The organism is Burkholderia crassaminum (assembly GCF_964265005.1).
In the GTDB taxonomy this organism is placed as follows: Bacteria; Pseudomonadota; Gammaproteobacteria; order Burkholderiales; family Burkholderiaceae; genus Burkholderia.
In genome coordinates this window covers 3,522,471-3,580,141 of sequence record NZ_OZ183800.1, presented here as the reverse complement: position 1 = coordinate 3,580,141, position 57,671 = coordinate 3,522,471, and the positions used below count along the sequence as shown (strand labels likewise).

At 63.2% G+C, this 57,671-nt stretch carries 51 protein-coding genes and 1 pseudogene (2 of these 52 cut by a window edge); 44 read left to right on the top strand and 8 right to left on the bottom strand.

The genetic code is table 11. The features are described 5' to 3' along the window. Positions 1–362 carry the 5' portion of a PadR family transcriptional regulator gene (locus ACPTTF_RS33165; RefSeq protein WP_423369823.1) on the bottom strand. The gene continues 352 nt to the left of window position 1, outside the view, so only the first 362 of its 714 coding nucleotides appear in the window; it begins with the start codon at positions 360–362; its stop codon lies beyond the left edge, outside the window. A gap of 463 nt (positions 363–825) precedes the next feature. On the opposite strand from ACPTTF_RS33165, the gene ACPTTF_RS33160 reads away from it, so the two are divergent. From ACPTTF_RS33160 to ACPTTF_RS33150, 3 genes are read left to right on the top strand one after another with little or no spacing between them, the layout of a single operon-like run. Continuing rightward, complete coding sequence (locus ACPTTF_RS33160; RefSeq protein WP_082729745.1) at positions 826–1,206, top strand: helix-turn-helix domain-containing protein; 381 nt, start codon at positions 826–828, stop codon at positions 1,204–1,206. A 46-nt stretch (positions 1,207–1,252) separates the two neighbouring features. After that, complete coding sequence (locus tag ACPTTF_RS33155) at positions 1,253–2,227, top strand: AAA family ATPase (RefSeq protein WP_172847427.1); 975 nt, start codon at positions 1,253–1,255, stop codon at positions 2,225–2,227. A gap of 16 nt (positions 2,228–2,243) precedes the next feature. Continuing rightward, positions 2,244–4,841, top strand: coding sequence for a S8 family peptidase (locus ACPTTF_RS33150; RefSeq protein ID WP_423369822.1), 2,598 nt, complete (start codon positions 2,244–2,246; stop codon positions 4,839–4,841). 199 nt (positions 4,842–5,040) lie between these two features. On the opposite strand, the gene ACPTTF_RS33145 is transcribed toward ACPTTF_RS33150, so the two are convergent. Further along, positions 5,041–5,325 carry an MbcA/ParS/Xre antitoxin family protein gene (locus ACPTTF_RS33145; protein WP_172847423.1) on the bottom strand — a complete coding sequence of 95 codons (285 nt, stop codon included), beginning with the start codon at positions 5,323–5,325 and terminating at the stop codon, positions 5,041–5,043. Positions 5,326–5,866: 541 nt separating this feature from the next. Here ACPTTF_RS33145 and ACPTTF_RS33140 point away from each other — a divergent pair. From ACPTTF_RS33140 to ACPTTF_RS33020, 25 genes and pseudogenes are all read left to right on the top strand, one after another. Continuing rightward, positions 5,867–6,292 (top strand): helix-turn-helix domain-containing protein, encoded by a 426-nt coding sequence (locus tag ACPTTF_RS33140; RefSeq protein WP_157379588.1) that lies wholly within the window; start codon positions 5,867–5,869, stop codon positions 6,290–6,292. 230 nt (positions 6,293–6,522) lie between these two features. Next, positions 6,523–7,161 carry a TnsA endonuclease N-terminal domain-containing protein gene (locus tag ACPTTF_RS33135; protein ID WP_423369821.1) on the top strand — a complete coding sequence of 213 codons (639 nt, stop codon included), beginning with the start codon at positions 6,523–6,525 and terminating at the stop codon, positions 7,159–7,161. Beyond that, the gene (locus ACPTTF_RS33130) at positions 7,158–9,149 is read left to right on the top strand and encodes a DDE-type integrase/transposase/recombinase (protein ID WP_423369820.1); all 1,992 of its coding nucleotides are present in this window, start codon (positions 7,158–7,160) and stop codon (positions 9,147–9,149) included. Before ACPTTF_RS33135 ends, ACPTTF_RS33130 begins: the two co-directional genes overlap by 4 nt. Then, positions 9,139–10,173, top strand: coding sequence for a TniB family NTP-binding protein (locus tag ACPTTF_RS33125; protein ID WP_423369819.1), 1,035 nt, complete (start codon positions 9,139–9,141; stop codon positions 10,171–10,173). The genes ACPTTF_RS33130 and ACPTTF_RS33125 overlap by 11 nt, the downstream gene beginning before the upstream one ends. Next, positions 10,154–11,761, top strand: a complete 1,608-nt coding sequence (locus ACPTTF_RS33120; RefSeq protein WP_423369818.1) for a TniQ family protein — start codon at positions 10,154–10,156, stop codon at positions 11,759–11,761. The genes ACPTTF_RS33125 and ACPTTF_RS33120 overlap by 20 nt, the downstream gene beginning before the upstream one ends. A gap of 118 nt (positions 11,762–11,879) precedes the next feature. Next, positions 11,880–11,978, top strand: a pseudogene (locus tag ACPTTF_RS33115) (transposase); the annotation flags it as partial. Between the two features lie 382 nt (positions 11,979–12,360). Beyond that, complete coding sequence (locus ACPTTF_RS33110; RefSeq protein WP_226159899.1) at positions 12,361–13,845, top strand: flavin monoamine oxidase family protein; 1,485 nt, start codon at positions 12,361–12,363, stop codon at positions 13,843–13,845. A 10-nt stretch (positions 13,846–13,855) separates the two neighbouring features. Further along, positions 13,856–14,515, top strand: coding sequence for a c-type cytochrome (locus ACPTTF_RS33105; protein ID WP_146254265.1), 660 nt, complete (start codon positions 13,856–13,858; stop codon positions 14,513–14,515). Between the two features lie 35 nt (positions 14,516–14,550). Then, complete coding sequence (locus tag ACPTTF_RS33100) at positions 14,551–15,225, top strand: hypothetical protein (RefSeq protein WP_146254264.1); 675 nt, start codon at positions 14,551–14,553, stop codon at positions 15,223–15,225. A 73-nt stretch (positions 15,226–15,298) separates the two neighbouring features. Beyond that, on the top strand, positions 15,299–15,901 hold the full coding sequence (locus ACPTTF_RS33095) for a TetR/AcrR family transcriptional regulator (RefSeq protein WP_146254263.1): 603 nt from the start codon (positions 15,299–15,301) through the stop codon (positions 15,899–15,901). A gap of 244 nt (positions 15,902–16,145) precedes the next feature. Continuing rightward, positions 16,146–16,979, top strand: coding sequence for a phytanoyl-CoA dioxygenase family protein (locus ACPTTF_RS33090; protein ID WP_027790175.1), 834 nt, complete (start codon positions 16,146–16,148; stop codon positions 16,977–16,979). A gap of 16 nt (positions 16,980–16,995) precedes the next feature. Next, complete coding sequence (locus ACPTTF_RS33085; protein ID WP_113044810.1) at positions 16,996–17,409, top strand: RidA family protein; 414 nt, start codon at positions 16,996–16,998, stop codon at positions 17,407–17,409. Between the two features lie 215 nt (positions 17,410–17,624). Then, entirely contained in the window at positions 17,625–18,992 is a 1,368-nt protein-coding gene (locus ACPTTF_RS33080; protein WP_027790173.1) for a DUF1329 domain-containing protein, read from the top strand. Positions 18,993–19,070: 78 nt separating this feature from the next. Beyond that, the gene (locus ACPTTF_RS33075; protein ID WP_262543181.1) at positions 19,071–20,915 is read left to right on the top strand and encodes a DUF1302 domain-containing protein; all 1,845 of its coding nucleotides are present in this window, start codon (positions 19,071–19,073) and stop codon (positions 20,913–20,915) included. Between the two features lie 56 nt (positions 20,916–20,971). Beyond that, a complete protein-coding gene (locus ACPTTF_RS33070; RefSeq protein WP_423369817.1) occupies positions 20,972–23,332 on the top strand; it encodes an efflux RND transporter permease subunit in 2,361 nt (786 codons plus the stop codon). Positions 23,333–23,363: 31 nt separating this feature from the next. After that, positions 23,364–23,648 (top strand): hypothetical protein, encoded by a 285-nt coding sequence (locus tag ACPTTF_RS33065; protein ID WP_027790170.1) that lies wholly within the window; start codon positions 23,364–23,366, stop codon positions 23,646–23,648. Between the two features lie 31 nt (positions 23,649–23,679). Continuing rightward, positions 23,680–24,648, top strand: a complete 969-nt coding sequence (locus tag ACPTTF_RS33060; protein WP_423369816.1) for a WD40/YVTN/BNR-like repeat-containing protein — start codon at positions 23,680–23,682, stop codon at positions 24,646–24,648. A 36-nt stretch (positions 24,649–24,684) separates the two neighbouring features. Next, entirely contained in the window at positions 24,685–26,166 is a 1,482-nt protein-coding gene (locus ACPTTF_RS33055) for a flavin monoamine oxidase family protein (RefSeq protein ID WP_174413331.1), read from the top strand. After that, positions 26,167–26,838 (top strand): c-type cytochrome, encoded by a 672-nt coding sequence (locus ACPTTF_RS33050; protein WP_113044804.1) that lies wholly within the window; start codon positions 26,167–26,169, stop codon positions 26,836–26,838. A 173-nt stretch (positions 26,839–27,011) separates the two neighbouring features. Further along, entirely contained in the window at positions 27,012–28,142 is a 1,131-nt protein-coding gene (locus ACPTTF_RS33045; protein WP_027790166.1) for a saccharopine dehydrogenase family protein, read from the top strand. A gap of 42 nt (positions 28,143–28,184) precedes the next feature. Further along, a complete protein-coding gene (locus tag ACPTTF_RS33040; protein WP_027790165.1) occupies positions 28,185–29,738 on the top strand; it encodes an AMP-binding protein in 1,554 nt (517 codons plus the stop codon). Between the two features lie 25 nt (positions 29,739–29,763). Then, positions 29,764–31,005 carry a thiolase family protein gene (locus ACPTTF_RS33035; RefSeq protein ID WP_126368284.1) on the top strand — a complete coding sequence of 414 codons (1,242 nt, stop codon included), beginning with the start codon at positions 29,764–29,766 and terminating at the stop codon, positions 31,003–31,005. An 11-nt stretch (positions 31,006–31,016) separates the two neighbouring features. Beyond that, positions 31,017–32,501: an NAD(P)/FAD-dependent oxidoreductase gene (locus tag ACPTTF_RS33030; RefSeq protein ID WP_226118060.1), complete on the top strand. Its 1,485-nt coding sequence runs from the start codon at positions 31,017–31,019 to the stop codon at positions 32,499–32,501. Positions 32,502–32,668: 167 nt separating this feature from the next. Further along, entirely contained in the window at positions 32,669–33,343 is a 675-nt protein-coding gene (locus ACPTTF_RS33025) for a TetR/AcrR family transcriptional regulator (RefSeq protein ID WP_423369815.1), read from the top strand. A gap of 173 nt (positions 33,344–33,516) precedes the next feature. Continuing rightward, on the top strand, positions 33,517–34,806 hold the full coding sequence (locus tag ACPTTF_RS33020; RefSeq protein ID WP_423369814.1) for an acyl-CoA dehydrogenase family protein: 1,290 nt from the start codon (positions 33,517–33,519) through the stop codon (positions 34,804–34,806). Positions 34,807–35,265: 459 nt separating this feature from the next. On the opposite strand, the gene ACPTTF_RS33015 is transcribed toward ACPTTF_RS33020, so the two are convergent. The 4 genes from ACPTTF_RS33015 to ACPTTF_RS33000 form a co-directional block, all read right to left on the bottom strand. Next, a complete protein-coding gene (locus ACPTTF_RS33015; RefSeq protein WP_423369813.1) occupies positions 35,266–35,670 on the bottom strand; it encodes a DUF2384 domain-containing protein in 405 nt (134 codons plus the stop codon). Positions 35,671–36,291: 621 nt separating this feature from the next. After that, positions 36,292–36,942, bottom strand: coding sequence for an alpha-ketoglutarate-dependent dioxygenase AlkB (locus ACPTTF_RS33010; RefSeq protein WP_423369812.1), 651 nt, complete (start codon positions 36,940–36,942; stop codon positions 36,292–36,294). A 68-nt stretch (positions 36,943–37,010) separates the two neighbouring features. Then, complete coding sequence (locus ACPTTF_RS33005) at positions 37,011–38,522, bottom strand: DNA-3-methyladenine glycosylase 2 family protein (RefSeq protein WP_423369811.1); 1,512 nt, start codon at positions 38,520–38,522, stop codon at positions 37,011–37,013. 198 nt (positions 38,523–38,720) lie between these two features. Next, positions 38,721–39,170, bottom strand: a complete 450-nt coding sequence (locus ACPTTF_RS33000) for an ester cyclase (RefSeq protein WP_166955741.1) — start codon at positions 39,168–39,170, stop codon at positions 38,721–38,723. Positions 39,171–39,473: 303 nt separating this feature from the next. Between ACPTTF_RS33000 and ACPTTF_RS32995 the strand changes: the two genes are divergently transcribed. The 15 genes from ACPTTF_RS32995 (at position 39,474) to ACPTTF_RS32925 (ending at position 55,501) form a co-directional block, all read left to right on the top strand. Beyond that, positions 39,474–39,962 carry an adenylyltransferase/cytidyltransferase family protein gene (locus ACPTTF_RS32995; protein WP_423369810.1) on the top strand — a complete coding sequence of 163 codons (489 nt, stop codon included), beginning with the start codon at positions 39,474–39,476 and terminating at the stop codon, positions 39,960–39,962. Positions 39,963–40,009: 47 nt separating this feature from the next. After that, on the top strand, positions 40,010–40,633 hold the full coding sequence (locus ACPTTF_RS32990; RefSeq protein ID WP_423369809.1) for a hypothetical protein: 624 nt from the start codon (positions 40,010–40,012) through the stop codon (positions 40,631–40,633). Between the two features lie 889 nt (positions 40,634–41,522). After that, entirely contained in the window at positions 41,523–42,158 is a 636-nt protein-coding gene (locus ACPTTF_RS32985) for a DNA-3-methyladenine glycosylase family protein (RefSeq protein WP_423369808.1), read from the top strand. Between the two features lie 94 nt (positions 42,159–42,252). Next, positions 42,253–43,317 carry a bifunctional DNA-binding transcriptional regulator/O6-methylguanine-DNA methyltransferase Ada gene (gene ada, locus ACPTTF_RS32980; RefSeq protein WP_423369807.1) on the top strand — a complete coding sequence of 355 codons (1,065 nt, stop codon included), beginning with the start codon at positions 42,253–42,255 and terminating at the stop codon, positions 43,315–43,317. A gap of 35 nt (positions 43,318–43,352) precedes the next feature. After that, on the top strand, positions 43,353–44,060 hold the full coding sequence (locus ACPTTF_RS32975; RefSeq protein ID WP_423369806.1) for a 2OG-Fe(II) oxygenase: 708 nt from the start codon (positions 43,353–43,355) through the stop codon (positions 44,058–44,060). 20 nt (positions 44,061–44,080) lie between these two features. Next, complete coding sequence (locus tag ACPTTF_RS32970) at positions 44,081–44,386, top strand: Ada metal-binding domain-containing protein (RefSeq protein WP_423369805.1); 306 nt, start codon at positions 44,081–44,083, stop codon at positions 44,384–44,386. Then, positions 44,383–45,156 (top strand): 2OG-Fe(II) oxygenase, encoded by a 774-nt coding sequence (locus ACPTTF_RS32965; protein WP_423369804.1) that lies wholly within the window; start codon positions 44,383–44,385, stop codon positions 45,154–45,156. Before ACPTTF_RS32970 ends, ACPTTF_RS32965 begins: the two co-directional genes overlap by 4 nt. A 40-nt stretch (positions 45,157–45,196) precedes the next feature. After that, a complete protein-coding gene (locus tag ACPTTF_RS32960; protein WP_423369803.1) occupies positions 45,197–45,442 on the top strand; it encodes an adenylyltransferase/cytidyltransferase family protein in 246 nt (81 codons plus the stop codon). A gap of 14 nt (positions 45,443–45,456) precedes the next feature. Next, complete coding sequence (locus ACPTTF_RS32955) at positions 45,457–46,074, top strand: methylated-DNA--[protein]-cysteine S-methyltransferase (RefSeq protein WP_423369929.1); 618 nt, start codon at positions 45,457–45,459, stop codon at positions 46,072–46,074. Between the two features lie 55 nt (positions 46,075–46,129). After that, entirely contained in the window at positions 46,130–46,630 is a 501-nt protein-coding gene (locus ACPTTF_RS32950; RefSeq protein ID WP_423369802.1) for a hypothetical protein, read from the top strand. Between the two features lie 744 nt (positions 46,631–47,374). After that, positions 47,375–48,376, top strand: a complete 1,002-nt coding sequence (locus ACPTTF_RS32945; protein ID WP_423369801.1) for an FHA domain-containing protein — start codon at positions 47,375–47,377, stop codon at positions 48,374–48,376. Then, positions 48,373–52,416: a TOMM system kinase/cyclase fusion protein gene (locus ACPTTF_RS32940; RefSeq protein ID WP_423369928.1), complete on the top strand. Its 4,044-nt coding sequence runs from the start codon at positions 48,373–48,375 to the stop codon at positions 52,414–52,416. Before ACPTTF_RS32945 ends, ACPTTF_RS32940 begins: the two co-directional genes overlap by 4 nt. Positions 52,417–52,449: 33 nt before the next feature. Beyond that, positions 52,450–52,794 carry a BMA_0021/BMA_0022 family TOMM bacteriocin gene (locus tag ACPTTF_RS32935; RefSeq protein ID WP_423369800.1) on the top strand — a complete coding sequence of 115 codons (345 nt, stop codon included), beginning with the start codon at positions 52,450–52,452 and terminating at the stop codon, positions 52,792–52,794. A 15-nt stretch (positions 52,795–52,809) separates the two neighbouring features. Continuing rightward, on the top strand, positions 52,810–53,172 hold the full coding sequence (locus tag ACPTTF_RS32930; RefSeq protein WP_423369799.1) for a BMA_0021/BMA_0022 family TOMM bacteriocin: 363 nt from the start codon (positions 52,810–52,812) through the stop codon (positions 53,170–53,172). 91 nt (positions 53,173–53,263) lie between these two features. Then, a complete protein-coding gene (locus ACPTTF_RS32925) occupies positions 53,264–55,501 on the top strand; it encodes a TOMM precursor leader peptide-binding protein (RefSeq protein ID WP_423369798.1) in 2,238 nt (745 codons plus the stop codon). 40 nt (positions 55,502–55,541) lie between these two features. Here ACPTTF_RS32925 and ACPTTF_RS32920 read toward each other — a convergent pair whose 3' ends face one another. Continuing rightward, on the bottom strand, positions 55,542–56,081 hold the full coding sequence (locus tag ACPTTF_RS32920) for a cytochrome b (protein WP_423369797.1): 540 nt from the start codon (positions 56,079–56,081) through the stop codon (positions 55,542–55,544). Between the two features lie 190 nt (positions 56,082–56,271). Beyond that, on the bottom strand, positions 56,272–57,330 hold the full coding sequence (locus tag ACPTTF_RS32915) for a helix-turn-helix domain-containing protein (protein WP_423369796.1): 1,059 nt from the start codon (positions 57,328–57,330) through the stop codon (positions 56,272–56,274). Positions 57,331–57,649: 319 nt separating this feature from the next. Here ACPTTF_RS32915 and ACPTTF_RS32910 point away from each other — a divergent pair, with 319 nt between their 5' ends. Then, positions 57,650–57,671, top strand: the 5' end (the start) of a protein-coding gene (locus ACPTTF_RS32910) for a GMC family oxidoreductase (RefSeq protein WP_423369795.1). It continues 1,577 nt past the right edge of the window; the window shows 22 of its 1,599 coding nt (coding positions 1–22); the start codon lies at positions 57,650–57,652; its stop codon lies off the right edge, out of view.

Sequence of the window (57,671 nt, the reverse complement as noted above, 5' to 3'; positions counted from 1 at the left end):
TCTTCGAGATACGTGAGCGCCGGATAAACCATCCCGGGGCTCGGGCTGTAGAAACCGTTCGAACGCGTGTCGAGCGCCTTGATCAGCTCGTAGCCATGGCTCGGTTGCTCGGCGACGAGCGCCAGCAACAGCAGTTGGAGATCGTCGGAGCTGAACTGGCGGCCGCGGGGCATGCCATCGTCACCGAAATCGCCAAAGCCGCCGCGCCCGCCACGGCCACCGAACGGGCCGCCGCCGCCAAACGGATCGTGGCCGCGACGGTGACGGCCGATCGCGTACCAGAGACCGGCGAACCAGTCAGGGCGGGCATGCGCACCATGACCGTCGCATCGGGCATGGCCGCGGGAAGGGTTGTGTCGCATGATCGTGTCCTATATGTCGAAAAACATATCTAAAGATATATATCGAAAGATAGGTCGTCAAGGGGATTTATTGGGGTTGGATGGTGGGTGGGGTGAGGGGGGGTTGGCAAATGTAGGTTGGCAAAAAAGGTGGCCTTTTTTGCAGTATTTGATCAAAGCTATTGATGTAGAAATCAAATAGTTTTCATTGAGACTCCCAACGTTTTTGTCTGGTCGGTCTGATCAGACACCCGACGCGCATCGTTCCCGACGGCGGCGGCACCGGGTGGTGCGGTCACGTTCGCAGACACGCGGGCGTTCCTGGTGGGCGATCTTGAGCGCGTCAGCAGGAGGGAGTTGCGGCAATGAAACCGAGGTGAATTCGTGTGTAGTGGTCTGACATGCCGCTCGTTATAGAGTAACGAGTAGCGTTTATACCAATTTTGGTATAATCGACCCGCGCAAGGTAAGACGAGACGCCGCGATGCCAACCAGCCACCAAGACCAGCGATCACGCAGCACGAACACGCGTCGCCGAAGACGGCCTCATGCAACGGAAGCCGACAATGGGAATGCTGTCAACGATGAGATACTGTCAGGCGATGATTTCGATGCCGATTCAGCCAAGATGGCTTTGGCATCGAAACTCAACGCCCTGTTGGGCGAACGCCGGCTAAGTCAAAGTGCCGCTGCCCAGCTGCTGGGAATGTCCCAGCCCAGGGTGTCGGCGATCAGGAACTACAAGCTCCATGGAATATCTTTGGAGCGCTTGTTGCAGGCACTTCTCGCGATGGGCCAGCAAGTGGAGATCGTGGTCAAGCCGCACCACGAGACAGGCGATCCTGCGATTCGTGTGACAGCCTGAATATTGTTATCAAGTACATTGAGTTTGTGATCCGAGAGGTAGAGAAATGTCCCGAGCGGACCTCATAGTCAACCTCGTCAAGGCTGGTAGCCAGGGAGACCAACAGCTCCTACGGACCACTGTCGAGGCAATGGCTGCGGAAGAGCGCGCCAAGCGTCATCATCAGTTGGCCGACAAACTGGAAGCTAATCTTCGCGCAGCTGGAGCCAAATCGCGTCCGGCCGAGGTCGTGCGTTCGTTTGACGGTGGTCATGGCGGGCTTCTATATGAAGTGGACCCTCGTCGGACACTGGAATCGCTGTTCCTCGATGCTCCGGCGCTGGAGGCGTGCCGGGAACTCGTGGAAGAGCAGCATCGCAAGGACCTGCTGCGATCCTATGGACTTGAGCCGAGGCATCGAGTCCTCTTGTCCGGACCGCCTGGCAATGGCAAAACCTCTCTGGCCGAGGCGATCGCGGCACAGCTGCTCGTACCGCTTTTTGTTGTCCGCTACGAAGCTGTTATCGGCAGCTTTCTGGGCGAGACAAGCGGGAGGCTCAAACGCCTCTTCGATTTCGTGCGTACCCATCAGTGCGTTTTGTTCTTCGACGAATTCGACACTCTCGGCAAAGAGCGCGGTGACGTCCATGAGACCGGTGAGATCAAGCGCGTTGTCAGTTCGCTACTGCTGCAAATTGATGCCTTGCCGAGTCATGTAGTGGTGGTTACGGCAACCAACCATGCCGAGCTGCTGGATCGTGCTGTGTGGCGACGTTTCCAGCTTCGCTTATCCCTGCCTGCGCCGACTTTAGCGCAGAAGGAAGAGTGGTTCTTGCGGTTTCAGGCCAAGTTTGATTCGCCATTGGGCTTCTCCGCGAAGACGCTCGCATCGAAAATCGATGTCAACAGCTTCTCTGAATTAGAGCAGTTCTGCGAAGATGTGCAGCGCCGGTATATTTTGTCGCTGCCAACTTCGAATTTGAAGTCCATTGTGGCGTCGAGGCTAAAACAATGGCAAGCTCGCTTTAGCGTAAATCCATAATAAGGCGATCTGGCGGATGGCCACGGAAAACTACCCTCTTCTTGTCTTTCCCCAGCCCACTCCGGCTGATCGAAATTCTCTCGGAGGGGGCGGTGGCTCCATCCACGTTCCTGACATAGCGAGGCAGCGGGTACGCATTGCGCCGCAACTCAACGTGCTGCAACAGGCTTTCGACGCGAAGCGTCTCAAGTTGCAGCAAGTGGCTCCGCTGGAAAACCCCGAGCTTGTCTTGGTGCTGGAGATCGCGGGGGAGGTAAAGGACTTTGCCAACGCGGTTGCGAAGGTTCCGGGGTTCGAGTGGTTGGTAGAGTGGGCGGAAGATCAGATTGCGCCGGACGAAGATTTCTTTGTCGAAGACAGGGAAGGAAAAGCCTTCGGCGGAAGACTGTTCTTGTTGTCCAGTAATCAGCAGGCTCTAACTCAGCTACTCACACTCTGGAATCGCTACCAAGCTGACCCCAGTGCGAAGTTTGAACTGGGGCTAAACAGATTCAGAACCGTCTTCGGCCACCTGCGTAACATCCGCTACTGGAGCGTGGCCGATCGCATAGATGTGGACGTTCGCGCGTACTGGCAGGATTGCCTCGACGCAGGCCAACAGACGATCAGGTTCGAAATCGAGGCATGGCATTTTGCATCCGCTGCCAAGAACGAGGCAACACGGGCGGAAATCGCCGCGCTCGTACAGGGGCTAGGAGGGCAGATACTGCGTTCGGCGTCGATAGCGGAGATTGCTTACCACGGGTTTCTGGTGGTACTTCCTGCGGCAGCGGTGGCGAGGGTGTTGAACGGCGAAACTCCCGAACTAGTGCTGTCGGATCGCATTATGTTTTTCCGGCCCAAGGCGCAGTCGGTGACCGATGGTGCGAATGAGCTAGAGGTGATGGCAGGCGAGGGAGTAGCGGAGGTTGCAGATAAGGCGCCTGTTGTCGCGTTGCTGGACGGGTTGCCATTGCAGAACCACCATCAGATCCAAGGACGCCTGCTGATAGACGATCCCGATGGATGGGAAGACCAATACGAGGTCAAGGATCGCGTTCACGGCACGGCGATGGCTTCACTGATCCTGAATGGTGAACTCGACGGACAGTCATTGCCGCTGAATAGGCCGCTTTATGTTCGACCAGTTCTGCGTCCGGACCAGAACGATGGTTTCAACGCGCGACGCCGGGAGTCCACGCCGGATGACATACTGCTTGTTGACTTGATTCACCGTGCTGTCAAGCGCATCTTCGAAGGCGACGCAGGGGGGGATCCGGTGGCGCCGTCGGTGCGGGTGATCAACCTGTCGATTGGTGATGATTCGCGCTTGTTCGAGCGCGAGATGTCGCCTTGGGCTCGGCTCCTCGACTGGTTGTCCGTCAAATATTCCGTGCTCTTTATCGTTAGCGCCGGCAACGATATGCGACCGTTGAGTTTGGAAGTTGCTTCTAACGCGCTTGCTGGCCTAACTGCGGAGCAGCGCGCATCCCTAGCCTTTACGGCTATGACTAAGGAGGATGCCGCGCGCCGCTTGCTAACGCCCGCTGAAGCGATGAATATCCTGACGGTTGGAGCACTGCATGCGGATCGCTCGACGCATCCAGTGGTTCCGGATCGATATGACTTATTTTCTCTGGGGGGACTAAGTCCCTTGTCCAGGATTGGCCACGGGTTCAGGCGTGCGGTCAAACCAGACATCTTGATGCCTGGCGGACGCGTACTCTATCGGGCCAGGATGCTACCCGATCCCGTGGCAAGTACTTTGGACGTCGTTACTGCCGGTGCTGCGCCGGGACACCGTGTGGCGATGCCGCCGGTTCAGGGGGGAACGATAACCGACACCGCCTATACTAGGGGAACGAGCAACGCCGCAGCTCTCGCAAGTCGGGCTGCTGCGCAAGCATATGAGGTGCTTGAGGCCCTTCGCGCTGAGGCGGATGATGCGCCCGGCCAGAATTACGACGCAGTGCTGCTTAAAGCAATGCTGGTACATGGGGCGCAATGGGGTGATTGGCCAGATCGGCTGCTGGCTGAACGGCCCGAGCTGGCAACTATTGCGGACCACAATACGCGGCGAGTTGCCCAGAAGGACTACGTCACTCGCTGGCTCGGCTATGGGATTGTCGATATCGAACGATCTATTGCTTGCGCGGCCGAGCGCGCGACATTGCTCGGTGTGGGTGAACTGGAAGCCGAGAAAGCGTTTGTTTTCTCGGCACCACTACCGCCGACCTTGGCTGGTAAGAAGGCGTGGCGGAGGCTGACTGTGACGCTAGCCTGGATGTCGCCCATTAACTGCGCGCATCAGGGGTATCGGCGAGCGAAGCTATGGATCACGCCACCTCAGGAACAACTGCGTATCAAGAGAACCAACAGCGTTCACGATAAGACGGCCTTGCGAGGAACGGTACAGCACGAGATATTGGAGGGCGAGGACGCCGTAGCATTCATAGATGGCGATCGATTCGAGTGCAAGGTGAACTGTGCCGCTGATGCTGGCGACCTCGTCGGCAACGTCCGATTCGCGCTATGTATTTCCTTGGAGGTCGCGGTTGACTCGGGAATTCCGGTGTACCAAGAGATTCGCGCTCGAATCAAACCGCCGATTGGTATTCGGCCTGCAGCAGAGTAGCCCCTCGGGAGCAAGGCCCGCTACCTGGTGTGCAGGCTGCAGTCGTACCTGCTGCGCGAGCGGTTTCGTGCGACCAACCTGTCGGCGTCGCTCGGGCTGGAGCGAGAGATGCGATCTGTGGACAGCCTCTGACGTGATCGTTGACCCGGTCGTCAGACGTCGAACCGAACGAACTCGTGGCGCCATAGGCCGAATTGATTTACCAGTAGGCACCCATTTGTCCGCTCACTAGCATCCTCGAAATTAGATCAATTCCATCGGGTGTGTGAAGGTAGTCTGTCGGCCGTCTCCCACCAAGAGCAGGAATCGGGGAGTGAATCCAGTCAAGCATCCACGCGCGTGAGTCAAAGTCATTAGGATTCCCGGATTCATCGACCATCTTTTGCACAAGCGCAGTAAGCATGTCGATCACGGTTGATGGGATGTCTGAATTCGGACCAACGGACGGAAATTCTGCACCGAAGGTTTCATTGATGCTGTACATGTGCACCTCATGCTTGAATTTTCTCGGCTGACAAAGACGTCACCTGTCGAAGCCCATCGCGTGTAGCTTCATTTTTCGTCGTGCTGAGAATTATGTTGCTAATTTGGTCGAATTCCTAGGCTCGAGGATGACCGAGAGATGAGACTGCTCGGTCGAAATTGTGTGCCGGCGGCGAGAAGAGCATTTCTTCCGAGAGGTGAGGTTTGCGGGTTGTTGCGGACGGAGAGTAGGCACATTGGTGGCTGGTTGCCGAGCTTAGATCGAAACGATCCCCAGTCGTTGCAAAGAGCTGTATTGCTGACCGGAGCTCAGATATCCGCTCGGGGTTTTGTTCCAGAAGAAACATTCTAACTCGCGCTGAAATCGACGAATCCCTTGGTGGGTGGCGTTTTCAGCGCGCGTCCGTGTCTCTGTAATTATCCTATTGCATCGCATGCGAAGTACAAAAAGCTCCCTAAAATCAAAGCCGTCCTTTTGACTTCTTGCGCGGAGTCGCCATAACATCGCTCGGTGCTAAGAACTCCTTTCATGAGTTAACCAGGTGAGCCCCTTTTCCGAACGACTGCGCGCACTCAGACTTCGCTATGGCATCCGTCAGAAGGATCTGGCAGTTGCCATGGCGCTTGAGCAAAGCTACGTCTCGGCCCTTGAGCTCGGCACGAAGGGCCCTCCTTCGCCGGCTATCGTTGACAGGCTGTCAGCGTGTCTGCGGCTTACGGAAGACGAACACGCAAGTCTGCACGATGCCCTGTTGCTCTCGCAACGACACTTCACGATTCCTCATACGGCGTCTGCCGACGTATATCGTCTCTGCAGCGAGCTTTGGCACGACCTGGACAGGCTGACCGATGCGCAAGTGCGCGTGATTCGCGATGTCATCGCAATGCGAAGTGGAATGAGCCAGGAGGTGGAGCGACCAATTGTTGGTCGCGTGGTCAGAAGAGGCAAGGAGGACGCCAAAATGTAAAAAGCGAGACAAACCCAAAGGCTTGCCCCGCTTCTTGTGTGGGCTGGACGCACCACTAGTTGACGCCGGTAGTTTCGTCCAGATGATCCAAATCGTCAAGCCTTCTTCCCTTCCGTTTGTATCCATCGACCACGCGTAGCACGCGTGGCGGGGTGTACTTACGTCCGAAATTTGGTGCTATCCGTATCCGTACCCGCGTGAAGAGCGGGCGGATCTCCTATTGCTGAACCATGAAGAAGACGACTACTGCACGCAAAGTGCTGACCCGATCTGGACGACGTGTCCGCTACTTGTATCCCTCAACCAAGAATCGCGCGCTCGTACAGTGTGAATCGCGGCTTGAGTTCGATGCGGCCATGCACTTCGAGTTTTCGCCGGACGTCGCACGCTATCGCGAGCAACCGACCCGAGTGACTTATCGCGACCGCCACCATCGAGTACGGGAGTACTTTCCCGATTTCGAACTGACGATGAGAAATGGAGCGTCTGTACATGTCGAGATCAAGCCTTCATCGAAGCTACGTCGGGTTGACCTGCGTGAGCGGCTGCAAGATATCGCGCAGCACTACGCGCATCGAGGTCAGTCGTTCAAGGTTTTGACCGAGCGCGACGTCGGAGGTGCAGCAAGAATTGCCAATCTTGAGCGCCTAAGCTATCACCGCCGATCCACTCCATCCGGATTCGAACGTGTTGAGCTTTTGCGGCGTTTAGCTAAGGTTCAACCGTTGACATTTGGCCGTGCCTGTTCAATCGCAGGGAGTGAACACGCGATCATGCGCCTGCTGTCAGCAGGTTGCCTGGAGTTCGATCGCGACACCGCATTGACGAATTCGACCATGCTTCGCTTCGCTTCGGAGGAGCAATCATGATCCGATTCACCTTCAAGAAGGGTCTGGTGTTCCGAGAAGGACTCAAACGATGGACGATTATTGGCCGGACGGCTTTCGGGAAGATAAAGCTCGAGTGTGATGAGGGCGAGCCGCGCACGATGAGTCGCGACGAGCTTTACCAAGCGGTTTTGCTCAACACGATGTCAATCGATGAGCAGAGTCTGAATGTCGATCCGAACGTGCTGTTCACGGCCGTTCCACGCGATCTCTCTACATTCCCGAAACACCATCAGCAAAATGCACGGCGTCGGCACATTTACATGCAGAAGCTGACGGACAGTTTCACTGATACGAACGCGTGGATACGCGAACAGACCGCGAAGATTGCTGCAGAGATCGGCGATACGGTGGTGCCCTCGGTCAGCAGTATCAAGCGCTGGTGGAGACAATATCGATACACGCAATGTGTCACCAAGCTGACCGATCGCAGAACGAATAGCGGGCGTCGACGCGATGGCGTCATCCAGGTGCTATTTGAGGAGGCGGTTAACGAGATATATCTCGATCCACAGAAGCGTTCGGGACAAGACGTCTACGGTAGCTTGGTCGAGAAGATCAACCAATACAACAAGAATCGACCTGATCAGTCGCCGCTCACCTGTCCTGTCGAGTCGACGGTGTATCGCTGGTTGAGGAACCTCGATCAGAACGTGGCGGACGAAGCGCGGCTGGGGAAAGACCTTGCCGCTAGAAAGGCCCGTTGGGTGAAGGGAATGGCCACAGCCGATTTTCCCTTGCATCGTGTCGAGATCGACCACACGCCTCTGGATGTCCTGGTGATCGACCTGGCCACGAACCTGCCGTTGGGCCGGCCGTGGATCACGGTTGCTATCGACCGATACAGTCGAGTCATTCTTGGCTTCTACATAAGCTTCCGAACTCCCTCGGCCCAATCGGTACTGCAGTGCCTCAAACGCGCGATCTTGCCAAAGGCGGGATGGGGCAAGATTGTCGATCTGCATCGCGAACATCCTGGGTACGGCATTCCGCACCTCGTTGCCGTCGACAACGGCATGGAGCTCCACGCGGAAGCGGTCCAGATGGTGTGTGGCGAGATGGGCATCTCGATGCTCTATTGCCCCGCGGGGCAACCGGAGTTCAAAGGGGCTGTCGAGCGAGTAATCGGCACAATCCAGCGCTCAGTGATGCATAAGCTGCCGGGGACCGTGTTCTCGTGCGTCGATGAACGTGGCGATTATCCGGCGGAGCAACTGGCCGCGATCGATCTGAAGACGCTGACGCAGATCCTTATCAAATGGATCGTCGACGAGTATCACCATACGCCGCATCGCGCGTTGGGAATGACTCCAGCAGAAAAATGGCAACAGGGTATCGTGAACGTACGGATCGAACTGCCGGCACACCCGCAACTGCTCGATGTATTGACGGGACTACCGGAGAGCCGAACCGTTTGGCACTACGGCGTCGAGCTTGATGGCCTGTACTACAACAACGAACACCTCCAGGTACTGCGCAGCCGTGCGCGCAACTACCGGACGCACGTGCAGTTGAAGCGCTACGAAGATGATGTCAGCTACATCCACGTCTTTGATGACGAAGCTGGGAGCTATTTCAAGGTGCCCGTTACGCATCGATTCGCGAACTATGCGGACGGCATGACCTTACACCAGCATCTTCTGATTCGCCAACGGACAAGGCTTGCTCACGGGAACAAGTGGAACGACGAGCATCTGTTGCGAGTGAAGGCTGAGATCCAGTCCATGATTCGCGAAGCTTTGCGGGCGAAGAAACTGCGAGATCGCAAGCGAGCTGCTTCCCTCGATATCACGGACAGCGAGCAAGTGTTTTCTGATGAGTCGAGCGATCGTCGTCGCTCTCGCAACTCGAGTCGGCCACGTATCCGGGAATCGCAACAGCCTATGCCTGACTCGTTCGACATCGGACAGATCCCAGATCTGAATGGCTCGCCGAATCCCAAGTATCAAGGAGATGCTCGTGGGTACTGATATCCAAACCATCAAAAAAGATCCTCTTGATTTTCTTGCGACGATCGGCCTTCCTGAGGACGCGAAGAAGTCACGTGCTCTGGTCGTCAGATTTTCGATACGAAAAGAACTCATCCACTATGACCGATTCTGCATCGCTTTGCGGCGGATCGCTGCTATTCATCGTCAATGGCGAGCGATGACACCGGGGCCGCGCGCACTAGCATTCTTGGGACACACTGGAACCGGGAAGACCACCATCCTGAAGTTCTATGCCAGCCAGTTCGAGCGGTTTGAAACAACCGAAGGCCCGGTTGTTCCGGTGCTATATGTTGTCATGCCATCGAGGCCAACCATCAAGAACCTCGTGCAGGCGATCCTCCATGCACTAGGGGATCGAATACGTCGAGCTTCGGCGGAAGATCGGACGATATACCTCCTCGAGCTACTCAAACAATGCAGGGTGGAATTGCTGATCATCGACGAATTTCAGCATTTCGTTGACGCCGGGCAGATAGCGGAGGCAAGTCGCGCAACGGATTGGTTGAAGAATCTCCTGGAGGCTAGCGGCATTGTGATGATCGTAGCGGGCCTGCCGAAGAGTGCTACGGTTCTGGAGGCTAACCCTCAGCTGACCCGGCGATTCTCAGCGCATCATGAGCTGCGTCGGTTTGATTGGGCGCTGCCGGACGATCGTCGGGAATTTGCTGGCGTACTGAAGTACATGCAGGGCCGATTACCCTTGCCGTGCCCCGAACTTTATTCTCCGGATTTCGCGATGAGAATGTACTTGGCTTCCGCCGGTGTAATCGACTACGTTGCCAAGATCATCGACGGGGCGGTTTTGTGTGCCATTGAGCGTGGTAAGAGTCGGCTCGGTCTTACGGAATTCGAACAAGCTTTTGCCGAGGAGGTCTGGGCTGGTGGGGTAGGTAGGCTCAATCCATTTCACCCCGATGCGGAGTTGCGTGATCTCGTGGGTACTGGTGAGCCCTTCTGGTATCTCGCTCGCGACGTGAATGGAAATGGCAAGAAACTCCGCTGAATCGTCGGTAGCGGTTGCAATCGCCTCTCCTCCAAGGATGTTTATGCACCCGGTCATCCAGGTCGGAGAGGCGAGTTCGGCCTATATGAAGCGCATCGCCGTCAGCAATGGTATCTCGCTAGATCGCCTGTATCAGCTTGGTGTAGTCCTCGACGAGACGGCTCTTGAGAAGGCGTTGTCTTGGGATCGTATCGCGCCCCCGGTCGAATCGAGACGATACTTGAATAGTCTGATCAGTTTGCGTCGCTCTGCGCCCAGGGCGTGGCTGAACAAGACTGCACGGTGCTGCCCGCTTTGCTTGCGCGAACAGACGCGCTGGGCAGCCGAGTGGGAATTGCGTCCCTATCTAGCGTGCACCAAGCATCGATGCTGGCTGATCGATCGGTGTGGCGCGTGCAACCGACCCATACTTTGGACAAGAAAATCGCTGCTTTGCTGCGACTGTGGAGAACGGTTTGCAGACATGCAAACATCGTCAGCACCAACGAAGTTCACTGAGCTATCCTCAATAATAGCTAGTAGGCTTCCAAATTTTTGCGGAGAATCTTCTGTATTCGATGGACTTTCGTTGCATGAGATGATTGTTCTTGTTGTGCACTTCGGGAGCCCGGCCGATGCCGACAAGGGCGGTTACTTTCGTGGGGCAAGTCACATCGGCGAAATGAGCAACGCTATCGCGACTCTCGAACCATCGGCTGATGCACTATCAGCTTGGCCATGTGGCTTTTTAACGTATCTGAGTGCCATGCACAAGGAGCGAGGTGATGACGAGGGATCCATCGAATCAACCTTTCGCGGCATCTATCTTTATATTCGCTCAAATCATCATAAAACGCAATTCGGATTCCTGAAGGAATGCTTTTTGCAGTACCTCGTCGACCATTGGCCGTGGCCTTCGCTTGATCGCAGAAATTCCATGGTGGACGCCGTTTCATCTCGATTGCCTTGGATGTGGGCCTCTAGCGCCGCTCGAGAACTCAATATGAAAGAGGAGAAGCTCAAGGAGTTGGCCGGGAAGGGGCTAATCGAGGTCAAATATCGCCCATCTCGAAGCAGGCGAATGTTGCTAGCAGTTCGGCGCGAAGACCTACCGAAGATTCGGCAGATCTTGCATGAGCAATCGGGTATCAAGGCGCTACGAAATCTTGGGATTTCGAATCGACGGCAGATCGTGTTGCTCCCGCTCCTCTTTCCGGAGGCTCAAGGGGATACCGTACAGTTTCGCAAAGGAGAACAAGTGCAGGTATTGAGATCCAGTATCGAAAAGCTACTCAAGCTTGCCGAGGATTTGCCGGTCATCGACTATGAGGGTGCCGAGCAAGTAGTGTTGGCACGGGTACTTCGATCGTGTGCTTGGCGTAACGAGATGATCGAGCATCTCTTTCGGATGATTCTCCGTGGCGAGATGAAGCCGGAGGCTGTGCTCAAGGGTAAGCCAGGGTTCACTGGATGGCTGTTTTCTCGAGAGGCGCTGGAAAGAATCAAGCTTGAGGGCTCGCTGACACGGCTGAAGGCATATTCGCAGGCAGGCGCCAACGCGCTTCCCGCGCTGGCGCCACCAAACCGGACGATATCGACGTCATCGTAAAGGCAGTTTCACTCACGCCCGTCAGCGTCATCTTTGTCAGCCCCAACATGCAGGCCGTGGATTTCGAGAAGCGCGGCGTGTGACGGGCCGGTGTTGGCGGGTTCCTTGCGACGGCGGTCTCAAGACGCGCGGCTGCCAGGACATCCTGATTACCGTGGTCGATGGCCTGGAGGGGCTCACCGAAGTCATCAGCATGACCTATTCGCGAATCCCGGTTGCGCCCCACGCATGAATTGGCATCTTGTGCGTCGAAGCGGCAATATTTTTGCTTTCCATAGCCTTTCAAATGCGCAGCAAGGTGCTGTATGACAGGGGAATACCCTGCCTTTTTTTTTCGATCATGTTTTATGTATCATGACCTAACTTTTGCAACATGTACTAATTCAGGGCGCCAGAAAATCCTTATCGGTATGGGGCAGTACGGCGCGTGTACAGGCAGGAATGCGAACCGGATTAGCGCCCCCGTCAAGGGCAGGCGGCCCGGTGGCAGGTGAAGCGGATCGGGATCGCATCCTGTCTTCAGACTCCGCGCGAACGATGGCCGCCTGCCGCCAGGGCAGCCGGAGTTCGCGCCCCAATGCAGGCGTCATTCACAGATCATGTCCAGGAAGTCATCCATCAGCGGGGCGGCCGACCTGCAGCGCAGGCAGTGGCTCAAGGTTGCCGGTGCATCGGTCGCGGCGGGCGGTCTCGCACTCGGCGCCGCGCGGGCGAAGGCCGATGCGGCGCCTGCCGCCGGGAACGACAGCGACGTGCTCGATGTCGCGATCGTTGGCGCCGGGCTGGCGGGCCTGACGGCCGCGCGCGACCTGCGCTACGCCGGCTGCGAATCCTTCGTCGTGCTCGAGGCGCGCGACCGCGTGGGCGGCCGCACGCTGAACTACGACGTGGGCGGCGGCTTCGTGACCGAAGTCGGCGGCCAGTGGATCGGCCCGGGCCAGACGGCGGTCGCCGATCTTGCTCGCGAGCTGGAAGTCGGCACGTTCCCAAGCTACTACGCGGGCAAGACCGTGATTCTCGGCGGCGACGGGCGCGCCGAGATCGACCTGGAGGGCACCTTCGGCACCGACGAGGCCGTCGCGGCGAAACTGAGCAGGTTGTCGCGCGACGTGCCGTCGGGCGCGCCGTGGACGTCGCCCAAGGTCGGCGAACTCGACCGGCTGTCGGTCGGCGACTGGCTCGCGACGCAGGGCATCAAGGCGGAAGACCGGATGGGCTGGAACGCGTCGATCTCGCTGTCGGGCGGCGTCGCGCCGGCGAAGATGGGGCTGCTGCACTTCCTGTCGATGATCAACTCCGCCGATTGCGATTACGCGCAGCTCGATTCGATCAAGCACAGCGCGCAGGAAACCCGCTTCGTCGGCGGCTCGCAGATCCTCAGCATCCGGATGGCGCAGCAACTGGGCGACAAGGTGCGGCTGTCGTCGCCGGTGCGGCGGATCGTCGGCTGGGATCGCGATGTCGTGACGCTGGAAACCGATCGCGGCACGGTGCGCGCGAAAAAGGTCGTGATGGCGCTTCACCCGGCGCTGTGTCATCAGGTGCAGTTCGATCCGCCGCTGCCTGAAAAGCGCCACGCGTTGCAGCGTGCGTGGCCGGCCCATTCGCCGGCGCGCAAGACCGCGATGGTCTACCGCCGCCCGTTCTGGCGCGACAAGGGCTTGAACGGCCACATCTTCCAGACCGACGGGCCGGTGTTCTGGGCTTACGACAATTCACCGCCGGGAGGCGAGATCGGCGTGATCAACGCGTTCGTCCGGAATGCGTTGGTGCCGTCGGATCCGCAGGCCGCGAAGCAGATGCACATGGATCTCTATGCGCAGGCGTGGGGCGACGAAGCGCGTGCGCCGGTGTCGTACCACGATCGCGACTGGGGGCTCGCCGACCCGTGGACGCTCACGTGCGTATCGGCGATCCCGCCCGGCTTCTGGAGCGCGCACGGCGAAGCGCTGCGTGCGCCGTGCGGCAACCTGATCTGGTCGGGCACCGAGACCGCGAACATCTGGGCCGGCTACATGGACGGCGCCGTGCGCTCCGGTCACCAAAGCGCGCTTCAGGCGCTGAATGCGCTGCGTCATGCTTAGGATCACGAAGATGAAGAAACGGCTTTTATTGCTCACGGCGGTGGTGGCGATCGGTGCGTTGCTGGCCCTCTACGGCCCGACGTTGCTCGGCTTCTATCGCCTGCAGCGCCATATCGATACGGCCGCGCAAGCCGATGACGCCGACGGCGGCCCGTGGCCGCGCGTGACAGACGCATGCATGGGCTGCCACGGCGTGAAGGGCACGTCGCTCAGCCAGGCGTATCCGAGCCTTGCTGGCCAGCCGGCGCAATACGTGGCCGCGCAGCTTCGCGCATTTGCGGGCGGGCAGCGCACGAACCCGACGATGGGCCCGCTCGCGATGACGATGAGCGAAGCCGAGATCACCCGCGTGGCCGGTTATTACGCGAAGCAGGCGCCGCTGGACAACCGCTATTTCAAGCCGGATGCACGACTACGTACGAAAGGCGAGCAATTGGTAACGGGCGGCGCGTGTGCGGCCTGCCACGGTGCGCGGCTGACGGGGCAGGCGCAGTTCCCGCGGCTGGCCGGGCAGGGATACGACTACCTGCTTGCGCAGCTCGACGCGTTCGCGACGGGCTCGCGCAGCGAGGCGACCGGCACGATGCAGCGCGTCGCGCAGGCGATGTCGGCAGATGACCGCGCGGCGGTGGCGACCTATCTCGCGAGCCTCAGCTCCGCCAGGCAGTGAATCAACGGCAGCAATCGACTTCGGGAGTTCGAACCATGGATCACAGATCACTTGTCCTTTGTCTTTCCAGCGCGACGCTTGCGATGACGACCGGCCTCTATGGCTTCAAGTTCGTGCGCAAGCGCAACTTCCTGATCGGTATCGAGTGGTGGATCGTGACGATATCCGCGTCCAATGCCGTGATCTTCTTCGCGACCGAATCGCCGGTGTCGTACTTCATTTCGCACTTTCTGGACGCGTTCTCGCGCGGCTTCGGGATGCCGGTGATCGCGGTCGCCGGCCTGATGGCCGTCACGCACGGCTACCGGCCGTCGATGCGGCAGGACGTGACGCTGTTCGTGCTCGCGACGCTCGGGACGGTCGCGCTCGTGGCCGGTGTGTTGCAGCACGCGCTGCCGTACTTCTACGTGGCGATGTGGACACTGATGTCGATCTATCTCGCCGGTTTCGTGTGGCGGCTCGTGCGCGCCGGCCACGCGCTCCATGCGCTGACGACGACGCTCGCGCTCGTCGCCTCGCAGGCGATCGCGTGCATCTACGATTTCTACAAGATCCCGGGCGAGGAAACCAACGTCGTGTTCAATTTCTATGTACTGGCGCTGCTGACCTGGTCGTACCTGACCGTCGCGCTCTATTACGCATATTGCGCACTGGAGCGAGACGCCGGACGCAGCAGTGCGAACGCGAGCGTCTTGTCGTATCCGAAATGAGTAGTTATACGGAGGACGTGGAGACGGCTCGCACCACTTGCTGGTCCGGCTGCGGCGATTGCGGGGCGCGCAGATGGACCGGGTCCGCCTGACCCGCGCGGAGCGGCGCGATGTGACGCGCGAACGCCTGCTCGGCGCCGCGCGCGCGATCCTCGCGGAGAAAGGCTATGCGGCCGCGAGCGTGGAGGATATTGCAGCGGCGGCCGGGCATACGCGCGGCGCATTCTACTCGAACTTCCGCGACAAGGCCGACGTGCTGTTCGAGCTGCTGCGCCGCGATCGGGACGAGGCTGCCGCGGCATTGCAGCGGATCGTCGGTTCGCACGATCCGGTCGACGATGCGCAGCGCGCGATGCTCGCGTATTGGCGAAGGGGCGCGACCCAGCCTGCAGTGCACCTGATGTGGCTCGACGCGCAGTTCCAGGCGGCGCGCGATCCGCGGTTCCGTGCGCGCTTCGGCGCGTTGCTACGAGACCGCCAGGCACTCGCGGCCGCGTGCATCGACGCGTATGCCGCGCGGGCCGGCGTGTCTTTGCCGTTGCCCACGCCGGTGCTGGCGCTCGGCCTGACCGCGTTGTGCGATGGCATGCAGTCGCACGGCGCGGCCGATGCGCTGGCCGACGCGGTACTGGTCGGCTTCATCGCGCACACGGTGTTCGACCGCGTGCGCGGATGACGGCGCGAAGACGCGGTGGCCGCGCGTTGTCGTGCGCCTGTATGAAGGCCGAAAGCCGATTGTCATGACGGGCCGGCGGCGGCCGGCCACAAACGTTCGATCATGCAGACGAAACAGGGAATACCCCGTCTTTTTCTTTTAATTATTTTTGTCATGATGACCTAACATAGTCATCATGTTCTACTGATGTGCCGGCAGTGAAGACGAACCGCCGGTTGAGGCTGAACGAATCGGGAGATAGACGATGGATGCAATGAAGCGAAAGGCGTTCTTCGAGGACGGAGCCGTGCTCATCGAAGGGGTGCTCAACGACGAACAACTCGCGCAATGCCGCGCGGTGTTCGACTGGGGAATGGAGAATCCGGGCCCGATGGCGACGACGCTGCTCGACGGCACCGAATACAAGTCGCACAACGACAACGCGAACCCGTATGCGAAGGAGCGGCTCGACGCGCTGGTCGGCACGCTGCCGTTCGGGCAGCTGTTCGCCGACCTGTGGGGTTCGAAGCACGTGTGGTACTTCGCCGAGGAGCTGTTCATGAAGGGCGGCGGCAAGAGCGCACGCTCTCCGTGGCACCAGGACACGTCATACCTGCCGTGGCAGGGCATGCACTTCGGCAACGCGTGGATCAGCTTCGAGCACGTGCCCAAGCGTAATGCGCTGGAGATCGTGCGCGGCTCGCATCACGGCGTGCGGCATGACGGCACGACGTTCCAGAACGCCGAGGATCCGACCGACCCGCTGCACGGCGGCGACGTGTGGCCGCGCCTGCCGAACATCGAGGCCGAGCGCCGCGCGGCGCCGGATGCGTACGACATCCTGTCGTGGGAAACGAAGCCGGGCGACGTGCTGCTGCTCCATCCAGGCGTGCTGCACGGCGGCGGCGCGGTCGACGCCGATTTCCCCGATCGCCATACGCTCGTGCTGCGCTTTTTCGGCGACGACGCGGTGTTCAGCCCGCTGCCCGACGAAAGCCGCTCGGGATTCACGCCGGCCGGCGTGCTGTTCGTCGAGGAACTCGCCGGGCTGAAGGCCGGCGATCCGTTCCGCGCGCCGTGTTTCCGCCAACTCGTCTGAACCGGGAGAATTCGTCATGACAGCAACTCCGAAGCGGCAATCGATCGTGCCGGCTGCGTTCCAGCCGTGGTACGACGCGTACCACTTCTCGCCGGCGACGCGCGTCGGCGACACGATCTGGGTGTCGGGCCAGGTCGGCCTCGACGCGCAGATGCAGCCGGCCGACGGCGTGCAGGCCCAGGCGCGGATCGCGTTCGAGTGCCTGAAGGCGATCCTCGAGGAAGCCGGCGCGAGCCTCGCCGATGTCGTCGAGCTCACGACTTTCCACACGGATCTGCAATGCGAGACCGAAGGCTTCGCGGCGGTCAAGGACGTGTATTTCCCCGACCGTTACCCGTCGTGGACAGCGGTCGGCGTCACGCAACTGGCGCTGCCGGGGCTGTGCGTCGAGATTCGCGCGGTGGCGGTGGCCGGCTCCGGCAAGGGCTGACGGAAGGCACGAGGGTTTTTCGCGGGATTTGCGTTCCATATGAATCGCAGTCCTGACAAAAAAGTAACGGGATAGCAGTCGATTGGCACGAGGCCGGCCGGGGACCCCGGCCGGCCTCGATCAGGGCGCGACGTCATCGTCGATTGACGACGACGATCGAAACAAATGCGTTTCGTCCGGGATGGGCGAGCGAAGGCGGAGCAGGAAGGAGAACTATGATGAAGAAGCATCGTTTCTGGACCACGTCCGCGATCGCGGCCGCTGCATGTGTCGCGATCGGCACCGCCGTCGCGGCGGACGACCTGACACCGGCCGGCGCCGACCGTTCGGCGAGCAAGGACGGCGCGGTGCCGGCTTATGCGGGCAAGCAGTCGCCCGACGCCGGCTGGGAGTGGGGCAAGGTACGCGGCGATTTCTGGAAGCATCGCAACGAGAAGCCGCTCTATTCGATCGACGCGGCGAACGTCGACAAGTATGCGGACAAGCTGTCGCCCGGCCAGGTCGCGCTGATCAAGCAGAAGAAGGGCTACCGGATGGACGTCTACCCGTCCCACCGCGAATGCCAGTTGCCGGATGCCGCCGAGCAGAACTCGAAGGCGAACCTCACGGCCGCGAAGCTGGATGCGAGCGGCGAGAACCTCGCCGCGGCCGCGTTGCCGGGCGTGCCGTTCCCGCAACCGAAGAACGGCATCGAAGCGATCCTGAACTACGAGATGCGTTATCGCGGCGAAGGCGTCGAATGGGCGCAGGTCGCCACGAGCATTTCGCCGCGCCCCGGCAGCAGCGAATGGATCGACGCGGTCGGCCCGCAGACGTTCTATTTCCCGTCGGCCAAGCTCGGCAAGACCTCGCCGCAGGAGGTCGACCAGTTGAGCGCCGCCGTTTATTTCCAGATGAACTCGCCGGCCGCGCTGGCCGGGCAGGCCTTCGTTCAGCGGCAGTACTTCAACAAGGATTCGGAAACCTACTACTACTTCCCGGGACAGCGCCGCGTGCGACGCATGCCGGCCTATACGCATGACGCGCCGTTGATCGGCTTCGAGAACCAGTACCTGATCGACGAGGCCAACATGATCAACGGCTCGCTCGACCGGTTCAACTGGAAGCTGGTCGGCAAGAAGGAAATGCTCGTCCCGTACAACGCGTTCGGCATGTACCGGTTCAAGAGCAAGCTGCACGACGTCGCGACGCCCGACGGCCTCGCCGCGGCGAACCGTCGCTACGAGACGCATCGCGTGTGGGTCGTCGAAGCGACGCTGAAGCCGAGCGCGCGGCACGTCGCGTCGAAGAAGGTGTTCTATCTCGACGAAGACAGCTGGCTCGCGCTCGTCGGCGAGGACTACGACGCGCAGGGCAAGTTGTGGAAGGTGCGGGAAAGCTACCCGATTCCGGTATGGGAGCTTGGTGGCACCTGCGACAACGAACCGCTCGCGCAGTACGACATGATCAATGGCCGCTATGTGTTCGATGCGTCGTCGATCGGTCAGGGCAAGGACATTCGCTGGTTCGGTCAGGCCGACGATCCGCGCTTCAAGCAGGATTTCTACACGGCGGAATCGCTGCGCTCGGTCAGCGAACGTTGACGGTGACCGGCTGACGGATACAAGGACCGGCGCGCGCAACGATCGTGCGCCGGCATCGAACAGGGGCGGAGGTGGATCATGGAACCGGCAAGATTGCTAAGGAATGCTACGGTATCGGTCGCGATGGCGGGCGCCGCGACGTCGAGCGCGTACGCGTATGACTTCACGTTGAACGGCGGGGCCCTGCAGGGCTCGTGGGTGTCGAACCTCACGGCCGGCGCCGGTATTCGCACCAAAAACCCGAGCTGCTCGCTCACCGGCGACCCGAACGCCTTTGGCTGCGGCGCGGGCGCGAACACCAACCAGTGGGGCTATGCGGACAACGGCGACCTGAACTATCGCAGGGGCCAACCGTTCAGCACCTACATCAGCGCGACCAGCGAGCTGCTGCTGAAGATGCCGAGCGAGGGGTTGAAGTTCATGGTGCGCGGTACCGGCATGTACGACTTCATGGCCAAGAACACGAACCGCACGCCGTTGTCGAGCACGGCCGCCGCGCAGGTCGTCTACAACGCGCAGCTGCTCGACCTGTGGGCGCAGAAGGATTTCACGATCGGCGGGCGCAACGCGCACGTGCGGCTCGGCAACCAGGTGATCAACTGGGGCGAGAGCATGTTCGCGCAGAGCGGCATCAACGCGACGAACTCCATCGACACACAAAAGCTGCTGATTCCCGGCTCGCAGCTCAAGCAGGCGCTGCTGCCCGCGCCGATGGTGAGCCTGGCAGCCGACCTGTCGCACGGGTTCAGCACCGAGGCGTACTACCAGTTCCAGTGGAACGGCAACCGCTATCCGCCGGTCGGCTCGTACTGGTCGGTGACGAACGGTTTCGGCCGCGGCGCGGAGCCGTTCACGATCAACACGAACAACCTGAACGTGACCGGCCCGAGCGCCGGCACGATCGCGAACGCGATCGGCGGATCGGGTGCGGCGGGCAACCAGGACACGCTCAATGCGATCAAGAACGGGCTCGTGAACGGCGCCTACGCCGGGCCGCCGTTCAACGACATCGGCCTGCCGAGCACGACGAACCTGCCGGCGAAATACCGGCCGCAGTTCGGCGTGAAGTTCAACTATTCGCCGCGCTCGTTCGACGCGAACTTCGCGTTCTACTACCTGAACTACACCGACAAGTCGCCGGTGCTCGCGTCGCTCGCGAACGGCACCGAGCAATGGTCGTATCTCGGCCGGCGCCAGTTGTTCGGCGTCAGCGCGAACTTCGGCGTCGGCCCGTGGGCGATCGGCACCGAACTGTCGTACCGGCCGCGCGATGCGGTCGCGCTGTCGAGCTGCTACGGCGCGGGCGGCCCGCTCGACCTGAACACGAACGGCGTGGCCGGCGTGGACTGCCCGCAATGGGTCGACAAGAAGAAGTTCCAGTACGACATCAACGGGCTGCTCGCGCTCACGCGCAGCGAGTATCCGTTCCTGAAACTGCTCGGCGCCGATTCGGCCGCGCTGACGTGGGAACTGACGTGGATCTACTACCCGGGGCTGAGCCCGAGCGGCGTCACGCGCACGGTCGGCGGCCAGACCGTCACGCAGGTGCCGCAGACCGGCTACCTGCCGTGGCTGAACAACGGGTCGGCTGCCGGCTATCCGATCGGGATGGGCCAGGGTACGTCGAGCTCGGTGGGCGCGACGATCGACTTCAACTGGACCTATGACGGCACGCTGATTCCCGGCTGGCAGGTCACGCCGGGCCTGACGTTCAGCACCGGCCTGTACGGCTACACACCGACCTTCACCGCGAATTACATGCAGGGTGCGAAGTCGCTGAACGTCTACGTGCTGTTCAACCAGAACCCGCCGAACTGGCAGGCCGGCATCAACTTCACTTCGTTCTGGGGCGGTCACAACACGGTGGGCCAGCCTTATGCGGACCGCAATTTCGTCGGCTTGTTCGTCACGCGGAATTTCTGACGGCGGCGGGTGGCAGGTGGCAGGTGGGCCACCGCAATACATGAAGGGGTAACGTCGTGCTCAATCGTCTGGTCAGTCGCCTGGAAAGGCTTTTCTTCGGTCACCGCGCGATCGTACTCGCGGCGATCGCGTTGTTCACCGTCGCGATGGCCGTGTTCGCCGTGCAACTGCGCATGGATGCCGGCTTCGAAAAGCAGATGCCGATCGGGCACGAGTACATCCGCACGTTCCAGCAATACCGGAACGACCTGCTCGGCGCGAACCGGATCACGGTGGTCGTGCGTGCGAGGCACGGGTCGATCTGGTCGAAGCAGGGGCTGACGCGGCTGTACGACGTCACGCAGGCCGTCACGTACCTGCCGAACGTCGACCGGATCGGCGTGCGCTCGTTGTGGACGCCGAACGCGTTCGTCAACGAAGTGACCGACGAAGGGTTTCGCGCCGAGCCGATCATTCCCGGCACGGTCACGCCCGACCAGTTGACGCCCGACATCGTCGCGCGCGTGCGCCGCGCGACGACGCTCGGCGGCTACGTCGGCACGCTCGTGTCTCACGGCGAGGACAGCGCGATGATCACGGCCGAGCTGAACGAGCGCGACAGCGCCGGCAAGGTGCTCGACTACGTGGCATTCAATCACCTGCTCGAGGAGAAGATCCGCAAGCGGTTCGAGGATGCCGGCTACGACGTCCAGATCATCGGCTTCGCGAAACAGATCGGCGATATCGCCGACGGCGCGACGGCCGTGCTCGGCTTCTGCGCGGTCGCGCTGCTGCTGACGACGCTCGCGGTGTACTGGTATTGCCATTCGGTGCGCTTCACGGTGCTGCTGGTCGCGTGCTCGCTGACGTCGCTCGTATGGCAGTTCGGCACCCTGAAGCTGCTCGGCTTCGGCCTCGATCCGCTCGCGGTGCTCGTGCCGTTCCTCGTGTTCGCGATCGGCGTGTCGCATGGCGTGCAGCAGGTGAACTTCATCGTCCGCGAGATCGCGCACGGGCAGAGTTCGTTCGATGCGGCGCGCCACAGCTTCAGCGGCCTGCTGATCCCCGGCGTGCTCGCGCTGATCACCGCGTTCGTGTCGTTCATCACGCTGTTGCTGATTCCGATTCCGATGGTGCGCGAGCTGGCGATCACCGCGTCGCTCGGCGTGGCCTACAAGATCGTCACGAACCTGATCCTGCTGCCCGTCGCGGCATCGTGCTTCAACTTCACGAAAACCTATGCGGACAACTCGCTGAAGCGCGCGCAGCAGCGTGCGAAGCCGCTGCGCGTGCTCGCACGCGTGGCGGAGCCGAAGTACTCGGGCGTCACCGTCGCGCTGACGGTGGCGATCTTCGCGCTCGCCGCGTGGCAAAGCCGCGATCGCGTGATCGGCACGCTGCAGCCGGGTGCGCCGGAGCTGCGCGCGGACGCGCGCTTCAACCGCGACGCGACGTCGATCGCCGGCAACTACGACATGGGCCTCGACTGGCTGACGGTGGCGATCGAATCGACCGGCAAGGCGTGCGACAACCCGGCGGTCGGCCTGTATGAGGACGACTTCTCGGCCGCGATGAAGACCGAGCCTGGCGTCGTATCGGTGCAGTCGTACTCGGCGATGCTGCGCGCGTACAACCAGGGCTACAACGAGGACTTCCCGAAGATGAACGTCGTGCCGATCGCCGCCGAGAACTACGGCGCGGTGTCGGTCGACGTGTCGCGCTTGAAGGGCTTCATGAGCCGCGACTGCGGGATGACGGCCGTGCACCTGTTCCTGACCGATCACAAGGCGACGACGATCAACCGCATCCTCGACGACGTGAAGCAGTACCGCGCGTCGCATCCGTTCCCGGGCATCACGGTGCGGCTCGCCGCAGGCAACGCGGGCGTGCTCGCCGCGACGAACGACGAAGTCGAGAAGAGCGAGCTGCCGATGATGCTCTACGTGTATGCGGCGATCCTGGTCCTCGTGTTCCTGGCCTATCGCGACTGGCGCGCGATGCTCGCCTGTTGCGTGCCGCTGTCGGTCGCGACGTTCATCGGCTACTGGTTCATGAAGGAGCTGCAGATCGGGCTGACCGTCGCGACGTTGCCGGTGATGGTGCTGGCAGTCGGCATCGGCGTCGATTACGCGTTCTACATCTACAACCGGCTGCAGGTGCATCTCGCGGGCGGGCAGGACATCGTGAAGGCCGTGCGGCACGCGATGCTCGAAGTGGGCGTGGCCACGATCTTCACCGCGATCACGCTGGCGATCGGCGTCGCGACGTGGAGCTTCTCGGCGCTCAAGTTCCAGGCCGACATGGGCAAGCTGCTCGCGTTCATGTTCATCGTGAACCTGGTGATGGCGATGACCGCGCTGCCCGCGCTCGCGTCGCTGCTCGAACGCTGGTTCCCGCGCCGCAAGCCGGCCCGCGCGCCGGGCCTGTTCAGCCACTGAAGTTGACGCACATCCCGACGGAGATCTAGTCATGGTCAAGACCTTTGCTGTGTGCGGCGCACTTTGCCTCGTGGCGACAGGCTTCGCACGCTTCCATGAAACGGTTGCGCAACAGCCCGCGCCGGCCCGCGCGTTCGCAACCAACGCGCAACGCGTCAGCGTGCGCCACGCCACGGGCGGCGAACCGGCCGTGGCCCCGTCGTCGAACGACGGCGACGCCGGACGTCAGGCGGCGGCCGCGCAGGTTGCCGACAAGCCGCCCGTCATCGCGCTCGGCGTCGCGCATGCCGGCTGGTCGGTGCTGTTCAGCCACTGATGCCCGCGCACACCCCTACGGAGGTTCATCCATGATCAAGACGCTCATTGCCTGTACCGCGCTGTGCGCCGCCGCGGCGGCCTTCGCGCAACCTCAGGACGGAACGGTGGCGGCCTGGGCCACGAAGCCCGCGCATGCGTGGGCCGCGCCGACGCACCGGATGCTGATGGATGCGGCGCGCGTCGGATCGCGGATCGTCGCGGTCGGTGAGCACGGCATCGTGCTGCTGTCCGACGACGACGGCAAGACCTGGCGGCAGGCGCGACGCGTGCCGGTTGCGGCGACGCTGTCGGCCGTGTCGTTCGCGGATGCGAAGCACGGCTGGGCCGTCGGCCAGTGGGGCGCGATTCTCGCGACCGACGACGGCGGCGACACGTGGGTCACGCAGCGGCTCGATACGTCGGTCGACCAGCCGCTGTTCTCGGTGCTGTTCACGAACGCGCGGGACGGGATTGCCGTCGGCCTGTGGTCGCTGATGCTGCAGACGCACGACGGCGGCAAGACGTGGGCGCGCACGACGCTGCCGAAGCCGCCGGGCGGCGGCAAGGCCGACCGCAATCTCTATCACGCGTTTGCCGATGCCGCACAGGCGCTCTACGTCGTGTCCGAACAGGGGATGGTGCTCAAGTCGGCCGACGGTGGCGCGAACTGGGTCTATCTGCCAACGGGCGGCAAGGGCACGTTGTGGTCGGGCGTCGCGATGCCGGACGGCCGGATCGTGGTCGGCGGGCTGCTCGGCAGCCTGTTCGAGAGCCACGACGGCGGCACGACATGGACCGCGCTGAATACCGGCGCGCACAGCTCGATCACCGATCTCGTCGCGACCGGCGGCGGGCTGGTCGGCGTCGGGCTCGACGGACTGACGTTCACGCAGCGCGTCGCGGGCGGCCCGTTCGACGTCGCGCAGCGCGCGGATCGCGCGACGCTCACCGCCGCGCTGATCGACGCGCGCGGCAAGCCGGTGCTGTTTTCGCAGGACGGCGTGCTGGCCGCGCCGTGAGTTGAATCCGAAAAAAGGAAGGATGGAGTACGCAAGATGAAAAGCAAGGACAAGCCGGACATGCAGGCCCGACGACGGATATTGCGCGTCGCGGCCGCGAGCGCCGCGTCGCTCGCCGCCGGCGAGGTGTCGTTCGCCGAAGGCGCGGCGCCGGCAGCCGCCGATCGCGGCGTGTTCGACGTCGTCATCATCGGCGCCGGGCTCGCGGGGCTGACCGCCGCGCGCGACCTGCAGCGCGCCGGATGCGAATCGTTCGTCGTGGTCGAGGCGCGCGATCGCGTCGGCGGGCGGACCTACAACCACGATCTCGGGCACGGCGTGGTGTCCGAAGCCGGCGGCCAGTGGATCGGCCCGGGGCAGACGGCGATCGCCGACCTCGCCCGCGAACTCGGCGTCGATACGTTCCCGACCTATTACGCGGGCAAGACCGTCGTGCTGGCCGGCGACGCGCGCGTCGCCCAGGATTTCCACGGCGGCTCGGGCGGCGACGACGCGCTCGGCGCGAAGCTCGGCGCACTCGCCCGCGGCGTGCCGTCGCGCGAGCCGTGGACCGCGCAGCACGCGGCGGAACTCGACAAGCTGACCTACGGCGACTGGCTGCGCAAGCAGGGCGTGACTTATGAAGACGGCTACTTTCTCGGCCTCGCGGCGAAGCTGTCGCTCGGCGGCGCGCCGGCCCAGCTCGGGCTGCTGCACTACCTGTCGATGATCAACAGCGCCGATTGCGACTACGCGAAGCTCGAATCGACCAAGGGCGGCGCACAGGAAACGCGTTTCGTCGGCGGCTCGCAGGTGTTGAGCATGCGGATGGCAAGCGAACTCGGCGCGTCGAAGGTGCAACTGTCCTGCCCGGTGCGCAAGATCTCGGGCTGGGATCGCGACGTGGTCGACGTGCAGACCGATCGCGGCGTGCTGCGCGCGCGGCGGGTGATCGTCGCGCTCAATCCGGCGCTGTGCCAGCAGATCGTGTTCGATCCGCCGCTGCCGGACGGCCGCGCGCAGTTGCAGCGGAACTGGCCGGCGAATGCGCCGATGCGCAAGACGGTGCACGTGTACGACCGGCCGTTCTGGCGCGACGACGGCTACAACGGACAGATCTTCGAGGTCGGCGGCCCGGTGTTCATGGCGTACGACAACTCGCCGCCGGACGGCTCGGTCGGCGTGCTCGCCGCGTTCGTCGCGCCGGGCGCGCTGCCGGCCGAGCCGAAGGCCGCCGAGCGGACGCTGTCGGCCATTTTTGCGCGCGCGCTCGGCGACAAGGCGCTGCATCCGACGCAGTTCCACGACTACGACTGGGGCCGCGTCGATCCGTGGACGCTGCAGTGCATCCACCCGTTGCCGCCCGGGTTCTGGACAAAATGGGGCAAGTTCCTGCGCCCGGAAGCCGGCCGGCTGATCTGGTCGGGCACCGAGACGGCCGACCTGTGGGCCGGCGCGATGGACGGCGCGGTGCGCTCCGGACACCGCGCGGCGTTGCAGGCGCTCGGCAAACTGGCCGGCCGCGGACGGGAGGCCTGAATGAAACGAACCTGGATGATCGGCGCGGCGCTCGTGATCGCGGGCGTGGCGGCAGCCGGCACGCTGTACGGACCCGACCTCGTCGACGGCATGCGTTACCAGAAGTCGATGGCCGCGATCGGCGAAGCCGACAAGGTCAACGGCGGCGCGTGGCCGCGGCCGCAGGAGACGTGTTTCTTCTGCCACGGCGTGCACGGGCAGTCGCAGAACGCGTGGTATCCGTCGCTGTCCGGCCAGCCGGCCACGTATATCGCCGCGCAACTGCGCGCGTTCGCCACGGACCAGCGCCGCAACGCGTATATGGGGCCGCTTTCGCGCGAACTCGACGACGCGAAGATCGCCGCGCTGGCGACCTATTTCGCGCGGCAGGCGCCGGCGCGCAACGAGGCCGTGCCGGCCGACGCGGCGCTCGACAAGCGGGGCATGGCGCTCGTGGAGGCGCGAAGCTGCCGCGCGTGTCACGGCGCGGCGCTGACCGGCAAGGATCCGGCGCCGCGCCTCGCCGGCCAAGGGCAGCTTTACCTGGAAACGCAACTGGCGGCGTTCCGCTCGGGCGAGCGGCACGATCCGACCGGCGCGATGAACGCGCTGGCCGCGACGTTGTCGGGCGACGACACGCGTGCGGTTGCGCACTATCTGGCCGGCCTGTCGCCGGACGGAGCGGCGAAGTGATGTGCGAAACGCGCCAGGCCCGGGAATACCCTGCCTTTTTCTTTACGCTTTACTTTGTCATAGTGACCTAAGATTGGCAATGTGTTCTACAAAAGAACGCGCTGGATACGAAGCAGCAGTACCCGACCTCGAACCGAACCGGTTCTCGACAATTCACGTTTCAGGAGACAAGCATGGCTAAGCACCCCGTCGTCGTTTATGGCGCAAGCGGTTACACCGGCATGTTGATCATGGACTGGCTGATCGACCAGAACATCCCGTTCACGGCGGTCGCGCGCAATGCGGGCCGCGCGAAGGAAATGATGGCGCAGCGCGTCGTGCGGCTCGAATCCGCGCAATACGAAATCATCGAGGCGGAGCACGACGTCGATGCGCTCGTGAAGGCTTTCCGCGGGGCGAAGGTGGTGTGCAACACGGTCGGGCCGTTCTCGAGCTTCGGGCTCGTCGGCGTCGAGGCCGCGCTGAAGGCCGGCTGTCACCACCTCGATACGACCGGCGAACAGTCGTATATCCGTGCGGTGCGAGACGAATTCGGTGAGCAGTATCGCCAGGCCGGCCTGCTGGTGTCGTCGTCGAACGCGTACATGTACACGTTCGCCGAGATCGCCGCCGAGCTCGCGCTCGAAACGCCGGGCATCGATGCGCTGGAGACGGCCACGCTGACGCGCGGCCCGCGCGGCGCGGCCGGCGTGAGCATCGGCTCGACCGCGACGATCTTCGACGGCGCGCGCCACGAGTCCTGCTACCTGTGGGAGAAGGCGCTCGTGCCGCACGCCGCGGACGCGTCGTTCACCGTCGCGACGCCGGAGCTGATGCAGCCGGTGTTCTGCCTGCCGTGGGGCGGCACGTCGCTGCCCGTCTATTTCGAGCACGATGCGCGCGTGCGCAGCTGCATCTCGTGCGTGGGCTTCTACGACAACAACGTGATGAAGCTGGTGCACCAGTTCGGACAGAAGTGGGAAGCCGAATACAAGCACCTGCCGCGTGAACAGCAGGACGAAGTGCTGAAGCAGGTCGTCGCGTCGACCACGCCGACGATGCCGCCGCGCGAGCGCACGACGATCCAGCGCAGCGTCGATGTCGCGATCGGCCGCGGCCAGCTCGCGGCGGTGCGCGCGACCGTGCACGGCGTCACGCCGTACATCTCGACGGGCGCGATTCACGCGGCCGGCGTGCTCAAGCTGCTCGACGGCGATACCGCGCGCACCGGCTTCGCGTCCGGCTCGAAGGCATTCGGCCATCGCTACCTGCTCGGCTTCCTCGAACAGCGCGGACTCGCGCGCGCGACGGTCACGCAACTGTGACGGCCGCCGCCGCACCGGACCAGACCCAACGGAACTTGTGACATGGCCATTATCGATTTCTACGACCGCGGCTGGCGGCTCAATCCCGACGGCATCGCGTACATCCAGGACGATCGCAACTACACGTTCCAGGAGATCGGCGAGTTGTCGTGCCGCATCGCCAACGGCTTGCTCGCCGCCGGCTTCGCGAAGGAGGCGAAGGCGGCGGTGTGGGCCGACAACGACGTGATCGGCTGGAGCTGCGCGCTCGGGATGTGGCGCGCCGGGCTCGCGTACATCCCGGTGAACGGCCGCAACGCGGTGGCCGAGAACCAGTACGTGCTCGATGCGTTCGACTGCGAAGTGCTGTTCTTCCATCAGGCATTCGCGGCCGCGATCGATGCGCTGCGGCCGAGCCTGCCGAAGATCCGGCTGTGGGTGTGCCTCGACGCCGACCTGCCGTGGGCACCGTCGCTGGCTTCGTGGAGCGAGCACCAGCCGGCGACGCCGCCGGCCGTCGATTACGCGATGGACGACGTCGTCGCGCTGTCGGCCACGGGCGGCACGACGGGCGCGCCGAAGGGCGTGATGAACACGCATCGTTCGCTGCAAACGTACTTCGCGCAATTCATGATCGCGATGACGTACGACGATGCGCGCCCCGTGAATCTCGCCGCGGCACCGATGACGCACACGGCCGGCATGATGTCGCTGCCGTGCACCGCGCGCGGCGGCACGGTGGTCGTGCTGCCGAAGCCGGACCCGGCGCTGCTGCTCGGTGCGATCGTCAAGCACCGCGTGACCGAGTTCTTCCTGCCGCCCACCGTGATCTACCGGCTGCTCGACATCCCCGGCATCGAGCAGGTCGACTTCTCGTCGCTGCGCTATTTCCTGTACGGCGCCGCGCCGATGTCGGTCGAGAAACTCAAGCGCGCGATCGACGTGTTCGGCCCGGTGATGACGGGCGGCTATGGGCAGACCGAGGCGCCCGCGTCGATCTCGTACCTGACGCCGGCCGAGCACTTTGTCGACGGCAAGCTCGCGTCCGACACACGGCTCGCGTCGGTCGGCCGCCCGAACCCGCTGGTGCGCGTCGAGATCGTCGGCGAGTGCGGCGAGCTGCTGAAGCAGGGCGAGACCGGCGAGATCTGCGTACGCGGCGACCTCGTGATGAAGGGCTACTACCGCGCGCCGGACAAGACGGCCGAGACGATCGTCGACGGCTGGCTGCACACCGGCGACATCGGCCATCTCGATCGCGACGGCTATCTGCACATCACCGACCGCAAGAAGGACATGATCATCAGCGGCGGCTTCAACGTCTATCCGAGCGAGATCGAGCAGGTGATCTGGGCGCATCCGGCCGTGCAGGATTGCGCGGTGATCGGCGTGCCCGACGACAAATGGGGCGAGGCCGTGAAGGCCGTGGTCGAACTCAATGCCGGGCAGCAGGTGAGCGCGGAAGAGCTCGTCGCGCTGTGCAAGGAGAAGCTCGGCTCGGTGAAGGCGCCCAAGAGCGTGGACTTCGTCGCGGCGCTGCCGCGCAGCACGGCCGGCAAGGTGCTGAAGAAGGACCTGCGCGAACAGTACTGGCAGGGTCAGCAACGCAGGATCTGAACCTGCTTCATATGGATTCCATACGATGAGCAACATCTACATCGCCGGTATCGCGATGACCGTGTTCGGCCGGCATCTCGACCGCAGCCTCGACGATCTGGCGAGAGAGGCGCTGCAACGCGCATTGCGGGACGCAGGTTGCCACGCCGATGCAATTCGCGCCGCGTTCTATGCGGGCATCACGAACGGCCCGCTGCAGGGGCAGTTGTCGATTCCCGGCCAGGTCGTGTTCAGCAAGATCGGCCTCGAAGGCATTCCGGTGTTCAACGTCGAGAACGCGTGCGCATCCGGCAGTACGGCCGTGCACCTCGCCGTGCGCGAACTGCAGTCGGGCGCGTGCGACGTCGCGCTCGCGCTCGGCGCGGAAAAGATGAACGTCGCGGACAAGGCGAAATCGTTCGCGCTGTTCGAGGCCGGCTGGGACGTATCGCGCGTCGACGAGAATTTCGCGACGCTCGCGCGGCTCGGCGAAGGGATCGAGCTGCCGCCCGGCTCGGAGTCCGAGCGCCCGTACAGCCGCTTCATGAAGATCTACGCGGCGATGTGCCGGCACCACATGCACACGTACGGCACGACGCAGCGGCAGATCGCCGCCGTGTCGGCGAAGAACCACGGGCATTCGGTGCACAACCCGTATTCGCAGTTCCGCCAGCCGTTCACGATCGACGAGGTGCTGGCGGCCGCGCCGATCACGTACCCGATCACGCTGCCGATGTGCGCGCCGCTGTCGGACGGCGCGGCGGCCGCGATTCTATGCACGGAGGAAGGGCTGGAGCGCATCGGCGCCGATCGCAGCCGCTGCATCCGGATCGCCGCGAGCGTGATCCGCAGCTTCACGCGGCGTCGCATCGACGAGCCGCACAAGCACATCGGCCGGCTCGCCGCGTTGCAGGCATACGAGCAGGCCGGCGTGGGGCCGGAGGACATGGACGTGGCCGAAGTGCACGACGCGTCGGCGATGGGCGAAATCATCCAGGCCGAGAACCTCGGCTTCGTGCCGCTCGGCGAAGGCGGTCCGGCCGCCGAGCGCGGCGAGTTCACGCTCGGCGGGCGCATCCCGATCAACACGTCGGGCGGCCTCGAATCGAAGGGCCATCCGCTCGGCGCGACCGGCATCGGGCAGTTGTACGAGCTGGTCACGCAGTTGCGCGGCGAAGCGGGTGCGCGGCAGGTGGACGGCGCGCGTCATGCGATCCAGGAAAACGGCGGCGGCTTGCAGGGCGTCGAAGAGGCCGCGTTGGCGATTCACATTCTCAGCAAGGACTGACGGAGGCGGACATGGGCGACGCACACGGCGCAATCGCGCTCGGGCAGGGAGCGCAGGCAGGGCAGACGACGCGACAGGCGTCGGGCGGGGTCGGCGCGGCGGCGTCGATGCAGGCGGCGGGCGCCGACGCGGCCGGGCCGCTCGCGCGCTGGGGCGAGGAAATGCGCGCCGACGCCGCGTTGCGGAAGTATCGTCCCGTCGGCGGCTGGATCGACGCGCCCGAGCGCGCGCAACCTGAGCTTGAAGGCGACATGCAGGCGGACGTGATCGTCGTCGGCGCAGGCTTCGCCGGTCTGTCCACCGCGCTGGAACTCGCGGCGCGCGGCGCGAGCGTCGTCGTGCTCGAACGCGAATTCGCGGGCTTCGGCGCGAGCGGGCGCAACGCCGGCTATCTCGCCGGCGGCCAGGGACTCGAATACGAGCTGTTTCTCAAGCGGGTCGGCCACGAACAGGCCAAGCGGATCGTCGGTTTCTACGACGAGGGCGTCACATACGTCGAACGCAAGCTCGTCGAATACGCGATCGACTGCGACTACCGTGCGTCGGGCATCATTCGCGCGGGCGTGCATCCGTCGCAGGAGAAGCGCCTGCGCGAAAGCATGGCCACCGGCATCGAACTCGGCTCGCCCGCGCAGTTTCTCGATGGCGCGGCGATGCGCGAACGCGGCATTCCGCCGGCCTTCCTGTTCGGCGCATACGTGCCGGGCGGCGGCACGCTCGATCCCGGCAAGTACGTGACGGGCTTGCGGCGCGCGGCGCTCGCGGCCGGCGTGAAGCTGTACGAGAACACCGCGCTGCTCGATTTCGACGCGGGCGAGACGGTGCGCGTGCGCACCGCACGCGGCAGCGCGAGTGCACCGATGCTGGTGCTCGCGACCAATGCGTACACGCCGCAGCTCGGCCTGCTCGGCGACAAGGTGATGCCGCTGCGCGTGTCGGCGCTCGAAACCGAGCCGCTGTCCGATGCGCAGCTCGCGGCACTCGGCTGGCCGGATCGAGAAGGAATCGTCACGTCGCACCTGACGATGGAGAGCCATCGCCTGACCGCGCGCAACACGCTGCTGCTGACGACCAAGCGGTTGCATTACGTGTACGGCTCGCAAACGCCGAACGTGCCGGACGAGGACGCGTATCGCGCGCTGCTGAAGACGCTGCACGTGCGCTTTCCGCAACTCGGCGACGTGCCGGTGCGCGCATGCTGGAGCGGCTACATCTCGTTCGCGGGAGACGCGTTGCCGGTGGTCGGCGCGGCCGGCGCGCACGGCAACGTGTTCTACACGGCCGGGTGTTCGGGGCATGGCGTCGGCACGCAATCGCTGATCGGGCGCGTGCTGGCCGAGCGCATTCACGATGGACGATCGCCGCTGCTCGACACGTTGACGCACAAGACGCCGTCGGTGCCGCCCGAGCCGCTGCGATGGTGTGCGATGACCGCGATGCTCGGCGTCGCGAACCTGCTCGACGAACGCGTGAACCGCAAGGTGCGGCCGGTATAGCGGCGCGTGCGATCGTCGCGACACGCCAACGTGCATCCGGCTGGCCCGCCCGATGGAAGGGCGGCTCGATGGAAAATGCAGCGCGCATCGGGTATAGTCGTTGGCGCTCCGTAAGGCAAGGAGTGTCCATTCGGCGAAGCCGAAACGCCATCTTCACGACGAACACGATGACAGTGTCCAACGAGCAGCGCAGCCCCCGAAAGCGGCGCACTTCGACTGCCACCGCCGCAGCGAGCAATACCGACGGCTTGCGGGCGCAAGGCCTGCGCACGCGCAACACGATCATTCGCGTCGCACGCAAGCTGCTGCTCGAAGGCGGCCCGCTTGAATTCTCGCAGCGCGCGGTTGCCGCGGCCGCGGGGATCAGCGTCAGCAATCTGCAGTACTACTTCCCGACCCGGATCGCCGTGTTGCGGGCCGTCATCGAGCCGGTCATCCAGGCGTATCTCGACGACATGAAGCGCGCGATCAGCAGCGATGCGTCGCCGCGCGACGTGTTCGAAGAGATCATGCAGCGCTCGGTTTCCGATGCGAAGGATGCCAAGTACAACGCACTGTTCCGGCATTTGCTGTCGTTTGCGGCCACCGATGCCGAGTGTTTCAAGCTCTACGACGAGTGGTACGCGACGCTCACGCGAGACCTCGCGCAACTGCTGCGCGCCGTCAATCCGGCATTCAGCGCGGCCGATAGCCGGCATGCGGCGACGATGCTGATCGCGCTGGCCGACGGCCTCGCGATGCAGTACGGCACCGGTCGACAGACGCAGGCGCTCGATGCGTATTTCATCGCGACGTCGCGCGCGATCGCCTACGGCACGCTGACGGCGCCCGCGGCTAAATAGCGGTGCGATCCGCCGCTGCGGCCATGCGCACCGAGACAGGGGAATACCCTGTCTTTTTTTTGCTTCCTATGTTTGTCATGATGACCTATGTTTGGTATGTATTACTAGATGTGGGATGACCGGGCGCGTCCGCTGCCGGGTCGACATGATTCGAGTCCAGGAGGAGAACGGAGATGATTCGTCTGAACAAGTCCGCGGCGCTGCCCGTGGTCGGCTTGACCGGCTTCGAGACGCCGCTGAGCGAAGAGGAAAGCGCAATCCAGCACACGGTTCATCGTTTTGCGCGCGACGTGCTGCGGCCGATCGGCCGCGAGCTCGACCGGATGACGGCGGAGGACGTGATCGCCCCGGGCTCGCCGTACTGGGCCGCGATGGTCGAGAGCGCCAAGCTCGGGCTCGATCCGCAGCTGATCGCGCAGTTTCCGCCGGAAACGGCCGTGCGCATCGAGTCGCTGATCGGCGAGGAGCTCGGCTGGGGCGATTCGGGCCTTGCCGTGTCGATCGGCGCGGCCACGATGCCGTTGATGATGGCGCACACGGTCGGCAACGCCGAACTCGTCGAGATGTGCGCGGGCAAGGTCGGCTGCTGGATGAACACGCAGCCCGATCGCGGCTCGGACGCGGCGATCCTGTATCGGCAGGAACTCGCCGGGAACGGTCGGCAGCCGGTCGGCAACGTGACCGCGAAGGTCGGCGCCGACGAGATCGTGATCAACGGGCAAAGCTCGGCCTGGATCTCGAACGGCTCGGTCGCGCAGGTCGCGCTCGCGTACATGGCGGCCGACTACGGCGACGGCTTCTACGGCGAAGGCGAGCGCAGCGCGTTCACGAACGGCATCGCGATGATCCTGCCGCTCGATCTGCCCGGCGTGTCGCGCGGCAAGCCGCTCGACAAGATCGGCCAGCGCTCGCTGCCGCAAGGCGAAATCTATTTCGACAACGTGAAGGTACCGAAGCGCTTCGCAGTCGCGCTGAAGGACGACTATCTCGGCAACCTTGCGTCGACGTGGTCGTATGCGGGCACGCACATGTGCCAGGTGTTCGTCGGCGCGGCGCGGGCCGCGTTCGAACTGGCGCTCGCGTATTGCCACGAGCGCAAGCAGGGCGGCGCGCTGCTGATTGATCACCAGATGACGCACCTGCGCATCGGCGAGATGCTGCGTCGGCTCGAGATGGCGCGCGCGATCGCGCGCCGCAGCCTCGCGTTCTCGCGGATGTCGCCGCAGAGTCATCCCTATGCGACCGCGCAGGCGAAGGTCAGCGTGACCGAGGAAGCGATGAAGATCACGCACGAGGCGTTCCAGCTGTTCGGCGGCAACGGCACCACGCGCGAATTCCCGATCGAGAAGCTGTTCCGCGACGTGCGTTCGGCGCTGATCGAGGACGGCGAGAACTACGTACTCGCGTCGCGCCTCGGCGTGCTGGCCGGACAGCTTTATCAGAATGGATGGGCGCGTGAGTAAGGCCGTCCGATAGGCCAGGGCGTGCGCCGGATCGGCAGGGGTACGCGTTGCCCATTGCAGGCATGCGCCGCATGCAGCGTCATCGTCTACGATCTTCGATTCAAACCGCCAGGATCTATACGAACGAAACAGCTCCCGGCGATGCGGCTTTGTCAATCATCGCTGGGAGTTGCGCAATTCAGGCGCCGACTAATCCACCTAGGAGCGCGTGACTACTCTTGTTCATGATGTTCGAGTGTGTCCGAAGCGCACAGTCTCGAGCGGCTCTACTGTCAACGAGAACGAAAAGGAAAACGCCCGCTCTGCGGGCGGGCGTTTGAAGAGTTGGGGCAGGAAACGTACTGCGGAACAACGTCCAAGCCAGTATGCCCCGCACCCTGTTTCTTGTCGCCGGCCCTAGACCGGCTGAAGCATAAGGGTAGCCGCAATTTTACAGACTCACAACAGGCGCCCACTGCCTTATCCGGTGGCGCCTGTCTCAAGCGACGTGATATAGCGGAGCAAGTCGTCTGTACGTCCCTCCGAAATAAGCTGTTCGGCAGTCTTGTAGTCAAAGGGTGGCAAGGGCTCATTGCGATACCAGAAGAGAGAGCTCGGCACGTCACCGGAGACGTCGGTTGCAGCACGGATGATCCGAAGTGCGTCCCGAAGGAACTTCTGCACACTCTCCGATCCTGACAGGCGGCCAATTGTGTTGCGATGTACATTGACGAGCCGCGCCAGCGTCTGCATATCGATATGCAGAGCGGCCGCGAAACGCCTGGCCGAGATGATCGGATCGGGGCTGTCTGGATCTCGCATAGACGCCATGAATTGCATGAAATCGCTGGGCGGTGCCGAATTGCAGGTGATGTCGGATCCCATGAGCGCCGCCCTTTCTTGGGTTCCGTTGTGCGCGTAAGTCACTGATTTTAAAAAACATCTAGAGCGATCTGCGATCAAGGGCCAATTTTTCTGCAAATTTTATAGGGAAAGATCACCTTTTCTGCCACTTTTCAGCAGCGAAATTCGCAGAAAAGATGGCCAAGTCCTTGATTTGCATGGACCGCAGAGGCCACCTTTTTTGCCAACCTACAGCAAAAAAGCGACCTCTTTTGCGGCACTTGATCGGGTCTATTGAGTCGCGCGGTTCAATAGCAATGCAGCTCCGGCTTGAAATCTCCGCCGCGGATAGTCGGCCTAGAAGTACGACGATTCTTGCAGGTCGAATTTGCAACTAGTGGGCAGCGCGAGATCGACGATCCGCCGATTTCCGCAAGCGCGAGGTGCTGCCCAGCATGCTTAAGAGAACGGATCAATCGCCACCACGCTTGCAGGGATCTATAAGCGCTTGTCGTTATTCTCGAAAAGTAAGGATGTCGAAGTTTGAGGAGATGAATATCGATACGGATGGTATTCATGCCGAGACGTCGTGATCAACGGCCTGCCAGATGCGCCATACCTCCCGATCGCACCAGTGTCGCCAGGTCTCGACAGCTTCGTCTGCTAATCCCGCACGCCCTGCGCGGAGCTCATGAAGTTGACGCTGATCCGTGCACCTTCGATTTCCGGTTCCTTGGGCACACAGTGCACCCAGTCCTGCTGGGCGCGCCCGCCCATCACCACCAAGTCTCCGGACGACGGTTTAAAGGCAACGGAGCGGCCGCCCTTGATCGGCTTGATCAAAAACCGGCGGGTCGTGCCGAGCGTCAGGACGGGGACGATGCAGTTCAGCTTCCGGCAGGAGCCGTGATCGCGGTGCCAGCCTGTACTGTCTTGCCCGTTGCGATAGAGGTTCATCCACAGGCCGTCATATTCCACACCGTAGTGACGCGATAGCGCACGGACGGCCTGCAGCACGCGCGCATCGGGCACATCGGCAACATGCTTGTAGACCGCCGTCATGCGTGGTTCGCGGAACACCTTGTTGAACATGCGTCGATCGTGCTCGAGCCACGGGACGCTGTTGCGCAACTGCTCGTAGAGCAGCGACGCCCCCGAAATCCATCCGGGCACGATCTCGATCCAGGAATGCGCGTCGAGATCGAAACGCCTTGCCGATCGAAAAGACTCGTCCATCGAGAATTCGGCGTCACTGCTTCCGAACAGGTCGCTCTGAGCAGGTACTGTGCCCATGATCCGTGTGATTGAATTCATCGTGCAAATTGATCGCTTCCGGTGGTGACGAGTCACGCGACGCGGAAAGGTGTTGATACGAGTCGTAGTCAGGCCGAAGCACTGTGATTCATCGCATGCCAGGCACGTAGCACCGAATAGCCGCGCCACGGCCGCCATTTCTCGGCAGCTTGTGCCGCGGCACGGGCGCTACCCACACCGAGGGCTTTTTGCAACGCGACGTCGCCGGCAGGAAAGGCGTCGGGCCAACGCAGTGCGCGCATGGCGATGTACTGCGCCGTCCAGTCGCCGATACCCGGCAGTGTGCACAATTCAGCGCAAGTCGCCGCGACGTCTACGCCAGGATGCAAAGCGATGCGCCCCTCCAGCACGGCGCGCGCTAGCGCATGCAGCGCGGTCTGACGTTGTCGCGTGATGCCCAGCTGGCCGAGCTCGTCGCCAGTGGCAGCGGCCAGGGCAGCAGGCGTGGGAAAGAGACGATCCAGGCCAGCGACAGGCGTTTCGACCGGATCGCCAAAGGCGGCAACCAGACGCGCGCCCAAGGTACGTGCAGCAGCTACGGTGACCTGCTGACCCAACACGGCGCGCACCGCCAGCTCGAAGCCGTCCAGCGTGCCCGGTACGCGCAAGCCTTCACCCAACGGGAAGGCGGCGTGCAGCGCCGCGTGGATGGCGATCGGGTCGGCGTCCAGATCGAACGCGGCGCGCACACGGTTGATCAGCGCCGGCAGGGCGGCGGCCAATGAATCGCTGATCGTCAGCACGGCCTGCGCGCGATCTTCGTCGAAGCGAGCGCGCAACCAGCCGCTGCGAGCCTGCGCACCTTGAAAAAGCTGCAACGTTCGCGTGTACTCCAGACCCGCGACCTGCTCCACGCCCGGCAACGCACGCAGGCGTAAAAAGCCTACCATCGCCTCCACGTCATAGGGTGGCCGCCAGCCCAATCGCACGCTCACGCCTTGCCCATCCGATGCGGATTTGGCCCGGCGCAAGGCGCTGGGATTCAGGCCGTAGTGGCGCGAGAATGCATCGTTGAAGCGTCGCACGCTGGAAAAGCCGCTGGACGCCGCGACCTGGCTCATCGGCAATCGGGTATCGGCAATCAGCTGTTTGGCCGCCAACAGCCGGCGTGTTTGAAGATACTGGAGCGGCGAGACACCAAAATGTGCGTCGAAAATGCGGCGCAAATGGCGGTCGCTCACACCCAACCTCTGCGCAATGCGCGGCATCAAACCGCCGCTCGACTGCCCGAAGGTCGGGAGTGCGGAGTTCATGTGCCGCCATGCGTCGGGTTCATCCATCAACCTTGCCGCCTGCAGCGCCAGGATGCGCGAAGAGTCCTCCGTGCTCCAGGAGGCCGCGCGCGGGGCCAATTCGGGGCGGCAACGCAAGCAAGGCCTGAAACCGGCCGCTTCGGCTTCTGCCGCATGACGGTAGAAGCGGAGGTTCTCGCGACGCGGTGTCTTCACACGACATACCGGACGACAGTAGATGCCGGTGCTGGTGACGGCCGCAAAAAAAGAGCCGTCGAAGCGCGCGTCGTGCGCCTTCAGCGCCAGGTAGCAGGCGTCGCTGTCGGGGGTGTCGATGGGGGTAGGCATGGGTGACATCGTATATCCTGGGCGCCCACGACGTGCGCCATTTTCGGACATGTGGTCTGTTGGCTCTGCGCCAATAGGCACCCAGCATCTCGAGCTTCCGGGATTTGCGCCGGAAGAAAAACGGACCGGCCTCAGCCGATCCGTGTTCAGGTCTTGCCGCCGACGGGCGATCCGTGATGGTTCGGACCGTGCGTTCACTTACGCTTTCTTGATCAGCTCGAGTTGCGTCAGCGCCGCCACGCCGTCGTCGAGGCCGAGTTCTTCGACGATCAGGCCGTCCTTCAGGCGAAGAACCGTGGTCCCGGTGAAGTGCATACGACGGCCGGTCGCTGCAGGCAGGGACCCGATCAGGAAGTCGCTGAAAGCCGGGCCGGTATGCGTGCCGCCACCTTCCCACTGACCGACCACGTAGTCGCCTTCGGCGATCAGGTCCGTGACACCCCAGAAATTGAGATCCGGGAAGGCGGCACGGAAGTCGGTCATGAATGCCTTGATGTCTTCGCGGCCGCGACGCGGTTCATGCAACGAGTACTTCAGCAGCATGTCCGGCGCAGCGATCTCGTCGACGATACCGAGGTCGCATTTCTCGCCCCAGAAATTCGTGAACCAGCGGCCGACGACTGCCTTGTTATCGTCTTCCTTCGACATGTTCGACTCCTTGATGATCCTGGTTGATGGGGAGACGGAGGTGCTCCGCTCGGAACGAACAATAGCGATCCGGCCTGCGCGCTTCTACTCGTTTCTTGTGGTGAAATTCAAGAAGTCCTCATCTTTTTACAGACCCTGATCCGTGCGAATCTGAAAGCAAGAAACGGAGCGAAGAAACGATCGAAAAGAGATATCGTTTTCGTCGATGAGACAAATCGAGCGAATGGCGGACGTAGCTGTCAAGCGTCCGATGGGCTCCAGGGGACTGCCCTGAATGCTCGTCTCGCGCTCGGTGAGGACGAGATGAAAATTGTCGGGTATCTCGCAGACGTATTCGATCTGTTTCACGTCGGGCATCTCAACGTGCTTGGTTACGCACGCGACCGTTGTGACCATCTGATCGTCGGTGTAGCGACAGACGATTCGTCTCGTCAAAACACAGGCATCAAGCCGTTGATCCCGTTTGCCGAACGAATCGAGATTGTGCGCAGCATTCGCTTTGTTGATCGAGCCGTTGCGGATACCGGAGCCGCCAGTCTTGATACCTGGCGCAATCTGCACTTCAGACGCCCGTTCATCGGCCATGACTTGTCCAGTCCTTCGGCGACGGCGACGCAAACCTTGAAGCTTCGGCTCGACAAGTATGGTGTCGACGTGTTCTGTCTGCCGCCACGCTCCGGTACCACAAGCGCCGGGTTGCGAGACACGATCGAAAACATCAATCGGCTCGCGGGCGATCACGCGTTCGATATCGATCCACAGTCGTTGCGAATCCGCCGGGAGCTTCAATAGCGCGCGGCATGAATGGTGAACGGTGCGCCCTCTGCCAGATTCGTCAGATGGATTGGCAGTGGCGACTCATTTGCAAGGACCACAAACAAAACGCGATGGAAATTGATGCTCGATTCGCCACCGACTGCGATGGCGCTGTCTGCGACCCCGATATGGTCCTGCGCGTGCTGTACGCGCGGGCCCAGATTTCGACGCCGAGGAATGAAGTTCGAATGGACAGGCTGGTAGCTGGATCGCTGGACCTCGACGACCATGAAACTCTCTTGCTGGAAGAGTTGGCCGGCGGAACGTGTGTTCGAACGATGAGAGCGCCGGCGCACTTTTTCACCGTTTTGAAGCAGGCGATCAGCGAGCTGAGACTGTCGCGACTGTTCTGTTCCAGCAGCCAGGGGGAATTCCATCGGAGTATTTGCCCGGCCGCCTATGACGAGCGATCCGGGGAACATCATCCGGCAGAAATGGCCGAGTGGCGGGCCGCTTTTCGCGCAATGGCGCCGGAACAACAAATGATGGCGGCAACGATCGTGTGGATGTACCGGTCCGGAGCCGATTCCATTTGGTTACGGCGGGTGCCATGCACGTGGCTGGCGCAGGAAGCGTTGCGCTATATGGGCGACGCCGGTTGCCTGACGATCTGGATCAGGTTGATCGCGAGATTTCCAGGCTGGTGAATCGGGGCGCCTTGCGCGAGTTCTACAGCAAGAAATGGAGTTCGGCTCGGGGCCATCATCGGTAAATTCAGTGCATTCGGTTTCCGGACAAGCGCCATGAAAACGCGTCCGATCGTCACGTTCAAATACAACTTCCGCGCGCCCGGGATTCGAATCGATCGGGTTTTGGTCGCCAACGGTCGATACGGGATCTGCGCGATTTTCCGAGACGTTCGTGGAAGAGGCAATGCCAATACAGGCTGAGAAGGTAGAGGCTGATTGAGGAAAGCCGTGTTTTGGAGTAACCGCCATGCTGGTCAACATCATCGGAGCGGGCGCTTGCGCAGAAGGATCGCTTCTGCCATCACCGCTGCATCCTGCCTCAATTGCTCCGCGCGTGGCGTGCACACGGAGGTTGTGATGCCTATGAGTGACGGAAACTCGCGAGTCGATTCTCTGGAGACTTCCAGTGTTGACGAGCAGGCCCTGCAGCGCGCAGTTGAATCGCATTGTCAGTCGCTCGTTGACGCTGGAATGGCATTCTGGCGAATCAACAGCGACGGACAGACGGAGTTGCAGATGGCCAGTGGCGAAGCCTACCTGTTTGGGGATGGTGGTGTCACCCGCTGCAGATGATCGAGTCGAACGAACCCGACAACCCGGGTCGGTACCGAAACGCTCGTGCTTCGCGCTTTAAGGGCATTCATGCGATCGTACGTTTCTTTCTGAATCGGGTCGAAGATCCGATGGCTGAAATGTCGCTCGTCACGGCCATACGCCTCGCCCGGCGCACGTGCAGCCTCATCGAACGCGTCGATTGCTCGAACCCAATGATGGCCGTTTCTGCGGCCGAAAATACGCTCCGATCGTAACGGAACCTTGCAAGTAACGAACTCCGAAGAACACAGAAATGACAACCTCCTCTCCTTCATCGAAGGTCTATGAAGAAGCTGTGCGATTCTTGTCGGAAGTCGATGCCGACTGGGCACGCCATATCGCCGACATCGGTCCATGCCGACATGAACCCAAACCGGCACGCGAGCCCTACGAAGCACTGGTGCGCGCAATCGCCTATCAGCAACTGCATGCGAAGGCGGGAGACGCAATTCTGGCCCGGCTGCTGGCTCTTTACCCCGAAAGCGCCTTTCCGACGCCCGAACAACTGCTTGATACCGATCCGGCGAAGCAGCGCGCCTGCGGGTTCTCCGCTACCAAGCTGGAAACCATTCGTGGCATCGCGCAGGCAACCATCGACGGCGTGGTACCCACCAGAAATGAGGCACAGGACCTTTCCGATGACGAAATTGTCGACCGCTTGATCACGTTGCGCGGTGTCGGGAAGTGGACTGTCGAGATGTTCCTGATCTACACGATGGCCCGACTGGACATCCTGCCCGTGAATGATTTTGGCGTGCGCGAAGGCTACCGGCGCCTGAAGGGGCTGGAAAAGACCCCGACGCCTCGCGAAATGGACGCGGTCGGTCAGACGTTGCGCCCCTGGAGAACGGTTGCCGCGTGGTACTTGTGGCGCTTGCCCGCCCGATAGAGTTTGTCCGCAAGAATCGGAGTTCTTGCGATTGAATTCGCACCTATCCTTGGACCGTGATCAAATTTTCCGGGCAACTGCAATGGAATCGACCATGTCGACGATGGACGCTTACACGACGGATGACGAACGTTGGGAAGCGGTGCGTACACGAGATCGTCGCGCCGACGAATGTTTCGTGTATGCGGTGAAAACGACCGGTGTCTATTGCCGGCCGAGCTCGTCGGCCCGCCTTCCCAAACGCACCAACGTCGAGTTTTTCGCGACGGCATCGGAGGCCGAAGCGGCGGGGTACCGGTTGAGTCTCCGGGCCCGCAGCGATCAGTCCAGCGCGGAAGCTGCACGTATCGACGCAGTGGCGAAGGTTTGCAGGTTGATCGACGAAGCCGAGACGCCACCGAAGCTCGAGGAACTGGCCGCGCACGTGGGCATGAGCCCGTTCCATATCCATCGCCTTTTCAAGGCGGAAACCGGATTGACGCCCAAAGCCTATGCGTCGGCCTCAAGGGCTCGAAAGCTGCGTTCGAAATTGAACGGATCCGGGGCGTCGGTGACGAGCGCGATTTATGACGCAGGCTTCAACTCGAACAGCCGCTTCTATGAGCATTCCGACCAGCTGCTCGGCATGCGCGCTCGCGACTTTCGAGCGGGGGGCACCGGTACGGTCATTCGGTTCGCTGTCGGCCAATGCACCCTCGGTGCGATCCTCGTTGCCCAAAGCGAGCGGGGTATCTGCGCGATCCTGCTTGGCGATGATCCTGACGCGCTCGTGCGGAATCTCCAGGACCAGTTTCCGAAAGCGCAGTTCGTCGGTGGCGATGCCGGGTTCGAAGCGTTGATCGCACAGGTCGTCGGGTTCATAGAGGCCCCGTCCATCGGCCTGAACTTGCCGCTGGACGTTCGTGGCACGGCCTTTCAGGAGCGCGTGTGGCAGGCGCTGCGCGACATTCCGCCGGGAGTCACCGTGAGCTATGCGGAGATCGCTCAGCGTATCGGGGCGCCGAAGGCGACACGTGCCGTCGCGCAGGCCTGTGGCGCAAACCATATCGCGGTCGCGATCCCGTGCCACCGCGTCGTACGACAGGACGGCGATATCTCCGGATACCGATGGGGCGTCGATCGCAAACGCGAACTCCTGCGACGCGAAGCCAAGTCGTGAGCGCGCCGAATCCAACCCGCAACGTGACTTTCGACATGACTGAATCTTCCATCGGATGCGACGCTCCGGACTGGATCAGCATCGGCGCTCAACTTGATGCCGAGGGATACGCACTGCTACCCGGCGCGTTTGACCGGGCCGTGGCCCGTGAGCTTGCACGCCGGATCATGGCGGACGGTGCAGGATCCCGGTTGCCGCTCGATTCGCTCGAACTCGGGCGCGGCGAGATTGTTCGCTTCGGTGCGCAACTGCCGGAGCCGCTGGCGTCCTGGCGTGCCTCGTTGTATCGAGACCTCGCACCCATCGCCAATCGCTGGAACGAGACGCTGGATGTCGAGTACCGATATCCGTCGGAACTGGACGATTTCCTGCAACGCAACCGTGACGCGGGGCAAAGCCAACCGCTGTCTCATCTGAGCCGGTACAGGGCCGGCGACTATCTGGCCTTGCATCAGAGCAGCGATGGCGCGCACGTCTTTCCGATGCAGGTTGTCGTGCTGCTCAGTGAAGCCGGCGAAGACTTCACGGGCGGCGAGTTTGTGCTCACCGAGCAGCGTCCGCGGATGCAGTCTCGCCCGATGGTTTTGCCGCTCGCGCCAGGCGATGCCGCGATCATCAGTACGGCACAGCGGCCCTTCAGGGGAAGCAAAGGCTACTACCGCGTCAATCTCAAGCATGCGATCAGTCGCGTTCGCGACGGTGAGCGGCTCGGCATCGAGCTGTCGTTTCACAACGCCCCGTGACTGCATGGAAGACAGCGACCATGACGCAACCACGGCACTTCAAACTTGTCGGCAGGGACGGCAGACCGTATGACAGCGTCGTGCCGGGCACGCTTGGCGGGCATCGACGCAATCGCATCTACGGCCGGCTCGATTGCCGGTCCGCGCTGCAGGCGATCGCGCGCGGGGGATACGTCAAGCACCGTGTGTTCTTTCAAGACGAGGACACCGCTATCGCGGCAGGTTATCGTCCGTGCGCAGTCTGTCTGCCCGGAAAATACGCGGCATGGAAGGTGGCCGCGGCGTTACGCTCGAATAGCACACACACCAAGGAGCTGCGCTCATGACCAGACAGGCGACGCTGTCGCTCGACACCGATCGTGCGGAGGTCGACGAGGAGCCGGTAGACGCCTCGGTCGAAGCGAGAATCGCAGCGATCGATTGGGCGGCATTCGAGCGCGACTTGACGCGCGATGGATACGCGGTACTTCCGAAATTGCTCGCACCCTCGCTCTGCGGCGAGGTAGCGGCCTATTATCCCCAGGACGAGCGCTTTCGCAGCCGGATCGTGATGGAGCGGTACGCGTTCGGTCGAGGCGAGTACAAGTATTTCGCACGACCGCTACCGGATATTGTCGGGCAACTACGTGAATCGCTTTATTCACGCCTCGCGCCCATTGCAAACCGCTGGCATGGCTTGATGCGGATTGACTTCAGGTTTCCTGCCACGCTTTCGGCATTCCACGCCGTGTGCCGTCACGCAGGGCAAACCCGGCCGACGCCGCTGCTTCTGCGGTATCGAGAGAACGACTATTGCTGCCTGCACCAGGATTTGTACGGCGAGTTCGTGTTCCCGTTGCAGGCGATCTTCCTGCTCGACGAGCCTGGGCGCGATTTCGACGGCGGCGAGCTCGTGTTGACCGAAAGCGATCCGAAGAAGCCGGGCCGGGCCGAGGTTGTGCCGCTTCGGCAAGGCGACGCGGTCGTGCTTGCAGTGAACCATCGGCCGGTAAAGTCGTCACGGGGATTCTATCGAGCGGGGCTCCGACACGGAGTGAGCCGGTTACACCGTGGCGAGCGGCGTACGCTCGGCGTCATTTTCCACGACGCGAAGTAGCGTCGGATGGCGGTTGTCCCTTCCTTGCGGGGCTCGGATCATGTATCGCATCGGCTACGCGCCTGGCGCGTTCGATTTCTTCCATATCGGTTATCTCGATCTGTTGCGAAAGGCTCGGGAGCAATGCGAATTCCTGATTGTGGGGGGCGCCGCAGACGAGGCATTGATCGAGCATAAAGGCGTGACACCGACGATTCTGCTTGCCGAGCGCCTGGCCAGTGGTTCGGATTTGCCGGGTGATACACCATTCATAACGTACCGGGGAATCCTGGAGCAGCGGATTTGAGCGCAAGAGACGGAGTGCGATCGCGGCGTGTCGCATCTACAGTAGATACACCGTTTCTCACTTTCCGCCCGGAGCGAATCATGCAGCTTTTTCAGAGTCGTCTCGAGACCCCGATGGGTGCCATGTTGCTTGTCACGGATCGACAAGACACGATTCACGCGCTCGAATTCGCTAGCCACGTTTCGCGTCTGTATCGCGGTTTGAGCGAGCGTTATGGCGTGTCGGAATTTGCAAGCCGTTCGGTCCCGGAACCGATCTCCCGTGCCGTCGAAGAATATTTTGCAGGCGAGCTTTCAGCGATCAACGCGTTATCGACCGCAACTGCCGGGACGGATCTGCAGCAGCGCGTGTGGCACGCACTGAGGTCCGTCCCGCCGGGCACGACCACGACGTCCGGGAAGCTCGCGAAGGCGCTGGGCTTTGATGACCCCCGTGCGGCGATCGACGTCGGAGCAGCCAATGCAGCCAATCCTGTCGCGATCGTGGTGCCGTGCCATCGCGTGATTGCGAGCAACGGCGACCTGAAGGGTTATGCGTGGGGCGTCCACCGGAAGCGCTGGCTTCTCGGGCACGAGAAGGTTCCGGCATTCGCCGGTCGGGTTCCGTATGCGATGTCGCTTCCCGGGTTCTGAGATTATTCGGATTGCGTAGCATCATGGACACGCTGGATTGAACTGAAGGACGTGAATGGCGAGCCTCTGGGCTTCGCGATCACCTTCACCATCGATACGTCCGCGCCTCAGTACGCAGGCGATCTCGACCAACAGGCCGTGGTCCACCGATTGGCCAAGCGTCCGGAGGATTGGGTCGTTCAACGACTATCTGTTCCGGACATGCCAGGGCTTGCGTTCCAATGGCCTTCGCGATGCAGCGCTCGAACATCTGGCGTCGCTGGTACGGATTGCGCATGAAGACGACGGCGCCGCAGGCTCGCGTTTGCCGGTGTATCGAGGATCAGCGACACAGCTCGCGCTGTCGTCGGTCGCGCCGATTCGATCCGCAGGCGGCGATGCGATTACGGGGCTCAATCTAGTGCAAGCCTTTGAGCTTTATGAAGGTGTGGAGCGCCTTCCGTTCAAAGATCAATTTTTATGCGAATTCCGTAGGGAAAAGTCACCTTTTCTGCTGATTCTTCGAGGGAACACTCGCGGAAAAGATGATCGGGCGATTGATTTGCATGGATCGTAGCAGCCCCGTTTTTTTTCGAACCTGCAGCTTGCGGCGGCGATTGCGGTCGATGCGTTCCGTCGTCCTCGCTGCGGGCCGATCGAGACGATCGTATGGCCGGATGGTCGGTGCCTTGCCGGCTTCCGCAACCGTTGCCGGCAATCGATCGTGACGCAGCGGCATGCCGGTACCTACCCGCTTGCCGATGACCCCCGCGAGACATTGACAGTGGCCCCCTTAATTCCGCAGTAATTCATGTAATGCAATCTACCAAAACATCGAAGTTCATTATTTAAATATTCGAAACTATTTAAATAATTTTCTTTTAATCAAACAAAACTTCCGCGCTGGCAAAGGTATTTAAATCCGTGCCGTCATCCAATGTGAATGTTTCTTCCTGACGCAAGCCTGTCAGGGCTCGCGAGGCGATTAAGATTTTCGACCCTTTATATGAAAACTGAAAATTCTCCGAAAATGTAAAGCATTGCAATATCAAAGCGGGAGTTGAGCATTTCGATTGCGATGAGTGATTTTATTTGGCAGGATTTTCATCAAGTTGCTCGATTTAAAGAAAACAATACAGTCGGCCATTCAATTAGCCGAAATAACAAGTGCCGGATGAGTAACGATTCGAAAGGAAGCTGACGAAGAAACTGGTAACGAGGCGGCGAACGGGCAACATCGTTCGCGATCATCGACGCAATCGTTTGCCCGGGCGTCGATGCGTCACTCGAGCGGTCCGGGCCAATCCGATACGGGGCAGCCATGGCGATACTCAAGAACGATTCATCCGGCGAAGCGTGCCTGCTCCGCGCGTATCACGTGTTCGGCCGCGATGCCGCGCGCTGCGATACGGTCGTCCCGGATGCGTCGGTGTCCCGTGTTCACGCCCATATCCGCTGGATCGGCGGGCTGTGGGAGCTCCACGATCACAGCAGCAACGGCACGTCGCTTTCCGGCGTGCCGTTACGCCACGGCGAGCACGCGGTGCTGCAGCCAGGCGACGTGATCCGGTTCGGCAGGGCAGGCATCGCGCCGTGGCGCGTCGATGCGCTCGACGATCCGGCCGATACGCTGTGGCCGATACGAGGCGCTGCGCATCCGATCGTGCTCGCGCCGCGCCAGATCCTTGCCGCACGCGCCGCGCAGCCGGTCACGATCGTCCGGTCGCCGGCCGGCGAATGGCTGTGTGACGACACGTTGCCGCCGCGCGCGCTCCATGACGGCGATGAAGTATCGACCGGCGACGTCACGTGGCGCCTGGCACTCGCGCGCAATGGTTCGACGATGATGCTCGCCGCGCCCGCCGATCCGGCCGTGCCGGCACAACTGCTCGAATTCCTCGTCAGCCGGGACGAAGAGCACGTGCGCATGCTGCTGCATGTTCGCGGGGGCGTGGTCGACCTCGGCGAGCGCGCTCACCACTACAGTCTCGTCACACTCGCCCGTGCGCGCGCGGCCGGCATGCAGGCCGGCTATGACGCCGCCACGCAAGGCTGGATCGAACTCGATCGGCTGGCGCGCATGCTCGGCATCGATACGTCCCATGTCAACGTGCAGATTCACCGCGCCCGCAGCCAGTTCGCGGCCTTGCCGGGGCTGGGTGCGAGCCAGCTCGTCGAGCGCCGGCGCGGCAGCGTCAGGTTCGGCGATTTCCCGTTCCGCGTCATGCGCGGCGAGCATCTCGAATGCCAGTCGGTGCCGCCCGCCCAGCCGCGTATCGGCGTGCGTCGTCCGGCGCCGGACCCGGTAGTCCATTGCTCGTGAACACGCGAGAACCGGCCGTGTTGCCGACCGTGTCCCGCGCGCCCGTCGTGCCGGAAGCGCTTGAACCTCGGCAGCCCGCCGCACCGTTTGCGGAACTTGCCGGCAAGTGGCATTACCGGCTCGGCTCGTTGCTCGGCGAAGGCGGCAATGGCGTGGTGTTTCGCGCGACCTGCGACGAAACGGGACAAGCCGTCGCGATCAAGCTGATGCGCGATGACGCCGCGCGCACCGCGCTGGAGCGCGCGCGCCGGCGTGCGCGCTTTCAGCGCGAGACGAGCCTGTGCGAGGCGCTGCGGCACCCGAACATCGTGGCGTTGCTGGACAAGGGGGAAGCGCCCGACGGCCGGCTGTTCGCCGTATTCGAGCTGGTGCAGGGCCGGACCTTGCGTGACCGGCTCGTAGCGGAGGGGCCGCTGTCGGCCGTCGACACGGGCCGGTTGATGACGGAGGTGCTCGACGCGCTCGCGGCCGCGCATCGGCGGGGCATCGTGCATCGGGACCTGAAGCCGCAGAACATCGTGATCACGATGGCCGATGACGGGCCGCACGCGAAGCTCCTCGATTTCGGCATCGGTGTGTTCCTGCCCGGCGCGGAAGACGTCGGTCGCCAGACCTTGACGCTGGCGACCGAGGTGCTTGGCTCGGCGTCCTATTGCGCGCCCGAGCAATTGCGCAACGAGCCGCCGACGCCCAGAAGCGATCTGTATGCGTGGGGCCTGGTCGTGATCGAATGCCTGACGGGCGATGTCGTCATGCGCGGCGCGAGCGTGGCCGATATTCTCTATCAGCAGCTCAGCCCGGTGAATGTCGCGTTCCCGCCGTCGATCGCGTCGCATCCGCTCGGCGCGGTATTGCGGCGCGCGCTGAGCAAGAATCCGGAGCAGCGCGCCGCGTCGGCCGACGAACTCGCTGAGCCGTTCCGCGCGCTCAACTTCGCGGCGCTCGTCGGCCAGTTCGATGCCGGCCGCGCAAGCGGGCAGACGCGTCCGCGCCCGTTCGCGCCCTACATCGAGACGATCGCAACGGTCGGCGGGTACCGTCAGATCACCACGCTGTGCTGTTGTGTGACGATCACCGGAGAGGGGCGGCGACGCCACGCCGGAATCGATCACGACGACTTGCTCGACGGCTACGAGGAGCAATGGCAGACGAAGTGTGCGGACCTCGCCGTCGGTTATGGCGCACAGGTCGACGCACGGCTCGGCGACACGCTGCTGTTCCATTTCGGCCTGCAAGGCGACATTGACCGGCCGGCGAGGCGCGCGGTGCGCACGGCACTCGACATGGTGCGGATGGCCGAGCGCGCACGGCTGCCGGTGCCGGCGGCGGCCGGCGGCGACGCCGGTGACGCAAGCTGGCGCGTCGAAGTGGCCGCCGCGATACACGTCGGACAGGTGCTCGCACATGCGTCGCGCATGTCGGGCGTATCGACGCCCGCCGTGGCTGCGCGGCTGCTGCGGCTTGCCGGGCCGGGGCAGATTCTGATCAGTGACGATGCGCGGCTTGCGCTCGAACGGCATGCGGACTATCGGCCGACCTCGTTGCGGCTCGCGCGGGCGGGCCTCGAGCCGCGGCCGGTTCACGAATTGCTCGGCGAGCGGCGCGCCGATACGCCGTTCGATTCGCTCGACGCCGGCATGCGGGCACCGATGGTCGGCCGCGCGCGCGAACTCGACGCGCTCTTGCGTGCGTGGCAGGAGACGCTCGCACGGCATCGTCGCGCAATGCGCGGCGCGCCTGCGCCGCACGGTATGGCGCGGCTCGTGGTCGGCGGCGCGGGAATCGGCAAGTCGCGCCTCGTGCACGAGTTCTGCGAGGCCGTCCGGATCCAGGGTTACGCCTGCGCGTATTGCGGGTGCCTGCCCGAGCGGGAGAATCACGCGCTGTTTCCGATCCTGCGATTCATCGCCGCGCACTGGCATATCGACGCCGACAGCCCGGCCCGTATCGCGCTCGCGGCGATCGACACCATGATCGGGCCGCTCGAATGCGATCATGCGGCGGCCCGTGCCGCACTCGCGGCCTGGCTGGGGGTGCCCTGCGACGGGAGAGGGCTCCTGTGGTCGAGTGCGCGCGAACAACACGCGTTGTTCGACGTCCTCGAGCAACTGATCGTGTCGCTCGGCAATGGCGCTCCGGTGCTGATCGTCGTCGAGGACGTCCAGTGGATCGATCGCTCGACCGAGGACTTTCTTGCGTACCTGCAGCGCTCGCCGCGCGCAGCGGCGCTCGGCATCGTGTTCACGTCGCGCCCCGACAAGCTCGGGCGCTGGCGCGGTGCAACCGAACGCCTGGCGCTGCGCCGCCTGCCGCGCGACGACGCGCGGCGCCTGATGTCGGCGTGTCTGGGCCAGGGCGAGCTCGATCCGGCCTGGCTCGACCAGCTCGCCCGGCGCACGGCGGGCATCCCGCTGTTCATCGAAGCCGTGGCGCGCGAGCTGACGATGAACGGCGCGGACGGCTCGCTTGCCGAGCTGCGGGCAACGGACCCTTATCCGCTTCCGCTCAGCCTGGGCGGCATGCTCGGACTCGTGTTCGACCGGATCGACGACGCGCGCGACACCGCGCAGCTTGCCGCGACCATCGGGCTCGACGTGGATGCGCAATTGCTCGCCGACGCATCGCCGCACGATCGGGCCACGCTCGACGTGCATCTGCGGCTGCTGCTCGAAGAGCGCATCGTGTACGCGCAACATCGGCGCGATCGCGTGTTCTATTCGTTCCGCCACGCGTTGGTTCGCGATGCGGCGTATGAGTCGATGCCGCCCGCCGTGCGGCGCGGCAACCACGCACGCGTTGGCCGCGCGCTGGCCGCGCAAGCCGATCGCGGCGCCGGTGCGCATGCGTTCGGGGTCGCGGAGCACTTCGCGCGCGCGGGTGCCGTTGCCGACGCGATCGCCCACGGCATCGACGCGGCGTGTCGCGCACTCGGACGTTCCCGGTACGACGACGCGATCCGCTACGGGCAGTCGGTGTTCGACTGGCTCGGCGACGCCGACTACGCGCAACGCGAGCACGACCGCGCGCGCATCCGCGCCACGTTGACGCACGCGATGATGGCACGGTTCGGCTGGGCGGATCCGCAGGTGCGCGAGCATGCGGAGCAGCTGTTGCGGCAGATGCAGACGCTCGACGACCCGGAGCTCGAGATCAGCGCGCTATGGACGCTGTCGACCTACTACCACGTCGCTGGCGATCGTCCCACCGTGCGCGGGATCGGCATGCGGCTCGACGCGCTCGCGACCGAGCGTGGCGATGCCGGCGTTCAGGTCGCGGCGGATGCGATGCGCGGCATGAGCCTGTGGGTCGACGGCGACTATGCGCGCGCCCGCACCGCATTCGACGCAGCGCTGGCCGGCTACGACGTGCGGCGCGACGCGGGCCATCGGCGCATCCTGGGGCTCGATACGCGCGCGTGGACGATGGCGTCGCTCGCGAGCGTGCGCTGGTGCATGGACGACGATCCGCAGGCCTCGCTCGCATTGGCGCGCGAGGCTGTGTATTGCGCGACCTGCCTCGACCATTTGCCCACGCTCGGCGTCACGATGATGTACCTCGCTCGCACGCACCAGCTGGCGGGCGAGCGCGACGCGACCCGCACGCTGTCGGAAGCGATTCTCCGTCTGTCGGAGGGGCATCGGCTGCGCGCGGTCGGGCACTACGCCGCAATCATTCATGCGTGGGCGCAAGGGGATCGCGCGGGCGTCGTCGCGCATCTCGAGGCGCAGCGACAGTCGGGCGGCCTGCTCGGCCTGACCTACTACGCGTCGCTGCTGGCCGAGCTGGATGCCGGGCGAGGCGACTACCCCGCCGCGCTTGCGCAGATCGAGCAGTGCCTCGCGTGGTGCGAGTCGACCGGAGAGCGGTATTACGAAGCACAGCTGCTGCTGAAGAAGTGCGAGTACTTGCGCCAGGCCGATCCGCGATGCGGCGGCGTGGCCGCGCTGGCCGCGTGCCGGCGCGCTTGCGAAGTTGCAACGGCGGCGGGCATGGGCCGCATTGCCAGGCTAGCCGGAGTGATGTTGCAGTCGTTGCCGTAAGTCGTTTCATTCATCAATCAGGAGAACATAGCGATGAGCAAGGATCTTCGATTACCGACGTACGAACAGTTTCTCGAGTATCGGGAAACCGTCATCCGGGCGATCTCCCTCGCGTGGCATTCCCCGGCGTTTCTCGACGAGCTGGAGGCCAATCCGGCCCACGCGTTGCGCGAGCATTTCGACTATCACTTTCCGTTCAATCTCGACCTGAAGGTGCAGACCAAGTCGTCGGCCTGGACGCCGGGTGTCAACGGTGACTGGGCGTCCGGCCCGAAAAACAAGCTCACCCTGTTCCTGCCGCCCGCGCCGGCGGACGAGACGCAATTCGAGCAGGCGCTGGCCGCGTACAACGCGAACCACATCACCAACATGGAATGACACGGGGAACCCGACATGGCAAAGGACAACGCTAATCCGACGCTCGAATCGATGCTGGAGTTTCAGAAGGTCTATCTGAGAGCGATCGCGCTTTCCTGGCGGAACCCGCAGTTCAAGGATGAACTGCTGGAGAAGCCACTGGAGACGCTGGCGAAATACTTCGGTTACCAGTGCCCGTGGATCATCGACATCGAGATCGTCAAGACGGACGGCGATCATGGCTGGACGAACCACGGAAACGGCAGCGGAAGCTGGAACCTGCCGCGCAACGTGATCACCGTCGGCATACCGGAGCAACCGACTGATCCGGACGAAGAGGCCGTCGCGCTCGCGGCCTACTGCGACGCAGGGTCGAGCTACCAGTTCACCTGCTGCTGACCCGGCGCGGCCGAGCCGCACCCCGTCGCGTGGCCCGGGCCGGTTGCCCCGGCCGCGCGATGTTTGTTGACCCACCGCACGGAACCCGACGATGCTCGATGACCTTTCGCGCGTGTTGCGCTTCAAACCGCATTTGCTCGTGCTCGATGCGGGCCCCGAGACGCTGTTCGTCGTCGACGAATTCAAACGCGCGATGCTGTCCGGCGCGATCTTCGTGCGAATTGCCGCGTGCTTGCGGGCACGGATGACGATTGCCGAAATCGTGACGTCGCTTGCCGGCACGTTTGGCGAATGGGATGTGCTTGCGCGGCTCGATCACCTGGTGCGTCGCGGGTACGTGCGCGCCGACTCGCCGCACGACGACGATGCGGCGCGCGGTTTCTTCGAGCGCGCCGGCCTCGACGGCGATGCCGCTTGTGCGCGCGTCGTCCGACTGCGCGTCGCGGTCGAGGCGTTCGGTGCCGACGATGCGGCGCTCAGGCACGCGCTCGACACGGCCGGCATCGAAGTCGTGCCGGACGCCGAATTGACCGTCGCGATTACCGATACGCACGACCGCGACGATCTCGCCGCGTGCGCCGCCCGCGTGGCGGCGCGCGGCGGCGCATTGCTCGTCGTGGCGGCCGGCGGCGTGCAGACGCTGATCGGGCCGTTGCTGGCCGGCGGCGGCGCGCTTGCCGACGCGCCGTGCATCGAATGCGTGCGCTACTGGATTCGCATCAACCGGCCGGTCGAGGCGCTGCTCGCGCGCCATCACGGCAGCGATGCGACGCGTCTGCCGCCGGCTGCCTCGCGCGCCGGGGCAGCCGCGGCGGCGGCGCTCGTGGCGGCGACGGTCGAGCAGATCGCCGTCAATCGCACGGCATCGGAACGGTTGCAAACCCATATCGTGGCGCAGCGCATCGACACGTTGGCCGCCGAACGGCACCGCGTGCTGAAGCGTCCGCAATGCCCGTGCTGCGGCAATCCGGCGTGGATGCGCGAACAGGCGGCGCGGGCGCCGCGGCTCGCCGAGCATGCACCGTTGGCGCGCGCTGATGGCGGCTACCGTACCGCCGACCCGCAACAGGTGTTCGAGCGTTACGCCCCTCTGATATCGCCGGTCAGCGGCGCGATCGCGTACCTGCATCCGATGCCGAAGCGACACGCGGGCCTGCGCAAGGTCTATGCATCGGGCTTTCTCGTGTGCCCGGCCGCCGTACCGGGCAGCAACCGGTTCGACAGGATCTGCTCCGGCAAGGGCCGCACCGACGAACAAGCCCGCGTGAGCGCGCTATGCGAGGCGCTCGAACGGTTCAGCAGCGTGTATCAAGGCGACGAGGCGACGCTGACCGGAAGCATGGCAAGCCTGCTCGCCGATCCGGCATGCGACGCCGTCCCGATCCACGTGAACGATCTTCAGCAGTTCAGCGAACGGCAATTCGACGCGCGGGATGCGATCAACGCATTGACCCGCGATGTTCGAAAACAGGTGCCGCCGCGCTTCACGACGCGTGATGTCATCGACTGGACACCGGCCTGGTCGCTCGTGACCGGCAGGCGCCACCTCGTACCGCTGAGCTACTGCTATGCGGAAACGCCGGACAGTGCGCAGGCGCATGCCGCATGCGTACACAATCCCAACGGCTGCGCGGCGGGATCGAGCATCGACGAGGCGATTTTGCAGGGGATGCTCGAACTGATCGAGCGCGATGCGGTCGCGATCTGGTGGTACAACCGGATCCCGCGCCCCGGCATCGATCTCGCGAGTTTCGACGATCCGTATTTCGATGCGCTCGTGCATGAATACACGACGTTGGGGTGGCGTTTGTGGGCGCTCGACATCACCACCGATCTCGGGGTGCCGACGGTGGCCGCGCTGGCGGAAAATCCACAGGACGGGCGCTTTTCGATCGGCTTCGGCTCCCATCCGGACGGCCGGATCGCGGTGCAGCGCGCGCTGACCGAAGTCAACCAGTTGCTCGATGTCGCGGCTCAGGCGCCGCACCCGTGGGATCGCGACAAGCTTTCGGCGACCGGATTCCTGTATCCGGCGAACGGCGTGCGCTGCACGACGCGCTCGACGTGGCAGCCGATCGACACCGCGTCGTTGCCGGCGGCGCTCGCGCATTGCGTCGGGCGCATCGCGGCGGCCGGCATCGACGTGCTCGTCGTCGACAAGACGCGGCCCGACATCGGCTTGTCCGTGGTGCAAGTCATCGCGCCGGGGCTGTGTCATTTCTGGCCGCGTTTTGGCGCGCGACGGCTTTATTCGGTTCCGGTGGAACTCGGGTGGTGCGCACTGCCGTGCGGCGAACCGGAGTTGAATCCGGCACTGCTGTTTCTGTGACTCGGCCGGTTGTTCGCCGGCTCGATTCCGGCGCGCCCGCTCAAATACCCATCCGCCCGGCAACACCGTCGCGATCGACGAACTTGTGTTTCAGCGCGGCCGCGACATGCATGGCCAGCAGCAAGCCGAGCGTCAGCACCAGTGCGCGATGCAGCGCGTCGGTCAGGAGCCGCAACGGCTCGTCGCGGCCGACGAGCATCGGCAGGTTCGCGATGCCGAAGAAACTGACCGGATGCGCACCGGCGAGGCGGTGCACGTAGCCGGTCGCCGGCACGAGAAACAGCAGCAGGTACAGCACGCCGTGCAGTGCGCCGGCGATCCGCGCCTGCCATGCCGGAACGCTGTCCGGCAGCGGCGGCGGCGTGTGCGTCGCGCGCCACACGAGGCGCGGCACGGTCAGCATGAAGATCAGGCTGCCGATCGACGCGTGATAGAACAGGATGCCGTTGAACTGCGACGAGTTGTGCGGGAACGTATCCATGTAGAGCCCGATCGACAGGTTCGACAGGATCAGGATCGCGATTGACCAGTGCATGGCGATCGCGAAGCGTGCGTAGGCGGTGTGGTTGGGCTGTGACATGAGCGGTCTCGCTGTTTCGGGTGGGGTGTCGCACGCCCGCACGTCCGGCGCGGCGAAGGCGTGGCGACCCCCGATATACCGGAGCCGGGGCGGATTTATTCCCGTTACATGCTTCGATCGCCGCTGTCTTGTTGTTGCTCCGCATTTATTACGGCATCCGGAAGGGTGAGCGGTCGCCGGAAACAGCGTTTCAAGACCCCGGAATATTTCGATGCGCGAGCCGGTAAGCCCCGGGGCTGCATCCAAACCGTGCCTTGAACGCCCGCCCGAAATGCGTGATGTCCGAGAAGCCGCACGCGATCGCCAGCTCCAGCAGGTTCCGGTTGGTATCTGCCGGATCCTCCAGCGCGCGCCGGCTCGCTTGCAGCCGGTATTCCTGGATCAGGCTCTGCGGCGTCTGGTTGGTCGTGGCGAGTGCGCTGTAGAGCGTGCGCCTCGATACGTTCAATGCGCTTGCCAGCCGGTCGGGCGACAGGTCGGGGTCGTGGTAGTGATGCGCGAGATGGATTTCGGCATTCATGCGCAAGGCCGCGCTGCGCGCGTCGGCGCCGGTCAGCGAATCGCCGGCTTCGCGGCGGATCACCGAATCGAGCAGCATCAGCGTCGACTGTTCGAAGCCGAACAGGCTTTCCGGATCGTTCGGCACCTGCCCGTCCATCAGGAAGTGGATGGACTGAAGCGCCAGCCGCGCATTGCCGACGGTCTGGCGAACCTGGACGCCCGCCCGCTCCACGAACCACCGCCACATCGTGCTGCTGCGCGGCGGCGTCAGCGCGGCGACGAAGCGCGACGCGTTCGCGGATTCGATCCGGTACGGCTGGGTCGCGTCGTAGATCACCCACTCCCCCGGATTGACGGTCGACGTCGTGTTGCGCTGCGTGATGCGGCTTTGCCCGGCGATCTGGAACAGGATCTTGTAGCAGTCGCTTTCCGCGCGCGCAGCGAGTGCGCGATCGCGGTCCACCCGGACGGCCGTGGTGTCCACCTCCGCCATGCGCAGCCCGCCCACCGACGCAACGCGCACCGACATCCGGAAAAGAGGGCCGGTGTCGTGGAAAACCAGCGGCAGAAAACTCTCCGCGACGAGTTCACGCAGATTGGCGCTGCCGTTGCTGGCGCTGACGACGAGTTCATGTGCCATGGCCGGGAGAGGGAAGATCCTGGAACGTACCAAGGTTAATGCAAATGCCCGAGGCGGGTAGGCGAGCCGTGCATGCAGATGGTCGGCGGCGGGCGCGGATCGCGTCATTACACGCATCCTGACCGAAATTCCGCCCCGCCGGTCGCGTGCCGCGCGGTTCTGCACGCTGAGGCCAAAAGTGTGCACGGAGCGCCGATTTGCGCGGGCGACGCGCTCCTAGAATCGGCAAGCGGACGACACTTCGTCCGCCCGGGGCGTGCCTTCGCCGGCGCGATGCCCGCCGCGTCGCGGCGCACCGCACGGGCCGGCTCGCGCCATTCAGAACAACCACCGATTTCAAGGAGACGCCGCCGAAGGCGGACGACGGACGCAGGCCGCGGCAGCGCGGGCCGGCGCAGGTCGCCGGGCGACGGCGGATGCATAGCAGATGTCCGATAGAACCTTCGATT

Excerpts from the sequence above, each read along its gene's own strand:
- ACPTTF_RS33160 (WP_082729745.1), top strand. The coding sequence starts at position 826 with ATGCCAACCAGCCACCAAGACCAGCGATCACGCAGCACGAACACGCGT.
- ACPTTF_RS33155 (WP_172847427.1), top strand. The coding sequence starts at position 1,253 with ATGTCCCGAGCGGACCTCATAGTCAACCTCGTCAAGGCTGGTAGCCAG.
- ACPTTF_RS33150 (WP_423369822.1), top strand. The coding sequence starts at position 2,244 with ATGGCCACGGAAAACTACCCTCTTCTTGTCTTTCCCCAGCCCACTCCG.
- ACPTTF_RS33145 (WP_172847423.1), bottom strand. The coding sequence starts at position 5,325 with ATGTACAGCATCAATGAAACCTTCGGTGCAGAATTTCCGTCCGTTGGT.
- ACPTTF_RS33135 (WP_423369821.1), top strand. The coding sequence starts at position 6,523 with ATGAAGAAGACGACTACTGCACGCAAAGTGCTGACCCGATCTGGACGA.
- ACPTTF_RS33130 (WP_423369820.1), top strand. The coding sequence starts at position 7,158 with ATGATCCGATTCACCTTCAAGAAGGGTCTGGTGTTCCGAGAAGGACTC.
- ACPTTF_RS33120 (WP_423369818.1), top strand. The coding sequence starts at position 10,154 with ATGGCAAGAAACTCCGCTGAATCGTCGGTAGCGGTTGCAATCGCCTCT.
- ACPTTF_RS33110 (WP_226159899.1), top strand. The coding sequence starts at position 12,361 with ATGTCCAGGAAGTCATCCATCAGCGGGGCGGCCGACCTGCAGCGCAGG.
- ACPTTF_RS33105 (WP_146254265.1), top strand. The coding sequence starts at position 13,856 with ATGAAGAAACGGCTTTTATTGCTCACGGCGGTGGTGGCGATCGGTGCG.
- ACPTTF_RS33100 (WP_146254264.1), top strand. The coding sequence starts at position 14,551 with ATGGATCACAGATCACTTGTCCTTTGTCTTTCCAGCGCGACGCTTGCG.
- ACPTTF_RS33095 (WP_146254263.1), top strand. The coding sequence starts at position 15,299 with ATGGACCGGGTCCGCCTGACCCGCGCGGAGCGGCGCGATGTGACGCGC.
- ACPTTF_RS33090 (WP_027790175.1), top strand. The coding sequence starts at position 16,146 with ATGGATGCAATGAAGCGAAAGGCGTTCTTCGAGGACGGAGCCGTGCTC.
- ACPTTF_RS33085 (WP_113044810.1), top strand. The coding sequence starts at position 16,996 with ATGACAGCAACTCCGAAGCGGCAATCGATCGTGCCGGCTGCGTTCCAG.
- ACPTTF_RS33080 (WP_027790173.1), top strand. The coding sequence starts at position 17,625 with ATGATGAAGAAGCATCGTTTCTGGACCACGTCCGCGATCGCGGCCGCT.
- ACPTTF_RS33075 (WP_262543181.1), top strand. The coding sequence starts at position 19,071 with ATGGAACCGGCAAGATTGCTAAGGAATGCTACGGTATCGGTCGCGATG.
- ACPTTF_RS33065 (WP_027790170.1), top strand. The coding sequence starts at position 23,364 with ATGGTCAAGACCTTTGCTGTGTGCGGCGCACTTTGCCTCGTGGCGACA.
- ACPTTF_RS33060 (WP_423369816.1), top strand. The coding sequence starts at position 23,680 with ATGATCAAGACGCTCATTGCCTGTACCGCGCTGTGCGCCGCCGCGGCG.
- ACPTTF_RS33055 (WP_174413331.1), top strand. The coding sequence starts at position 24,685 with ATGAAAAGCAAGGACAAGCCGGACATGCAGGCCCGACGACGGATATTG.
- ACPTTF_RS33050 (WP_113044804.1), top strand. The coding sequence starts at position 26,167 with ATGAAACGAACCTGGATGATCGGCGCGGCGCTCGTGATCGCGGGCGTG.
- ACPTTF_RS33045 (WP_027790166.1), top strand. The coding sequence starts at position 27,012 with ATGGCTAAGCACCCCGTCGTCGTTTATGGCGCAAGCGGTTACACCGGC.
- ACPTTF_RS33040 (WP_027790165.1), top strand. The coding sequence starts at position 28,185 with ATGGCCATTATCGATTTCTACGACCGCGGCTGGCGGCTCAATCCCGAC.
- ACPTTF_RS33035 (WP_126368284.1), top strand. The coding sequence starts at position 29,764 with ATGAGCAACATCTACATCGCCGGTATCGCGATGACCGTGTTCGGCCGG.
- ACPTTF_RS33030 (WP_226118060.1), top strand. The coding sequence starts at position 31,017 with ATGGGCGACGCACACGGCGCAATCGCGCTCGGGCAGGGAGCGCAGGCA.
- ACPTTF_RS33025 (WP_423369815.1), top strand. The coding sequence starts at position 32,669 with ATGACAGTGTCCAACGAGCAGCGCAGCCCCCGAAAGCGGCGCACTTCG.
- ACPTTF_RS33020 (WP_423369814.1), top strand. The coding sequence starts at position 33,517 with ATGATTCGTCTGAACAAGTCCGCGGCGCTGCCCGTGGTCGGCTTGACC.
- ACPTTF_RS33015 (WP_423369813.1), bottom strand. The coding sequence starts at position 35,670 with ATGGGATCCGACATCACCTGCAATTCGGCACCGCCCAGCGATTTCATG.
- ACPTTF_RS33010 (WP_423369812.1), bottom strand. The coding sequence starts at position 36,942 with ATGAATTCAATCACACGGATCATGGGCACAGTACCTGCTCAGAGCGAC.
- ACPTTF_RS33005 (WP_423369811.1), bottom strand. The coding sequence starts at position 38,522 with ATGCCTACCCCCATCGACACCCCCGACAGCGACGCCTGCTACCTGGCG.
- ACPTTF_RS33000 (WP_166955741.1), bottom strand. The coding sequence starts at position 39,170 with ATGTCGAAGGAAGACGATAACAAGGCAGTCGTCGGCCGCTGGTTCACG.
- ACPTTF_RS32995 (WP_423369810.1), top strand. The coding sequence starts at position 39,474 with ATGAAAATTGTCGGGTATCTCGCAGACGTATTCGATCTGTTTCACGTC.
- ACPTTF_RS32990 (WP_423369809.1), top strand. The coding sequence starts at position 40,010 with ATGGATTGGCAGTGGCGACTCATTTGCAAGGACCACAAACAAAACGCG.
- ACPTTF_RS32985 (WP_423369808.1), top strand. The coding sequence starts at position 41,523 with ATGACAACCTCCTCTCCTTCATCGAAGGTCTATGAAGAAGCTGTGCGA.
- ada (WP_423369807.1), top strand. The coding sequence starts at position 42,253 with ATGTCGACGATGGACGCTTACACGACGGATGACGAACGTTGGGAAGCG.
- ACPTTF_RS32975 (WP_423369806.1), top strand. The coding sequence starts at position 43,353 with ATGACTGAATCTTCCATCGGATGCGACGCTCCGGACTGGATCAGCATC.
- ACPTTF_RS32970 (WP_423369805.1), top strand. The coding sequence starts at position 44,081 with ATGACGCAACCACGGCACTTCAAACTTGTCGGCAGGGACGGCAGACCG.
- ACPTTF_RS32965 (WP_423369804.1), top strand. The coding sequence starts at position 44,383 with ATGACCAGACAGGCGACGCTGTCGCTCGACACCGATCGTGCGGAGGTC.
- ACPTTF_RS32960 (WP_423369803.1), top strand. The coding sequence starts at position 45,197 with ATGTATCGCATCGGCTACGCGCCTGGCGCGTTCGATTTCTTCCATATC.
- ACPTTF_RS32950 (WP_423369802.1), top strand. The coding sequence starts at position 46,130 with ATGGCGAGCCTCTGGGCTTCGCGATCACCTTCACCATCGATACGTCCG.
- ACPTTF_RS32945 (WP_423369801.1), top strand. The coding sequence starts at position 47,375 with ATGGCGATACTCAAGAACGATTCATCCGGCGAAGCGTGCCTGCTCCGC.
- ACPTTF_RS32935 (WP_423369800.1), top strand. The coding sequence starts at position 52,450 with ATGAGCAAGGATCTTCGATTACCGACGTACGAACAGTTTCTCGAGTAT.
- ACPTTF_RS32930 (WP_423369799.1), top strand. The coding sequence starts at position 52,810 with ATGGCAAAGGACAACGCTAATCCGACGCTCGAATCGATGCTGGAGTTT.
- ACPTTF_RS32925 (WP_423369798.1), top strand. The coding sequence starts at position 53,264 with ATGCTCGATGACCTTTCGCGCGTGTTGCGCTTCAAACCGCATTTGCTC.
- ACPTTF_RS32920 (WP_423369797.1), bottom strand. The coding sequence starts at position 56,081 with ATGTCACAGCCCAACCACACCGCCTACGCACGCTTCGCGATCGCCATG.
- ACPTTF_RS32915 (WP_423369796.1), bottom strand. The coding sequence starts at position 57,330 with ATGACGCGATCCGCGCCCGCCGCCGACCATCTGCATGCACGGCTCGCC.